58 protein-coding genes and 1 tRNA gene (2 of these 59 only partly in view) are annotated in these 54,795 nt (G+C 64.5%); 34 read left to right on the forward strand and 25 right to left on the reverse strand.

From position 1 onward, the window contains the following. From P8R33_RS01955 to rnhB, 4 genes are all read right to left on the reverse strand, one after another. Positions 1-94: the beginning of a site-specific DNA-methyltransferase gene (locus P8R33_RS01955; RefSeq protein ID WP_278327307.1), read on the reverse strand. 1,076 nt of this gene lie to the left of the window's left edge; 94 of the gene's 1,170 nt are visible here — the first part of the coding sequence; it begins with the start codon at positions 92-94; its stop codon lies beyond the left edge, outside the window. A gap of 214 nt (positions 95-308) precedes the next feature. Continuing rightward, positions 309-848: a DUF421 domain-containing protein gene (locus P8R33_RS01960; protein WP_278327308.1), complete on the reverse strand. Its 540-nt coding sequence runs from the start codon at positions 846-848 to the stop codon at positions 309-311. 44 nt (positions 849-892) lie between these two features. Beyond that, complete coding sequence (locus P8R33_RS01965; protein ID WP_278327309.1) at positions 893-1,825, reverse strand: oxidoreductase; 933 nt, start codon at positions 1,823-1,825, stop codon at positions 893-895. Next, positions 1,822-2,451, reverse strand: coding sequence for a ribonuclease HII (rnhB, locus tag P8R33_RS01970; RefSeq protein WP_278327310.1), 630 nt, complete (start codon positions 2,449-2,451; stop codon positions 1,822-1,824). The genes P8R33_RS01965 and rnhB overlap by 4 nt, the downstream gene beginning before the upstream one ends. Before the next feature lie 19 nt (positions 2,452-2,470). On the opposite strand from rnhB, the gene P8R33_RS01975 reads away from it, so the two are divergent. From P8R33_RS01975 to P8R33_RS02000, 6 genes are all read left to right on the forward strand, one after another. After that, positions 2,471-3,658 (forward strand): PQQ-dependent sugar dehydrogenase, encoded by a 1,188-nt coding sequence (locus P8R33_RS01975; protein ID WP_278327311.1) that lies wholly within the window; start codon positions 2,471-2,473, stop codon positions 3,656-3,658. 79 nt (positions 3,659-3,737) lie between these two features. Then, positions 3,738-4,259 (forward strand): GNAT family N-acetyltransferase, encoded by a 522-nt coding sequence (locus P8R33_RS01980; RefSeq protein WP_278327312.1) that lies wholly within the window; start codon positions 3,738-3,740, stop codon positions 4,257-4,259. Positions 4,260-4,463: 204 nt separating this feature from the next. Next, entirely contained in the window at positions 4,464-5,012 is a 549-nt protein-coding gene (locus P8R33_RS01985) for a DUF1285 domain-containing protein (RefSeq protein ID WP_278327313.1), read from the forward strand. After that, positions 5,009-5,614 carry a CoA pyrophosphatase gene (locus P8R33_RS01990; RefSeq protein ID WP_278327314.1) on the forward strand — a complete coding sequence of 202 codons (606 nt, stop codon included), beginning with the start codon at positions 5,009-5,011 and terminating at the stop codon, positions 5,612-5,614. The genes P8R33_RS01985 and P8R33_RS01990 overlap by 4 nt, the downstream gene beginning before the upstream one ends. Beyond that, on the forward strand, positions 5,607-6,800 hold the full coding sequence (locus tag P8R33_RS01995; protein WP_278327315.1) for a CCA tRNA nucleotidyltransferase: 1,194 nt from the start codon (positions 5,607-5,609) through the stop codon (positions 6,798-6,800). Before P8R33_RS01990 ends, P8R33_RS01995 begins: the two co-directional genes overlap by 8 nt. 201 nt (positions 6,801-7,001) lie before the next feature. Further along, a complete protein-coding gene (locus P8R33_RS02000) occupies positions 7,002-7,538 on the forward strand; it encodes a hypothetical protein (RefSeq protein ID WP_278327316.1) in 537 nt (178 codons plus the stop codon). Between the two features lie 132 nt (positions 7,539-7,670). Here the strand turns inward: P8R33_RS02000 and parC are convergent, their stop codons facing one another. Then, positions 7,671-9,965, reverse strand: coding sequence for a DNA topoisomerase IV subunit A (parC, locus tag P8R33_RS02005; protein ID WP_278327317.1), 2,295 nt, complete (start codon positions 9,963-9,965; stop codon positions 7,671-7,673). Positions 9,966-10,063: 98 nt separating this feature from the next. Between parC and P8R33_RS02010 the strand changes: the two genes are divergently transcribed. The 3 genes from P8R33_RS02010 (at position 10,064) to P8R33_RS02020 (ending at position 13,565) form a co-directional block, all read left to right on the forward strand. Beyond that, on the forward strand, positions 10,064-10,621 hold the full coding sequence (locus P8R33_RS02010; protein WP_278327318.1) for a type 1 glutamine amidotransferase domain-containing protein: 558 nt from the start codon (positions 10,064-10,066) through the stop codon (positions 10,619-10,621). 270 nt (positions 10,622-10,891) lie between these two features. Next, positions 10,892-11,824 carry a DUF4349 domain-containing protein gene (locus P8R33_RS02015; protein WP_278327319.1) on the forward strand — a complete coding sequence of 311 codons (933 nt, stop codon included), beginning with the start codon at positions 10,892-10,894 and terminating at the stop codon, positions 11,822-11,824. Positions 11,825-11,864: 40 nt separating this feature from the next. After that, positions 11,865-13,565: a mechanosensitive ion channel family protein gene (locus P8R33_RS02020; protein ID WP_278327320.1), complete on the forward strand. Its 1,701-nt coding sequence runs from the start codon at positions 11,865-11,867 to the stop codon at positions 13,563-13,565. On the opposite strand, the gene P8R33_RS02025 is transcribed toward P8R33_RS02020, so the two are convergent. The 3 genes from P8R33_RS02025 to P8R33_RS02035 form a co-directional block, all read right to left on the reverse strand. Then, a complete protein-coding gene (locus P8R33_RS02025; RefSeq protein WP_278327321.1) occupies positions 13,562-13,891 on the reverse strand; it encodes a 2Fe-2S iron-sulfur cluster-binding protein in 330 nt (109 codons plus the stop codon). The two genes, P8R33_RS02020 and P8R33_RS02025, sit on opposite strands and share 4 nt — an antisense overlap. Continuing rightward, positions 13,888-14,982 carry a cysteine desulfurase family protein gene (locus tag P8R33_RS02030; protein WP_278327322.1) on the reverse strand — a complete coding sequence of 365 codons (1,095 nt, stop codon included), beginning with the start codon at positions 14,980-14,982 and terminating at the stop codon, positions 13,888-13,890. The genes P8R33_RS02025 and P8R33_RS02030 overlap by 4 nt, the downstream gene beginning before the upstream one ends. A 118-nt stretch (positions 14,983-15,100) precedes the next feature. Further along, entirely contained in the window at positions 15,101-16,123 is a 1,023-nt protein-coding gene (locus tag P8R33_RS02035; RefSeq protein WP_446532489.1) for a cysteine desulfurase family protein, read from the reverse strand. Positions 16,124-16,301: 178 nt separating this feature from the next. On the opposite strand from P8R33_RS02035, the gene P8R33_RS02040 reads away from it, so the two are divergent. Beyond that, a complete protein-coding gene (locus P8R33_RS02040) occupies positions 16,302-16,958 on the forward strand; it encodes an alpha/beta hydrolase (RefSeq protein WP_278327323.1) in 657 nt (218 codons plus the stop codon). A 220-nt stretch (positions 16,959-17,178) separates the two neighbouring features. Continuing rightward, positions 17,179-17,859, forward strand: coding sequence for an energy transducer TonB (locus P8R33_RS02045; protein WP_278327324.1), 681 nt, complete (start codon positions 17,179-17,181; stop codon positions 17,857-17,859). Between the two features lie 6 nt (positions 17,860-17,865). Here P8R33_RS02045 and P8R33_RS02050 read toward each other — a convergent pair whose 3' ends face one another. Further along, positions 17,866-18,075, reverse strand: coding sequence for a hypothetical protein (locus tag P8R33_RS02050; protein WP_278327325.1), 210 nt, complete (start codon positions 18,073-18,075; stop codon positions 17,866-17,868). Between the two features lie 102 nt (positions 18,076-18,177). On the opposite strand from P8R33_RS02050, the gene P8R33_RS02055 reads away from it, so the two are divergent. Continuing rightward, on the forward strand, positions 18,178-18,576 hold the full coding sequence (locus P8R33_RS02055) for a DUF3597 domain-containing protein (protein WP_278327326.1): 399 nt from the start codon (positions 18,178-18,180) through the stop codon (positions 18,574-18,576). A gap of 51 nt (positions 18,577-18,627) precedes the next feature. Further along, positions 18,628-20,478: a DUF885 domain-containing protein gene (locus P8R33_RS02060; RefSeq protein ID WP_278327327.1), complete on the forward strand. Its 1,851-nt coding sequence runs from the start codon at positions 18,628-18,630 to the stop codon at positions 20,476-20,478. 349 nt (positions 20,479-20,827) lie between these two features. Here the strand turns inward: P8R33_RS02060 and P8R33_RS02065 are convergent, their stop codons facing one another. Then, the gene (locus P8R33_RS02065; protein ID WP_278327328.1) at positions 20,828-21,649 is read right to left on the reverse strand and encodes a glutaminyl-peptide cyclotransferase; all 822 of its coding nucleotides are present in this window, start codon (positions 21,647-21,649) and stop codon (positions 20,828-20,830) included. A 177-nt stretch (positions 21,650-21,826) separates the two neighbouring features. Beyond that, entirely contained in the window at positions 21,827-23,416 is a 1,590-nt protein-coding gene (locus tag P8R33_RS02070; RefSeq protein WP_278327329.1) for a phosphoenolpyruvate carboxykinase, read from the reverse strand. A 184-nt stretch (positions 23,417-23,600) separates the two neighbouring features. Here P8R33_RS02070 and P8R33_RS02075 point away from each other — a divergent pair, with 184 nt between their 5' ends. The 7 genes from P8R33_RS02075 to P8R33_RS02105 all read left to right on the forward strand — a co-directional run bounded on the left by P8R33_RS02075 (position 23,601) and on the right by P8R33_RS02105 (position 28,895). Beyond that, positions 23,601-24,356 carry a response regulator transcription factor gene (locus tag P8R33_RS02075; protein ID WP_278327330.1) on the forward strand — a complete coding sequence of 252 codons (756 nt, stop codon included), beginning with the start codon at positions 23,601-23,603 and terminating at the stop codon, positions 24,354-24,356. Then, a complete protein-coding gene (locus P8R33_RS02080; RefSeq protein ID WP_278327331.1) occupies positions 24,349-25,932 on the forward strand; it encodes a sensor histidine kinase in 1,584 nt (527 codons plus the stop codon). The genes P8R33_RS02075 and P8R33_RS02080 overlap by 8 nt, the downstream gene beginning before the upstream one ends. After that, on the forward strand, positions 25,929-26,390 hold the full coding sequence (locus P8R33_RS02085) for an HPr kinase/phosphorylase (RefSeq protein WP_278327332.1): 462 nt from the start codon (positions 25,929-25,931) through the stop codon (positions 26,388-26,390). Before P8R33_RS02080 ends, P8R33_RS02085 begins: the two co-directional genes overlap by 4 nt. Beyond that, the gene (rapZ, locus tag P8R33_RS02090) at positions 26,387-27,289 is read left to right on the forward strand and encodes an RNase adapter RapZ (RefSeq protein ID WP_278327333.1); all 903 of its coding nucleotides are present in this window, start codon (positions 26,387-26,389) and stop codon (positions 27,287-27,289) included. The genes P8R33_RS02085 and rapZ overlap by 4 nt, the downstream gene beginning before the upstream one ends. 72 nt (positions 27,290-27,361) lie before the next feature. Then, entirely contained in the window at positions 27,362-27,790 is a 429-nt protein-coding gene (locus P8R33_RS02095) for a PTS sugar transporter subunit IIA (RefSeq protein WP_278327334.1), read from the forward strand. Then, entirely contained in the window at positions 27,787-28,065 is a 279-nt protein-coding gene (locus P8R33_RS02100; protein WP_278327335.1) for an HPr family phosphocarrier protein, read from the forward strand. The genes P8R33_RS02095 and P8R33_RS02100 overlap by 4 nt, the downstream gene beginning before the upstream one ends. Before the next feature lie 2 nt (positions 28,066-28,067). Continuing rightward, complete coding sequence (locus P8R33_RS02105; RefSeq protein ID WP_278327337.1) at positions 28,068-28,895, forward strand: TrmH family RNA methyltransferase; 828 nt, start codon at positions 28,068-28,070, stop codon at positions 28,893-28,895. 20 nt (positions 28,896-28,915) lie between these two features. On the opposite strand, the gene P8R33_RS02110 is transcribed toward P8R33_RS02105, so the two are convergent. Both P8R33_RS02110 and P8R33_RS02115 read right to left on the reverse strand, forming a co-directional pair. After that, on the reverse strand, positions 28,916-30,331 hold the full coding sequence (locus P8R33_RS02110) for a PAS domain-containing HWE histidine kinase family protein (protein WP_278327338.1): 1,416 nt from the start codon (positions 30,329-30,331) through the stop codon (positions 28,916-28,918). 81 nt (positions 30,332-30,412) lie between these two features. Continuing rightward, entirely contained in the window at positions 30,413-31,864 is a 1,452-nt protein-coding gene (locus P8R33_RS02115) for a DNA recombination protein RmuC (RefSeq protein WP_278327339.1), read from the reverse strand. A gap of 100 nt (positions 31,865-31,964) precedes the next feature. Here P8R33_RS02115 and P8R33_RS02120 point away from each other — a divergent pair, with 100 nt between their 5' ends. After that, a complete protein-coding gene (locus P8R33_RS02120) occupies positions 31,965-32,375 on the forward strand; it encodes a four-helix bundle copper-binding protein (protein WP_278327340.1) in 411 nt (136 codons plus the stop codon). Between the two features lie 20 nt (positions 32,376-32,395). On the opposite strand, the gene P8R33_RS02125 is transcribed toward P8R33_RS02120, so the two are convergent. Further along, positions 32,396-32,962 (reverse strand): peptide deformylase, encoded by a 567-nt coding sequence (locus P8R33_RS02125; RefSeq protein WP_278327341.1) that lies wholly within the window; start codon positions 32,960-32,962, stop codon positions 32,396-32,398. Positions 32,963-33,155: 193 nt separating this feature from the next. Further along, on the reverse strand, positions 33,156-33,749 hold the full coding sequence (gene recR, locus P8R33_RS02130; RefSeq protein ID WP_278327342.1) for a recombination mediator RecR: 594 nt from the start codon (positions 33,747-33,749) through the stop codon (positions 33,156-33,158). A gap of 43 nt (positions 33,750-33,792) precedes the next feature. Between recR and fmt the strand changes: the two genes are divergently transcribed. The 3 genes from fmt to P8R33_RS02145 all read left to right on the forward strand — a co-directional run bounded on the left by fmt (position 33,793) and on the right by P8R33_RS02145 (position 36,751). After that, on the forward strand, positions 33,793-34,701 hold the full coding sequence (gene fmt, locus P8R33_RS02135) for a methionyl-tRNA formyltransferase (RefSeq protein ID WP_278327343.1): 909 nt from the start codon (positions 33,793-33,795) through the stop codon (positions 34,699-34,701). A 106-nt stretch (positions 34,702-34,807) separates the two neighbouring features. Then, on the forward strand, positions 34,808-35,557 hold the full coding sequence (gene truA / locus P8R33_RS02140) for a tRNA pseudouridine(38-40) synthase TruA (RefSeq protein WP_278327344.1): 750 nt from the start codon (positions 34,808-34,810) through the stop codon (positions 35,555-35,557). Between the two features lie 81 nt (positions 35,558-35,638). Further along, a complete protein-coding gene (locus tag P8R33_RS02145) occupies positions 35,639-36,751 on the forward strand; it encodes a zinc-binding dehydrogenase (protein ID WP_278327345.1) in 1,113 nt (370 codons plus the stop codon). Between the two features lie 3 nt (positions 36,752-36,754). Here P8R33_RS02145 and P8R33_RS02150 read toward each other — a convergent pair whose 3' ends face one another. Continuing rightward, entirely contained in the window at positions 36,755-37,732 is a 978-nt protein-coding gene (locus tag P8R33_RS02150) for an asparaginase (protein ID WP_278327346.1), read from the reverse strand. 98 nt (positions 37,733-37,830) lie between these two features. Between P8R33_RS02150 and P8R33_RS02155 the strand changes: the two genes are divergently transcribed. Then, positions 37,831-37,906, forward strand: a tRNA-Val gene (locus tag P8R33_RS02155). Between the two features lie 22 nt (positions 37,907-37,928). On the opposite strand, the gene P8R33_RS02160 is transcribed toward P8R33_RS02155, so the two are convergent. Then, positions 37,929-38,408: a TlpA family protein disulfide reductase gene (locus tag P8R33_RS02160; RefSeq protein ID WP_347569024.1), complete on the reverse strand. Its 480-nt coding sequence runs from the start codon at positions 38,406-38,408 to the stop codon at positions 37,929-37,931. A 94-nt stretch (positions 38,409-38,502) separates the two neighbouring features. On the opposite strand from P8R33_RS02160, the gene argH reads away from it, so the two are divergent. The 4 genes from argH to P8R33_RS02180 all read left to right on the forward strand — a co-directional run bounded on the left by argH (position 38,503) and on the right by P8R33_RS02180 (position 42,222). Further along, positions 38,503-39,879, forward strand: a complete 1,377-nt coding sequence (gene argH / locus P8R33_RS02165) for an argininosuccinate lyase (RefSeq protein ID WP_278327919.1) — start codon at positions 38,503-38,505, stop codon at positions 39,877-39,879. Further along, positions 39,880-40,116 carry a lipoprotein gene (locus tag P8R33_RS02170; protein WP_278327348.1) on the forward strand — a complete coding sequence of 79 codons (237 nt, stop codon included), beginning with the start codon at positions 39,880-39,882 and terminating at the stop codon, positions 40,114-40,116. A 63-nt stretch (positions 40,117-40,179) separates the two neighbouring features. Next, positions 40,180-41,442 (forward strand): diaminopimelate decarboxylase, encoded by a 1,263-nt coding sequence (lysA, locus tag P8R33_RS02175; RefSeq protein WP_278327349.1) that lies wholly within the window; start codon positions 40,180-40,182, stop codon positions 41,440-41,442. A 12-nt stretch (positions 41,443-41,454) separates the two neighbouring features. Beyond that, positions 41,455-42,222, forward strand: coding sequence for a precorrin-2 dehydrogenase/sirohydrochlorin ferrochelatase family protein (locus P8R33_RS02180; RefSeq protein ID WP_278327350.1), 768 nt, complete (start codon positions 41,455-41,457; stop codon positions 42,220-42,222). On the opposite strand, the gene P8R33_RS02185 is transcribed toward P8R33_RS02180, so the two are convergent. The 3 genes from P8R33_RS02185 to P8R33_RS02195 all read right to left on the reverse strand — a co-directional run bounded on the left by P8R33_RS02185 (position 42,219) and on the right by P8R33_RS02195 (position 45,080). Further along, positions 42,219-43,196: a helix-turn-helix domain-containing protein gene (locus tag P8R33_RS02185; protein WP_278327351.1), complete on the reverse strand. Its 978-nt coding sequence runs from the start codon at positions 43,194-43,196 to the stop codon at positions 42,219-42,221. The genes P8R33_RS02180 and P8R33_RS02185 overlap by 4 nt on opposite strands. 62 nt (positions 43,197-43,258) lie before the next feature. Beyond that, on the reverse strand, positions 43,259-43,762 hold the full coding sequence (locus P8R33_RS02190; RefSeq protein ID WP_278327352.1) for a L,D-transpeptidase family protein: 504 nt from the start codon (positions 43,760-43,762) through the stop codon (positions 43,259-43,261). A gap of 28 nt (positions 43,763-43,790) precedes the next feature. After that, entirely contained in the window at positions 43,791-45,080 is a 1,290-nt protein-coding gene (locus P8R33_RS02195; RefSeq protein WP_278327353.1) for an adenylosuccinate synthase, read from the reverse strand. Between the two features lie 125 nt (positions 45,081-45,205). Between P8R33_RS02195 and P8R33_RS02200 the strand changes: the two genes are divergently transcribed. The 3 genes from P8R33_RS02200 to P8R33_RS02210 are packed head-to-tail and all read left to right on the forward strand — an operon-like array spanning position 45,206 to position 47,631. After that, entirely contained in the window at positions 45,206-46,024 is an 819-nt protein-coding gene (locus P8R33_RS02200) for an aldo/keto reductase (protein ID WP_278327354.1), read from the forward strand. A 55-nt stretch (positions 46,025-46,079) separates the two neighbouring features. Continuing rightward, the gene (gene trhO, locus P8R33_RS02205; protein WP_278327355.1) at positions 46,080-47,027 is read left to right on the forward strand and encodes an oxygen-dependent tRNA uridine(34) hydroxylase TrhO; all 948 of its coding nucleotides are present in this window, start codon (positions 46,080-46,082) and stop codon (positions 47,025-47,027) included. Then, positions 47,020-47,631, forward strand: a complete 612-nt coding sequence (locus tag P8R33_RS02210; RefSeq protein ID WP_278327356.1) for a glutathione S-transferase — start codon at positions 47,020-47,022, stop codon at positions 47,629-47,631. Before trhO ends, P8R33_RS02210 begins: the two co-directional genes overlap by 8 nt. Here the strand turns inward: P8R33_RS02210 and P8R33_RS02215 are convergent. From P8R33_RS02215 to P8R33_RS02225, 3 genes are all read right to left on the reverse strand, one after another. Continuing rightward, positions 47,628-48,740, reverse strand: a complete 1,113-nt coding sequence (locus tag P8R33_RS02215) for an ATP phosphoribosyltransferase regulatory subunit (RefSeq protein ID WP_278327357.1) — start codon at positions 48,738-48,740, stop codon at positions 47,628-47,630. The two genes, P8R33_RS02210 and P8R33_RS02215, sit on opposite strands and share 4 nt — an antisense overlap. 105 nt (positions 48,741-48,845) lie before the next feature. Beyond that, complete coding sequence (serA, locus tag P8R33_RS02220; protein WP_278327358.1) at positions 48,846-50,441, reverse strand: phosphoglycerate dehydrogenase; 1,596 nt, start codon at positions 50,439-50,441, stop codon at positions 48,846-48,848. 96 nt (positions 50,442-50,537) lie between these two features. Further along, positions 50,538-51,695, reverse strand: coding sequence for a phosphoserine transaminase (locus tag P8R33_RS02225; RefSeq protein WP_278327359.1), 1,158 nt, complete (start codon positions 51,693-51,695; stop codon positions 50,538-50,540). Positions 51,696-52,118: 423 nt separating this feature from the next. Here P8R33_RS02225 and P8R33_RS02230 point away from each other — a divergent pair, with 423 nt between their 5' ends. Next, a complete protein-coding gene (locus P8R33_RS02230) occupies positions 52,119-53,267 on the forward strand; it encodes a glycosyltransferase family 4 protein (RefSeq protein WP_278327360.1) in 1,149 nt (382 codons plus the stop codon). A 6-nt stretch (positions 53,268-53,273) separates the two neighbouring features. Here the strand turns inward: P8R33_RS02230 and P8R33_RS02235 are convergent, their stop codons facing one another. Beyond that, positions 53,274-53,711, reverse strand: a complete 438-nt coding sequence (locus P8R33_RS02235; protein WP_278327361.1) for a hypothetical protein — start codon at positions 53,709-53,711, stop codon at positions 53,274-53,276. Positions 53,712-53,784: 73 nt separating this feature from the next. Beyond that, positions 53,785-54,546, reverse strand: a complete 762-nt coding sequence (locus tag P8R33_RS02240) for a PadR family transcriptional regulator (RefSeq protein ID WP_278327362.1) — start codon at positions 54,544-54,546, stop codon at positions 53,785-53,787. A gap of 98 nt (positions 54,547-54,644) precedes the next feature. Between P8R33_RS02240 and P8R33_RS02245 the strand changes: the two genes are divergently transcribed. Then, a protein-coding gene (locus P8R33_RS02245) for a replication-associated recombination protein A (RefSeq protein ID WP_278327363.1) crosses the window boundary here: on the forward strand, positions 54,645-54,795 show its start. Its footprint extends 1,169 nt past the window's final position; only the first 151 of its 1,320 coding nucleotides appear in the window; it begins with the start codon at positions 54,645-54,647; its stop codon lies off the right edge, out of view.

Consider the following 54,795-nt stretch of genomic DNA (forward strand, 5'->3'; position numbering starts at 1 on the left):
CCGGCAGCGCACCCGGCCCCGGCTGCGCCAACGGCAGCTGCACGGCCTTCTCCACGCGCCGCGCGCGCGTTTTCGCGATCTCGATGACCCCCATCTGTCTGTCCCCTTGGCGTTAGTTATCCACAGGGTGAGTCCAAACGAGTCCGCAGTCAAGCGCCAAGGATCGCAAGGCGTGGCGTGGTTCGCGTTAGCATGAGCGTGGCATGCGGAACGGAAACGCGTCCCCACAAGATGTTGCGGTGAGCGGCGCCGGCGGACTCCAGATGATGCAGTGTTGCTTTAAGGACTCGGCGAGCAATAGTCTGTCCCTAACGGAGGCGTTCTGGCCTCTCGACATTGTCGAGCGCGCCTGCCTGGGGAAGGTCGATGTCTTGCTTCGGTATGACCGTCATCTGGCCGTTGGTTTCCAGTATCACCCAGTTCGCGTCCGCCTCAGCCAACCCGTGTTCGCGCAGTGCGCTGCAAATCTCTTCCCGTGAAATCCTGGCGCGCCGCATCGTATCCTGGAGGTACTCACCCTTATGGAACAGAAGTGTAGGGGATGCTTTCACCATGCGCGAAATCGCTCCGACGCGAATGACCAGCCATGTCAGGACGAACTGTAATACCATGATCGTGAGGATCGCCGCGGCTGCTCGCACGGCCGGAACGGATTTCAACAGAATGCCGGACGCTGCCAAACTGCCCACCGTGATGTTGATAATCCAGTCGAAATTGTTGAGCTGGGCGGTCGAGCGCTTGCCGAACACGCGGACAAGGATGACGATGAGAAAATAAAACAGGATCGCCGAAAGCACGGTGTCGGCGATTTCGTTCCAGTCTTTGATCCAGTCGGCAGATTCGGTCATCAAACCTTTTTACAAGCGAAAGGCTCTCAGACAAACACCGTCGGTCAGCCCGTGCTCGTTTCACCCCCAGGCTTCAGTCCGGGATCGACGCCAGTCAGCTCGACCGATTTCGCCCAAAGCCGCGCGGCGAGTAGCGGATCGCGTGCCGTCTTGGTGGCATAGGCCTTTCCGGACGTAGCCCCGCTCATTTCGCGCAGGCCCCACGAGCCGAAATAGTCCCCGCCCTCGGCCTCCGGATCGGTCGCGGCCTGCAATGCGGGCACGGCCCCGTTTTCGGCAGTGTTGAGGAAGAAACCAACGGTTGGACCGAAAACCTTACCAAACACGCCGAGGTGGCGGGTGATTTCGGTCTGGGCGACGCCGGGATGGCAGGCGATGGACGTGACGGACGAGTTCGCGGCACGCAATCGGCGATCGAGCTCGAAGGCGAACAGCAGGTTCGCAAGCTTGCTCTGACCATAGAACTTCGTGCGCGAATAGCCTTGCGAGGCATCGAGATTGTCGAAGTCGATCTTGGCCCCCTTGTGCGCAATCGAGGCCTGGCTGACCACGCGCGCGCCGCCATTCTCTGCCAGCTTGTCGAGCAGCAGGCCGGTGAGCGCAAAATGACCCAGGTGGTTGACGGCGAATTGCTCTTCCGTCCCACCGATGGCAAGACCGAGCGGAGGGATCATGATGCCGGCATTGTTGATCAGTAGGTCGATCTTCGGCTCTTTCTTCGCCAGATTGGCCGCCTCGCGGATGGAGGCCATGTTGGCAAGGTCGAGCGGGAGGAAATCGAGATCGGCCTGTTCCGGTCCGCTGGCGATCTCCTTGATAGCGGCGGTCGCCTTGTCGGCATCGCGGCAGGCGAGAATCACGCGGGCACCCTTGCGCGCAAGGCCGCGGGCGATCTCCAGCCCGATGCCCGTATTGGCGCCGGTGACGATGGCGGTCTTGCCGCTCTGGTCGGGTACGTTGGAATAGGCAAAGCTCACGCGAACATCTCCATCTGCGATACCGGCGCGAAGCTACGGCGGTGCAGCGGCGTCGGTCCGTATGTTCGCAATGCTTCGAGATGCTCGGCCGTTCCGTAGCCCATGTTGCGCTCCCACCCGTAATGCGGGTGCGCCGTGGCCGCGTCGCGCATGATCCGGTCACGATGCTCCTTGGCGATGATAGAGGCAGCGGAGATGCAGGCTTCCTTGCCGTCGCCGCCCACGATCGCGCGTACTTGCGGCCAGCGCCACTCCTCGCGGCGGCCATGCGGGGTCATGTTACCGTCGATCAGCACTTTGGCAGGCTCGAGCTGCAGCGCCTCAACGAGCCGCGCGGTCGCCAACGTCATCGCCAGCATCGTGGCCTGGAAGATGTTGAGCCGGTCGATGTCGTCCGGTTCGATCACCGCGACCCCCCAGGCGCAGCGTTTGCGGATGGCCGGCTCCAATTCCGCGCGGCGCTTCGCCGAGAGCTTCTTGGAATCGTCCAGTCCCTGCGGCGGCTCGCAGCACAGCACGCAGGCAGCGGCCACCACCGGCCCGGCGAGCGGACCGCGCCCGGCCTCGTCCACGCCGACGATCAGCGGCACGGCACCAAGTCCGCCTTCGGGTGTTGCACTGAACATAGACACGGGAGCCTTACCTATGACGAAGCAGCCTTCGATCCTTTTCGCCACCCTATCGCCCCTCGCCCTGCTCGCAAGCTGCGGCAACGCCTATTCCACCGATGGGGGCGAGACCGCATCCACACCCTCGCCCACAGTGGACGGTGAATTCGATGGCGACTTCGCGATAACAGCGCACGGCGAATTCGACGAGCCCTGGGCCTCCGCATTCATCCCCGGCACGCCGATGCTGTTCATCACCGAAAAGCCCGGCACTGCGAAGATCTACAACACCGATAACGACCGCGTAATCACCGTGAGCGGTCTGCCGCAGGTCGATTACGGCGGCCAGGGCGGACTTGGCGATGTCGCCTTCCTGCCCTCCGAAAGCGCCAATTCGGTCGGCACGCGGACCATCTATCTCAGTTGGGTGGAGGCCGGCGAAGGCGACACGCGCGGCGCCGTGGTCGGGCGCGGCCAATTGAACTGCGCCAGTGCGACCGCCTGCTCGGTCAGCAATCTCAATGTCATCTGGCGTCAAACGCCGAAGGTAACAGGCCGTGGCCATTATTCGCACCGCATCGTCTTCAGCCCGGACGAGCAGTACATGTTCGTCTCCAGCGGCGAACGCCAGAAGCAGGACCCTGCGCAGAATACCGAAAACACGCTGGGCACCATCGTCCGCCTCAATCTCGACGGCAGCGCGGCGGCGGGCAATCCCTTCGCCGACCGGGGCAGCCCGACCGACCAGATCTGGACCTATGGCAATCGCAATATCCTGAGCATGGATTTCGACGATGCGGGTCGGTTGTGGGAGATCGAGCATGGTCCCGCCGGTGGCGACGAACTCAACCTCGTCCAGCGCGGGGCGAATTACGGTTGGCCGGTGCGTTCGAACGGCGACAATTACGATGGCTCGAACATCCCTGACCACACGGCGGACGACGGTTTCACCAAGCCGGTCATCAGCTGGTCGCCCGTGATCGCGCCAGGGAACATGGTGTTCTACGATGGCGACCTGTTCGAAGGCATGGACGGCGATCTGATCGTGGCCGGGCTGAAGACGCAGGCGCTGATCCGGATCGCTTTCGACGGGGAGACCGCGCGCGAAGTCGCTCGTTACGACATGGGCAATCGCATCCGCCAGGTCGTTTACGGCCCCGATGGCGCATTGTGGGTGCTGGAGGATGGCGAAGGCGGCCGCTTGCTGGAGCTACGCCCGTCCTGATGGTCAGCGGCCTGACTTCTGGGGTCCTAAGCCAAACTTGATCGACTTGGCAGCGAGGCGTGCTTAAGCGCCCCGGTCCATGGCGACACTGGTTCCCCTCTCCGCGATCGACTCGGCACTGGTCGAAGACCTGCTCGACGCCGCATTCGGCGAGGGCCGCCACGCGCGCACGGCCTACCGCATCCGCGAAGGTGTCGAATGGCTGGACGGACTGAGCTTCGCCGCGCTGGACGACGACGACTATCTCGCCGGCACGATCCAGCTGTGGCCGGTGGCGCTGACGGACCCGCAGGGCCGCCCGCATCCGATGATTATGGTGGGGCCCGTCGCGGTCATGCCCGGGCGGCAAGGCGAAGGCTTCGGCAAGGCCTTGATGGCCGCGAGCCTCGGGGCGATCGACGCGGGCTTCGACGACGGCGCAGCTCCGCTGCCGCAGGTGATGATCGGCGATCCCGACTATTACGATCGCTGGGGGTTCGTGGCGGACCACACCGGCGGCTGGCACTGTCCCGGCCCGTTCGAGAAGCACCGCTTGCTGGCGCGGACGGGCAATCCGGCGATCCTCCCGCCGGAGGGGATGCTCGGGCCTTGGGATGGGTAGTTTCTAATGGGTGCGCTATCGACATCCGACGATAGCTTGCGGCTGTGCCATCCCGCTCCCCCACCCGGCCACCCATAAAATACCGTGCCGTGGGTGGCCGGGTGGGGGAGCGGGATGGCACAGCAAGGTCAGGACGGATGTCCTGACCGCACGCAACCAAAACCTCCATTGAGTCCCGCCCCGCCTTCTGCCACCACACTTCCAATGCCCTACACCCCGCCCCCCGAACTCGCCGGAATGTCGCTCGCCGAAATCGCGCAGGCGGTGGCCGATCGCAAGCTGCCGCCGGTCGAACAATGGTCGCCCGACAATGTCGACGATAGCCACATGCGCATTGCGGCGGACGGGACCTGGTATCACGATGGCTCGCCGATCCGGCGGCCCGGCATGGTCCGCGCCTTTTCCGGCCTGCTGAACCGCGAGGGCGACGGCAGCTACTGGCTGGTCGTGCCCTACCAGAAGCTGTCGATCGAGGTGGAGGATGCTTGCTTCATCGCCACCGATGTCTCGCGCAAGGATGGCGACCTCGTCTTCCGCACCAATACCGACGATGTCGTAGTTGCCGGTACCGACAACCCGATCCGCGCGGCGGGCGATCCGGAGAAGCCCGCGCTCTACGTCCACGTCCGGCGCGGCTGCGAGGCGCGGCTCAACCGCTCGACCTATGAGCAGCTGGCTCAGATCGCGCTCGACGAAGGTGGCGACTTCACCGTGACGAGCGGAAGCGAAACCTTCTCTCTCCTGCCTGAATGAGCGCCATCTTCGATCGTCTGGTGCAGCTGTTCGAGCAGGGGCACGCGCAGGATGTCGGCCCGCTGATATCGGATGCGCGCTTCGCCGATCTGGATCGCACTGCCGATGCCGCCGTGCTGATTGCCGTAACCGAGCGCGAGAATCCCACCGTCCTGCTGACCCAGCGCCCACGCACCATGCGCGACCACCCCGGCCAGGTGGCCTTCCCCGGCGGCAAGCTGGACGAGGGCGAGGACGCGGTCGAAGCCGCCTTGCGCGAGGCGTGGGAGGAACTGGCCATCCCGCGCGAGCATGTCCGGCTGATCGGCACGACCGATCGCTACCAGACCGGCACCGGCTTCGACATCACGCCCGTGCTGGCGGTGGTGCCGCACGACTTGCCCATCCGCCCCGACCCGCGCGAGGTCGAAAGCTGGTTCGAATGCCCGCTCGACAAGCTGATGGATGCATCGCAATGGGACCGCAACGAAGTGTTCTGGAAAGGCGCGATGCGCGAATATCTCGAGATGGATCACGAGGGCTATCGCATCTGGGGCGTGACCGCGGCGATCTGCTGGAACCTGTCGCGACGCATCGCGTGGCTGGATCGCAGCCATGGCTGACCGCCTGCCCGATGCCGATTGGACGAAGCGTGAGGACCTCGGCCAGTTGGTCGAGGCGCTGGGTGCCACCAGCATGCGCTGGGTCGGCGGCTGCGTGCGCGATACCATGCTCGGCATCGCGCCGCACGATATCGACTGCGCTACGACCCATCGACCCGGCACGGTAATCGACAAATGCCGCGCGGCGGGCATCCGCACCGTCCCGACCGGCATCGACCATGGCACGATCACCGCGATCCTCGATGGCGGACCGGTCGAGGTGACCACTTTGCGCCGCGACGTATCCACCGATGGCCGCCGCGCGACCGTGGCCTTCGCCGACGACTGGCGCGAAGACGCCGCACGGCGCGATTTCACCATCAATGCGCTCTACGCCCATCCCGAGACGCTGGAGCTGGACGATTATTTCGGCGGCCTTGCCGATCTTTCGGCGCGGCGCGTGCGCTTCATCGGCGATGCGCGTGAACGGATCCGCGAGGACCATTTGCGGATCCTGCGCTATTTCCGTTTCCAGGCACGCTTCGGCGATGCGCTGGACGACGAAGCTATCGCCGCCTGCGAGGAACTGGCGGCAACGCTCAAGGGCTTAAGCCGCGAGCGGGTGGCAATGGAACTGCTCGCCATCCTCTCGCTCCCCCATCCGGTCGCAACGGTGCAGCTGATGGAGAAGCTGGGCGTGCTCGGCGTCGTGTTGCCGGAAGCGCACCGCAACGAGATCGTCTGTCTGATTGCGCTCGTCGCGAGCGAGGCCGCGCATGGCCACGCGCCCGAGGGCATCAGAAGGCTTGCAGCATTGATCCCGCCGATCCCGACCATAGCGGAGGCGGTCGCGGCGCGGCTCCGGCTGTCGAAAGCCCAGCGCGTCCGGCTGGTCTGTGCAGCCGAACGCAAACCCGCCGATGTCGATGCGCCGAGGGTACTGGCCTATCGCGAAGGCACCGACTGCGCGATCGATCGCCTGCTCCTGTCCGGAGCAAGTACCGAGACGTTGGCGGGCTGGGAGATACCCGAACTACCGCTGAAGGGTGGCGAAATCGTCGCACGAGGTGTCGGCGCCGGCCCGGAAGTCGCTCGCATCCTGAGAGCCGTGGAAACCCGCTGGATCGGCGAGGAATTTCCCGATCGCGACCGCGTGGAAGAGCTGCTTTCCGAAGAACTGGTACGGCGCGAAAAGCCTTCAGCCTAGCTTAAGCTGCACTGCACCATAAAGACCCTGCATTTGCCACTTTTGGCCGAATGTGCCATGAGGCAACCGCGTCCCACTGGGGCTCGGCGGGTTGTGCAACTGCGAAAGGTTGCTCGCCCTTTTCCATTTTAGGCGGCTTCGATGCGCGTTGGCGCGTGGCGGAACCGTATGTTTCGAAAACCAAGTCTTGGAGTTGATTATATGAAATTCGCGAAGCTGGCCGTTGCCGCCGTCGCTCTTGCCGCCACCCCTGCCCTCGCCAACGAGCAGGTCGTCGCCGGTGCCACCGTTTACGGCCCGCAGGGCGGCGAAGTCGGCACCATCGTGGCTGTCGAAAACGGCCAGGCCGTGCTCGACACCGGCAAGCACAAGGTTCCGCTCGCCGTGAACATGTATGGCGAAGGCGAAACCGGCCCGACGATCACTGTCACCAAGGTACAGATCAACGACATGGTCGACGCGCAGCTCGCCGAAGCCGCTGCCAAGCGCGATGCCGCGCTGACGGTCGGCGCCGAAGCCATGGCTGCGGATCACGCGCCGCTGGGCACAGTCGTCGAAGTCGATGGCGACAATGTCGTGATCGCTCGCGGCGGTGACGAAGCCAACAAGGTCACGCTGCTGCGCTCGCACTTCGATGCGACCGACCACGGCCTGATGGCCCGCCTGACGAACGCGCAGATCGATGCCGCCATGTCGCAGGCCGCTGCACCCGCGGAGGGCGACACCGCTGGCGAATAACGCCGAATACCGACCCTTTCGGGATCGAAAATTAAAACCGGAAGCGCGGGAGGGCGCTTCCGGTTTTTGTTTATGTAGCGCGCGGAAAGCGCATCTGCGCTTCCTTGGGCGGCAGGCGCACTTAAAGAAACTCTAGAAACGATTATCCCGCGGGAAACCCTGCGGCGGCAGCCGGCCCGCACCGCCGCGCGCGACTTTCCATTGCCACATCTCGGTTTCGGTGCGGGTGCGGTCGCCCTTGCCGCCCATCGTCCAGCTGAGGCCGTCCTCCAGCTTGAAGGTCGTGGCATCGGACAACCCGCCATCGCGGTAGTTCTGCAGTTTGACGCCTTGCCCCTTCGCGAGATCGGGCAGTTCCTCGAGGTTGAATACGACGAGCTTCCGATTGTCGCCGACCACCGCGACATGATCGTGTCCTTTGAGGATCGGCCGCGCGACGGCGAGCTTCGCATCGCCCTTCAGATTGACGACCTGCCGCCCTTTTCGCGTTTCGGCGAGGATGTCGTCGGTGGTGGCGGCGAAGCCCTTGCCCGTGGTCGCCGCTAGCAGCAGGCGCTGTCCCGGTCGGTGGACGATCACCGACACGATCTGCGCCGCGGCATCGATGTCGAGCGTGTTGCGCACCGGCTCGCCGAACCCGCGTGCGCCGGGCAGCTTGTCTGCGCCGAGCGTGAGGAAGCGCCCGTCGTCGCCCGCCAGCAGCAGCTTGTCGGTCGTCTGCGCGTGCAGCACGAAGGCGGGCCCGTCGCCTTCCTTGAACTTGAAGTCCTGCTCCAGATCGACATGGCCCTTGGCGGCGCGGATCCAGCCCTTCTGCGAGAGGATCACCGTCAGTGGCTCCTTCTCGATCATCGCATCCATGCTGAACTCGACCGCGGGCGCGGCTTCGGCAATGGTCGTGCGGCGACGGCCGAGATCGGTATCCTCCGCATATTCCTTGCGCAGTGCATTGAGGTCGCGCTTCAGCCGTGTGCGCTGGCGGGCGGGCGAGCCGAGCAGCTTTTCGAGTTCCTCCTGCTCTTTCAGCAGATCGTCGCGCTCTTCGCGAAGCTGCATCTCTTCCAGCTTGCGTAAACTCCGCAGGCGCATGTTGAGGATCGCTTCGGCCTGCCGGTCGGTGAGCTTGAACTCCTCCATCATCACGGCCTTTGGCTCATCCTCGGTGCGGATGATCTCGATCACGCGGTCGAGGTTGAGGAAGGCGATGATATAGCCTTCGACCAGCTCCAGCCGCCGGGCGATCTGGTCGAGCCTATGCTGGCTGCGGCGTTGGAGGATGTCGATCTGGCTGGCGATCCAGTTGTCCAGCAGCTCTTTCAGCCCCATCACCATCGGCGTGCGTGTGCGATCGAGCACGTTGAGGTTGAGGCCGAAGCGCGTTTCCAGATCGGTCAGCTTGTATAGGCTTTCCTTGAGCAGTTCCGGATCGACATTGCGGCTGCGCGGTACGAGCACGAGCCGGATGTTCTCATCGCTCTCGTCGCGCACGTCTTCCAGGATCGGCAGCTTCTTGTCGGCGATCAGCTGGGCGATCTGCTCGATCAGCTTGCCCTTCTGCACCTGGTAGGGGATCTCGCTGACGACCAGCTGCCATTGCCCGCCGCCGAGCCGCTCGATACCCGCATCCCGGTCCTCCGCCTTGTCCGCCTCGGCTGCGTGGAAGCGGCCGCGCACGCGGAAAGACCCGCGCCCGGTCTCGTAGGCATGGCTGATCGTGTCGGCACTTTCCGGCACCACGCCACCGGTGGCGAAGTCCGGGCCCTTGAACAGCTCCATCAGTCGCGCATGCTCGACATGTGGATTGTCGATCACTTCCAGCGTTGCATCGACGATCTCGGCGACATTGTGGCTGGGGATATTCGTCGCCATGCCGACTGCAATCCCGCTGGCGCCATTGGCGAGCAGGTTGGGGAAGAGGCCCGGCATGATCTCCGGCTCTTCTTCCTCGTTATTGTAGGTCGGGATGAAATCGACTGTGCCCGCGTCGAGGCCTTCCATCAGGCGCATGGCCGTCCTGGTAAGGCGGGCTTCGGTGTAGCGGTAGGCCGCGGCATTATCGCCGTCGATATTGCCGAAGTTCCCCTGCCCCTCGACCAACGGATAGCGCAGGGCAAAATCCTGCGCGAGGCGGACCATGGCTTCATAGGCCGCGGTATCGCCATGCGGATGGTATTTGCCGATAACTTCGCCGACCACGCGGGCCGACTTCTTGAACCCGCTGGCGGGGTCTAGCTTCAGCTGGCGCATCGTCCAGAGCAGGCGGCGGTGAACCGGCTTCAACCCGTCACGCAGGTCGGGCAGCGAACGCGCAGTGATCGTGCTCAGCGCGTAGACGAGATAGCGCTCGGACAGCGCGGAATCGAAGGGTGCATCGACGATGGCATCGAAGGGATCGGCGCCGGAATCGTCCAGTTCGGAAGTGGCCATAACACCCGCCCTACCAGAGCCACGCTTCGCCTGTCAGCACGGAACGGTGCGTCATCCCCACACGTTGGCATGGCATACACATATTACGGAGATAACTTATGACAAAACGCATCATGATCCTCGCCACCGACGGTTTCGAACAGTCCGAACTGATGAAGCCGAAGGCCAACCTCGAAGACGCCGGTTTCGAGACCACTGTCGTGAGTCTCGAAAAGGGCGAGATCAAGGGCTGGGACCAGAAAGACTGGGGCAAAAGCGTCAGCGTAGACAAGACGGTCGATGAAGTGTCCGACTGTTCTAGCTATGACGCCCTTCTCCTGCCGGGCGGCCAAATTAATCCGGACATCCTCCGCATGAACGAGCGCGCCGTCACGATCGTCCGCGAGTTCAACGTGGCGGGCAAGCCGATTGCCGCGATCTGCCACGCACCGTGGTTGCTTGCGGAAGCGGATATCGTGAAGGGCAAGACTGTCACGTCGTGGCCCTCGATCCGCACCGACCTGAAGAATGCGGGCGCAAATGTGGTCGACCAGGAAGCAGCCATCGATGGCAATCTGATTACCAGCCGTAATCCGGACGACATTCCGGCATTCAGCAAGGCCCTCATCGAAATGCTCGGCGCAAGCGCCGAAAAGCGCGAGATGGAAACCGCCTAACTCCACTCTAAATTAAAACGAGCTTGGAAGCCCTGCCGCAGCGATGCGGCGGGGCTTTCGTTTTTCCAACCAACTGCGCTTGCCACGCGTTCGATATGTTGTCCCATTACCTCTGTGTTTAGATTGTGTTCAGATAATGGCATAAATAAGGCGGTCTGGGCGGACGGAGTGAAGAGCGAAATGCAAAGGAAACTATTTACCGCAATTTCGGCTGTCGCGTTACTGACGGCTTGTGGCGAAAACTCGGACCAACAAGCCGTCACTGAACGGGTGACTACAGTCGATGTCGAAGCTGCTGCCGAGGCTCCACAGGCCGATTTCGGCTTCATGGAACCGATGCCGCAGAATGCGCCGCCGCCGACTGCCGCACCCCCGCCTCCTCCCCCGCCCGCCATGGACCGCGCTGGCCCGCCCGAGCCGGGCGAGTCCATCGGCAATGCCGGCGGCACCATTGCCGTCGGCATGCCGCAGGTCGCCTACACCTTTGCCTACGGCTTTCGCGTTCCGGCCGATACGATCCGCCCGCTGCAGGAACGCCACGCCGATATGTGCGAGGCCAAGGGGCCGCAGACCTGTCGCATCGTCTCGATGAACCAGGGCGAGCAGGAAGGCGACTATGCCTATGGCAGTCTGACCATCGCCGTGCGCAGCAGCGAAGCGCGCACCTTCGGCAAAGCGCTGACGGCCGCGACCGGCCGGATGGAAGGCGAGCTGGTGTCCTCTTCCATAGAGGGCGAGGATCTGTCCAAATCGATCGTCGATACCGAAGCGCGGCTGCAAGCCCGCACGGTCCTGCGCGATCGTCTGATGGACGTGCTGCGCAACCGCCGCGGGACTGTCTCCGAGCTGGTCGCTGCAGAACGCGGCGTGGCGCAGGTCAACGAAGAGATCGACCAGGCGCGCAGTTGGCTCACGGAAATGCGCGCCCGCGTCGCTTTCAGCACGATAACGGTCGAGTATCAGGCCGGCGCCCCGGTCGAAGGCGGCTTTGCCGAACCGATCCGAAGCGCATGGGGCTCGCTGGCATCTTTGCTCGGCAATATGATCGCCGTCTTGATGATCCTGCTGACAGTCGTGCTGCCGCTGGGCCTGCTCGTCTGGCTGGCCGTCCGCCTATGGAAGCGCACCGGCCTGTCGACCGGCATCGGTGACGATGGCTGGCGGCCCGCGCGCGATGGCGAACCCCAGCCGGCGAGCGACTGAGGGCCCGGACCCATGGCCCCGCTCGTGCATTGAGCGGGGCATGGGGAACAGAATTCTGCAACAAATCGCGCTGCTTATCGCAGCCCTTTCCGCTGCCATCGCCGGACCTGCGCTGGCCCAGTCCGGGCGCCAGGTGGCGCAGGATTCCTCGCCCTATGTCTACGAAGTCGAAACGCTGCAGAACGGCGGCGGGGCAGCGAGCCCGTTAGAACTCGATACGCCCATGGGCCTCATGGAAAGCTTCATGGCCGCCGGCGAGCGCGGGGAATGGGAGCGGGCTTCGGCTGCGCTCGACCTCGCCAATGTCGATCGGTCGGCGAATGCGGATTCGCCGCAGGATCTTTCGGCTAAGCTCTACGACCTGCTTCACCGGACGGTCGCGATCGACTGGGCCTCGCTCCCCGACCGCCCCGATGCCGTCGACACGACCACGACGAGCAAGGATCCGATGGCCGGCGCGCCGCGCCGCTCGATCGTGATCGGCTACCTGGAAGTCGAAAACCGGACCGTCCCGATCAGGATCGCGCGCGTGCAGGCGCCCGGAAGCGAGCCCCTGTGGGTGTTCAGCCGCCAGAGCGTCGCCAATGTGCCGCAGCTTTATTCCATCTACGGACCGAGCAAGTTCGAGGAGGCTCTGCCCGCGCCGCTGCGCAAGCAGGCCTTCTGGACGCTCGCTTGGTGGGAAGTGATCGCCCTGCCGCTGATCCTGCTGGTCGCTGCCTTTGCCGCCGCCCTTACCTATTTCGCGATCAATCGCTGGCGGCACCGGCTGGACGAGGACACCAAGCTCTACGGCATCCTCCAGGCGGTGCACCTGCCGGCGACCCTGCTCGCATTTGCCGGCACTTTCGCGCTTGTCCGGACCACGTTCTTCCGCCTCTCCGGGCCGGTAAAGGATTTGCTCGATCCGCTGCAGCTGGTGCTCATCCTCGCGGCGATCATCGGGATTGCGCTCTCGGTCATCGACTATCTGTTCGACTTCGCCACCTCGCGCCGGACGGACAAGCTCGAAGCGGCGGAAAACAATGCGGATCGCAACTTCTATACGAAGATGAGCGCGATCAGGCGGATCGTCACCGCCTTGCTGCTGCTGGCCGGGATCGGCTTCCTGCTGGTGGCCAGCAATATCTCGAACACGCTCGGCTTCTCGATCATCGCCTCGGCAGGCGTGATCGGTCTTGTGCTGGTATTCGCCGCCCGCAAGGTGCTGGGCGACATCATGTCCAGCGTGCAGATCGCTTTCGCTCAGACCGCACGGATCGGCGATGCGATCTATTATTGCGGGCAATGGTGCTATGTCGAGAAGATCGGCTTCACCCATTTGCGCCTGCGGACCTGGGACGAGCGGCGGGTGATCGCGCCGCTCGGCGATTTCACAAGCGACAGTTTCGAGAACTGGACCAAGCAGGACCCGAGCCTGATGATGCATGTCGAGCTGGAACTGGACAATCGCGCCGATGTCGACGCGCTGCGCGAACCGTTCCGCGAGTTCGTGCAGAGGGACGATGATGTGATCCATCCAGACGAAGCGGTTTGCGAAGTGATCTCGCAGAATGCGCGGGCTATGACAGTGCGCTTCATGGTGAGGGCCGAGGATCCGAAGACAGGCTGGAGCATGCATTGCCGCCTGCGCGAACACATGCTCGCCGCCGCCTCCCGCCTCGATGCTGCCGCCGATCACGAACCCGCTCCCGCCTTCCTCCCGCGCGAACGCGAAGTGCGGATGGACGCGGAAGGCTAGAACCGCCGCATATCGTGGCTTTCGGCGGGGATCGACACCGCCAGCCCGTCGAGCGCTTCGGTCAGGTCGATCTGGCAGGAGAGCCGGCTGGTCCGCGCGACGCCTGCTGCAAGGTCGAGCATGTCCTCTTCCTCCTCGCTGGCTTCGTCGAGCCGGTCGAACCATTCGGGTGCGACGATGACGTGGCAGGTGGAGCAGGCCATCTGACCCTCGCACGTTCCTTCCAGCGGAAGGCCGGCGGCCTGGGCAACGCGCAACAGGTTGTCGCCCGGCTCGCACTCGGCGATGACGATCTCGCCCTTTGATTTCGTGAATTCGACCTTCACAGCGCGCCCTGCGCTTTTGCCGCGGTGTTGATCTTCTCCGCCGCCTGCTCGATCTCGTCCATCGTGGTGTAGCGCCCGAAGCCGAGCCGGATGGAGGCCTTGGCAAGCTTCTTCGGCAGGCCGATCGCTTCGAGCACATGGCTTGTCCGGCCTGATCCGCTGGCGCAGGCGGAGCCGGCGGAGAACATCACGTCGCGCACGTCGCTCATCAGCCGGTTCACGTCGAGCCCGCCGCCGTTCGGCCCGCGCGGGCGAATGTTGAGATTGCCGTGCCAGCGCGCCTCCGCGCTGCCGTTCAGCTCCCAGTTCTCGAACAGCTCGCTGGCGCGCTTCCAGAGCTTCTGCACGTGTTCGGCGTCCTGCTCCATCCGCTCCTGCGCTTCCTGCGCAGCGGCACCCATGCCGGCGATAAGCGCAGGCGAGAGCGTGCCCGAGCGTATGCCGAATTCCTGGCCGCCGCCGGTCTGCACCTGGTCCAGCGACAGCCCTTCGCGCACCCACAATGCGCCGATGCCTTTCGGCCCGTGAAACTTGTGGGCTGAAATGGCGATCATGTCCGCACCGGTCAGTTCGATCCGGCCATAGGCCTGCACCGCGTCGCAGAAATAGAGCGCATTGTTCTCCTTCGCCTTGCGATGCCATTCGATGGTCGGCTGGATCGTCCCGATCTCGTTGTTGACCTGCATCAGGCAGACCAGCCGCGTGTCGCTCGGCAAATCTTGTTTCGTATTGCACTGCCCGTTCTTGGCGACGTTGAGCACATGACACTTGCCTGCATCCTGCGCGGTATCGAGCACGGCGGCATGTTCGATGGCAGAAACGGACACGGCCCCGCCATTGCCGCTTCCGCGGATGGCGAGATTGATAGCCTCGGTCGCGCCGCCGGTGAAGATCACCTTGCCTCCCGCCGGGAACAGCGCCGCGACCTGCTCGCGCGCCAGTTCGATGGCAGCCTTGGCCTGTCGCCCCATGCGGTGCGGGCTGTGCGGATTGCCGAAGCCGGTGCCGCCCGGCCCGTCCAGCCAGCGCAGCATCGCATCGCGCGCCTCGGGCGCGAGCGGGGTGGTGGCCTGGTAGTCGAGATAGATCATCGGTGCGCAAACGCCCCTATCCGTTCGCCCTGAGCTTGTCGAAGGGCCGTACTTACTTCGGGTGCCGCGCTAGTCAAAAAGAAGGACCGTGCTTCGACAGGCTCCGCACGAACGGACACTACTGTTTCGACATCTCAAGCCACGCCTCGCAGAAGCGTTCCACTTCGACGCGGGTGGTGTTCCAGCCGAGCGAGACGCGGATCGTGTTCGCGGCAACCTCCGGTTCGACCTGCATCGCCTCCAGCACACGGCTCGTCTTCATCGTGCCGCTGGAGCAGGCGCTGCCTTGCGAGACCGCAATGCCCGCCATGTCGAACCGCATGACCTGCGCGGTGGCGCTCATGTTCGGCATGGCAATGGCGCGGATGTAGGGCGTGGGGTCGGAGAGACGATCGGAAAGCCATATGCCGCCGAGTTTTCGACATTCTTCGGCCAAGTGATCGAGCGGCTCGAGCACTTCGGGCGCGACATAGGGATCGGTGCAAGCTTCCAGCGCTGCCGCCTTGCCGAGGACTCCAGGCAAATTCTCGGTCCCGCGCCTATAACCGCGCTCCTGGCCGCCAGAGGGCGCTAACATGGAGTAGTCCTTCACCAATAGTGCTCCGAGCCCGATTGGCCCGCCGAATTTATGGGCGGAAATGATGACCATGTCCGCAATTTGCGGAATGGCCAGTTTTCCAGCCGATTGTGCACAATCGACAAGCAGAAGCCCGCCTTTGTCGTGAACCGCCTCAGCAGCCATGCCGATATTCTGCCGATTGCCGGTTTCCGAATTGAGGTGCTGGATGGCGACCAGCGACCTGTTTTCCAGCCCCTCCACCAATGGTGAGGGATCAATTGCATTTGCAGTCTGCGGCAACAAAACACGGCCATCAGGTTCTACGGGGATTCGATAGTCCCGTAAGTCGTCCACACCGAGAATTGCATCGTGCTCGACGGCGCTAGCTACCTCATGGACGACGGAGGCTCGATCAAACGCCAGCGCCGCCGCCTCGCTGGCCCCGCTGGTGAAGATCACCTCGCCGTCCCATCCGAGCGCCGCCTTGATCCGCTCCCGCGCGTCCTCCAGCAGGCTGCGCGCCTTGCGCCCTTCGGCATGCGGCGAGCTGGGATTGGCCCATAACCGGAAGCCCTCTTCCATCGCCGCTTGCGCTTCGGGGCGCAGCGGCGTGGTGGCGGCGTGATCGAGGTAGATGCGTTCGGGAATGATACGGGCTCGAAATTATTGCGAAATCGCGGGGAAACCCTATATAGCCCGCGACCTCGCATGCGCCACCCATGGCCAGCGTGACCCATCAGATTCGACAGGTACTCCATCCATGCCGACCGTCATCTTCCCCGGCCCCGAAGGCCGTCTCGAAGGCCGTTTCTCTCCCGCCCCGCGCCCGCGTGCGCCGGTGGCGATGATCCTGCACCCGCACCCGCAGGGCGGCGGCACGATGAACGAGCAGATGACGCAGCGGCTCTACAAGACCTTCGTCAACCGCGGCTTCGCCACGCTGCGCTTCAATTTCCGCGGCGTCGGCCGTAGCCAGGGCAGCTTCGACAATGGCGTCGGCGAATTGTCCGATGCCGCCAGCGCGCTCGACTGGGTGCAGCAGGTCCATCCCGAAGCGCAGGTGACCTGGGTCGCCGGCGTCAGCTTCGGCGCGCTGATCGGCATGCAGCTGCTGATGCGCCGCCCGGAAATCCGCGGCTGGATCAGCATCGGCGCTCCGGCGAGCATGTACGACTTCTCCTTCCTCGCCCCCTGCCCCGCCAGCGGCATCTTCATCCACGGCGCGCAGGACACGGTGGTGCAGCCCAATTCGGTCACCAAGCTGGTCGAGAAACTGCGCACGCAGAAGCACATCACCGTGCATCACGAGGAAATCCCGCGCGCCAACCACTTCTTCGAGAACGAACAGGCGGAGCTGATGAAGTCGGTCGACAATTATCTCGACTTCCGCCTCGATCCGGCCTGCCCGATTAAATGATGTAGTGATTTGGCCAGCGAGAGCGGGCCTCGAAATCCGGCATTCGCGCAGGCGGAGAACCCGCTTAAGTGCGCCACGGATCGAACTCTGCCGTTCGGTCGTCGATCCCACACGCGTGTTATAAAGTCTCATCAAACTTGACGTCTGTCGGTAATGTTGTAACATTGCTAATACGAGGAGTCGCAGACTAAGTCTCCCGCATTGGAAGAGGAGCACATCCATGTCCTACATCACCCAATCGAACCGCGCCTCGGTCGGCAGTATTGCTGCCGTGGTGGCTATCCACGCCGGGGTCGGCGCGCTGCTGGTTTTCGGACTGACGGTCAGTGGCGCGATGCCGGATATCATTACCCGGCTCCCCGCGAAGGATATCCGTGACGTCCCCCCGCCGCCTCCACCTCCTCCGCCGCCAGAGAATACGGCGGACCCGAAGGAAAGCACCGTACCGCCGGTCTTCACCCCGGTGCCCAAACTCGATCTCAAGCCGACGCCGCCGATTATCGACACGACGAACTTAATCCCGCCGCCCATCCCCAGCCCGCAACCGGGACGCGGCGAGATCGTGCTGCCGAAACCCGCACCGCCCGCTCCCACGCCCAGCTTCGAGCCGGTTCCCGCCCGCCCAAAGAACGATCCCGGGCGCTGGCTGTCGAACAACGACTATCGCTCGAGCTGGGCGCGTCGCGAATTGACGGGAGTTGCCAGATTCCGCCTCGAGATCGCCGCCAACGGCCGCGTGTCGAACTGCACCGTCACCGGTTCGACCGGGCATAGCGAGCTGGATGCGGCGACCTGCAGCCTGGTCAGCAAGCGCGCTCGCTTCGAACCCGCGCGTGGGGGCAATGGCGAGCCGGTTGCCGGCAGCTATACCGGTTCGGTCCTCTGGCAGCTGCCCGAATAAGGCTCCCTAGCGAGCGCCCTGCTCGAGCTTTTCGAGCGGGGCCTCACCCCCGGCATCGGGCAGCGTCCAGATCGCCACGTTCATCAGCGCCACGAAAGCCAGCAGCACCATCAGCAGCGCGTTCTTCGCATTGCCAGTCCGCCGCCACAGGAAAAAGGCGCCGATCAACAGCAGGATCGCGGCAAAAACGGTGAGCGAGAGGACAGCATCGAGCATCGCTTTTCCATAGCGCCACGCGCGCGCCTCGCAAGCTTAGGTAGAGCTTCCACGGCGGAACGGGGTCGCACCCCGCCCGTTGCCAGGGGAAAGGAGACGACCATGAGCATTTTCGGCAAGATCAAGGACGCGATTTTCGGCAAGGATGCGAAGGCGCAGGAAGCGCCGAAAACTGCCCCCTCCGGCGCGCCGAAGGCCAATCCCGGCAATGCCTGGGCCAATGCACCGGTCGTCGAGAAGAAAGCCACCCCGGTTGTCGATGTCGAGAACCATCTCGATTCCATGCCCGGCGCAGACCGGCTGAACTGGCGCACCTCCATCGTCGACCTGATGAAGCTGCTGAACATCGACTCCGATTACGAGAGCCGCAAGGCGCTGGCGCAGGAACTGGGCCGCGAGGATTATTCGGGGAGCGCCGAAGACAATATGTGGCTGCACAAGCGCGTGATGAACGAGCTTGCGGCCAATGGCGGCAAGGTCCCGGCAAATCTGCGCGACTGATTTCGCTGCAGTCCATTTGACAGGCCCTGACCGGCGGCGCACACCGCCGGCATGACTTCACACAGCTACGACATCACCCGCCGCCAGGCCCTCGCCGGGCTAGCCGCGACAACTGCACTCACCTTATCGGGTTGCGCGACCTACGCCGCCGACGGGACCTCTGCCCCCGTAAGCCTGACGCCCGATGAATGGCTCGACCAGGTCGGCTACAACCTCCTCGCCCATGAACCCGAGCGAGCGACCTCGCTCGGCGTCGATACCGGCAGCCATGCCGCACTGCGCAGCCGGCTGGAAGACCAGTCGCCCGAGGGGCAAGCCGCCTATGCCGCCACGCTGCGGCGCGATTTGGAAATGACCCGCGCCTATCCGCGCGAGCTCCTCGATGCAGATCAGCTGACCAGTTTCGAAGTGGTCGAAAGCGCCTATGCCCTGGCCCTCGATGGCTTCGAGCTGCCCTATGGCGATACGCCCGTGGGCAACTGGCGCACCGCGCCCTATGTCGTCATCCAGAACGTCGGCGAATATCTTGCCCTGCCGCGCTTCATGCAGTCGTCGCATAATGTCGCGAATGCCGATGATGCCGACGCATATATCAAGCGGATGGAGCAGATGCCGTCGGTTTTCGACGGAGAGTTGGAGCGTATTCGTGCTGCCCGCGGCATGGGCGTGGTGCCGCCGGGCTTCCTTCTCGACAAGGCGATCCGCCAGATGGAGCAGACCATCGCCAGCGCCGGAAAAGGCGAGCTGTTTGCCGACGATCTGCGGGCCAAGCTCAACACCAGCGACCTCCCTGAAGCCCGTGCCGATCGGGCAATGGCGCTCGAGAGCGGCCCGATTGCCGAGGCGCTTTCCCGCCAGCTGGCCGAACTGAAGGCCGAGCGAGCCGTGGCCAGCGATGCCCCCGGCATCTCCGCCCGTCCGCAGGGCGAGGAATTCTACGCCTGGGCTCTCCGCTCCAGCACCACCACCACCCTCTCCGCCGACGACATCCACCGCCAAGGCCTCGAAGAGCTGGAAGCGCTGCATGCCCGCATGGACCCGATCCTGCGCGACATCGGCTATACCAGCGGATCGGTCGGCGAGCGCATGCAGGCGCTGGGTGCAGACCCGCGCTACAAGTTCGCGGAGGGCGATCCCGGCCGCGAAGAGATCATGGAATTCATCTGGGACCGGGTGAACTGGATCAAGGCGCAGATGCCGCGCGCCTTCAACACGCTGGTCGAACCCAATCTGGAGGTGAAGCGCATCCCGCCTGCCGAGGAAGTCGGCGCGCCGGGCGCCTATGGCGGGGCGGGCAGCAAGGACGGCACCATACCGGGTCGCTTCTGGATCAATCTGCGGACCACCGACCTGCACCGCAAATACGACCTGGCGGACCTCACCTATCACGAGACCATTCCCGGCCACGTGTGGGAAGGCGAATATTCCAACCGCCTGCCGCTCATCCGCTCGATCCTGGCATTCAACCCGTTCAGCGAGGGCTGGGCGCTCTATGGCGAGCAACTGGCAGACGAGCTCGGCGCCTATGACGATTTCGCGGTCGGCCGCCTCGGCTATCTCCAGAGCCTCGCCTTCCGTGCCTGCCGGATGGTCGTAGACACCGGCCTCCATGCCAAGGGCTGGAGCCGCGAGCAGGCCGTGCGCTTCTTCGTCGAGGAGAACGGCAGCAAGCCGGAAGAAGTGGGTAGCGAGGTCGATCGCTACTGCAGCTGGCCCGGGCAGGCGACCGGCTACAAGCTCGGCCACAGCCGCATCGTCGATCAGCGCGCCCGCGCGGAAACCGCCTTGGGCCCGGCCTACGACTTCAAGGCGTTCAACGATGCAGTGGTGCTTGGCGGCAATGTTCCGATGGACGTGCTGGAGAAAAACGTCGCGCGGTATATTTCGAAATATCAGGTATAGTGCTAGCCCGTATATAGACCAATCGTACTAGCCCGCCTTAGCTACGCCGCTGTAAAAGTGGCCGTGTCCTGATTATAATTATCCATGAGGCTGAACTTGCAATGTCGAAAATTCTATCCCAGAAAAATCTGCATATTACTTGGAGCGTTCTCCAAGGGATGGCAGCGGGTAGCCTGATTTATCTAGGCTTTAAGCTGGTGTTGCAGGCTTGACCTCTCAACTTGAGAGTCAGCGGGCTCCCTCCCGGATAGCTTGCTGACTCTTCTTCTCATCGGTGATTGCTCACGCGGAAGCCGTATTTGGGATTATCCCGACAAACGGGCTGCGCCTGCCAGCGATCTGAGCTCTGCTAGCGCACCTGTGCGTCGGTTTCGACCAGCGCGATCTCGAATAGCTTCGGCCAAAGCTTTCCGGTAACGAACAGGCGCCGCTTTTCCGCGTCCCACGCTATTCCGTTGAGCACGGCATCCCGTCCGGTGACTGGCACAGACGCAACGAGATCAGTCAGGTCGATCAGCCGTTCGACCCTGCCGTCTGCCGGATCGATTGCGACGATATAGGCCGTCTCCCATATGTTGGCGAAGACGAGTCCATCGATCATCTCAAGCTCGTTGAGGCGGCGCAGCGGGCGGTCGTTCATGGTGACCTCGATGCTGCGAAGGACGTCGTAGCTCTCCGGATCGAGCACCCGCAGGGTCGCGCTGCCATCGGAGTGGATGAGCCCTTCCCTGGACGTCGTCAGGCCCCAGCCGTCGAGCGGATAGCCGTCACGCGTCGCCAATGGCTCGAGAGTGTCCGCATCCCAGCGATGGATCGCACCGTCGCGCCATGTCAGGCTGATGAGTTCACCGTTCCATTCGGCCAAGCCTTCGCCGAACTGGCTTGGCGGGATGGCCATTTCACGGACCGCCTCGCCGGTTTCGAGATCGAGCTGTCGGATGACCGACTGCCCGACGCGCCCGGTGCTCTCGAACAGCGCGCCCTCGTGCCACAGCAGCCCTTGCGTGAACGCGGCGGCGTCATGCGGATATTCGGCGACGACCTCGGCGCGGTAGACCACTGGGCCCGAATAGGCCTGCTCCGCCACGACCGGCGCCGTTTCCTGCGCGATTGCTCCCTGTATCGGTGCGAGCACGACGGCAGCGGCGGCAAGTCGGAGGACTAAGTTCATCCTCAATCCTTTGGTCTGACCATGCTGAGCGCAAGATTAAGGGGCAGGCAGAGGGGTCGAGCCTTATCTCCCGCCAGGTCGAGAAAAAGCCCCGGTCCGGTTTCCCGGCCGGGGCTCTCTTCTGAGGTCCCCGTCGACACTAGGCTCGCAGGGCTCTCCTCTCCAACCGATAAATCGTCAGGCGGCTGCGGGGGCCGCGTCGCGCACGCCCTGGTCGACATGGGCTGCGAAGGGTTCGAAATTGTCCACGAACAGCTGCACCAGCTTGTGCGCGGTGCGGTCGTATTCGTCCTTGTCGTCCCAGGTGGAACGCGGGTCGAGGATCTGGCTGTCGACGCCGGGCACACTCACCGGGACTTCGAAACCGAAGTTCGGGTCCTTGCGGAACTCCGCATCGTTGAGCGACCCGTCGAGCGCGGCATTGAGCAGCGCGCGAGTGGCCTTGATCGGCATGCGATGGCCGACGCCGTATTTGCCGCCGGTCCAGCCGGTGTTGACCAGCCAGCAGTGCACTTCGCCCTCGGCGATGCGCTTCTTCAGGAGGTTGCCGTAAACGCTCGGGTGGCGCGGCATGAAGGGCGCGCCGAAGCACGTGCTGAAGGTCGCGGTCGGCTCGGTCACGCCGATTTCCGTTCCGGCGACCTTGGCCGTGTAGCCCGACAGGAAGTGATACATCGCCTGGTCGGGCGTGAGCCGCGCGATAGGAGGCAGCACGCCGAAGGCATCGGCGGTGAGCATGATGACGTTCGACGGCGGCGGACCGAGATTGTCGGCGCTGGTGTTGGGAATGGACGACAGCGGATAGGCGCCGCGGGTGTTCTCCGCGAGGCTGTTGTCGTCGAGGTCGATTTCGCCCGCATCGTTCATCACGACGTTCTCGAGGACCGTGCCCTCCATCTTGGTCGTGGCGTAGATTTCCGGCTCGCTATCGGGATCGAGGCGGATCATCTTGGCATAGCAGCCGCCTTCGAAATTGAAGACCGCCGTATCCGACCAGCCATGCTCGTCGTCACCGATCAGTGTGCGGCTGGCGTCGGCCGACAGCGTGGTCTTGCCGGTGCCCGAAAGGCCGAAGAACACCGCGCTCTTGCCGTCCGGGCCGATATTGGCCGAGCAGTGCATCGGCATCACGCCTTGGGCAGGCAGCAGGTAATTGAGAATGCCGAACACGCTCTTCTTCATTTCGCCGGCATATTTCGTGCCGCCGATAAGGATCAGCTTTTCCGACAGATTGACGGCGATCACCGTCTCGCTGCGCGTGCCGTGGCGTGCCGGATCGGCCTGGAACGTCGGCAGGTCGATGATGGTATATTCCGGCTCGAACCCGTCGAGCTCGGCGGCGGTCGGGCGCACCAGCAGCGTGCGGATGAACTGGTTGTGCCACGCCAGCTCGTTGATAACGCGTACCTTTACGCGATATTCAGGCTGCGATCCGCCGAACAGGTCCGCCACATAGAGATCGCTCTTTTCGCCCAGCGCGGCCAAGAAATCCTCTTTCAGCGCAGCGAAATGCTCCGGCTTCATCGAGGCGTTATTGTCCCACCACACGGTGTCTTCGGTTTCGCTGTCGCGGACGATGAACTTGTCATTCGCGCTGCGGCCGGTGTGCTTGCCGGTTTCGACCACCAGCGGCCCATCCTTCGCCTTGCGGCCTTCGCCATTCTCCAGCGCGGCGGCGGTCAGCTCTTCCGCGGTCAGGTTCGGGTGGATCGTGGCACCGGTGGCGATGCCCTGGTCGGAAAGAGAAGTCGAAAGCGGGGTGGTCACCGAAAAATCTCCAGCGCGCGAGTGCGTTACTGTGATGGAATCATCCACGCATACGAATGCGCGGTGCTCGCGCCAGCCTCTAATACCCCACCGCCCATGCGTCAAACCGGACGGCGGTAAATTCTGGCTTAGGTGGGCACAGCCTGCGTTGTTTTGCACGGATAATCGGATTAGGCACCAAGGCATGAACAGCGATGCGATCCAGGGTGCGAACCCGCAGGACCCCGACCAGCGCGTGATCGCGCTCGTCGACGACGACCGTAACATCCTCACCACGGTGTCGATCGCGCTGCAGGCGGAAGGGTTCGCCACGCGGCTCTACTCCGATGGCGAGGCGGCGCTGGGCGCGCTGCTCAACAATCCGCCCGACCTTGCCATCTTCGACATCAAGATGCCCAAGATGGACGGCATGGAATTGCTGCGCCGCCTGCGCGAGGAATCGGCGCTGCCGGTGATTTTCCTGACCAGCAAGGATGACGAGGCGGACGAAGCCGCCGGGCTGCAAATGGGCGCAGACGATTATATCGCCAAGCCCTTCAGCCTGCGCCTGCTGCTCGCGCGCATCCACGCGATCCTGCGCCGCAGCGATGCCCGCCGACCACTGGTGATGAGCGACGCGGTCCCTGCAGACACATCCGAGAAAATCGATCGCGGGCGCTTGCATATGGACCCGGCGCGCCATCACGTTACGTGGGAGGACAAGCCGGTCTCGCTCACCGTCACCGAGTTCCTGCTGCTCGAGGCACTCGCCGTGCGGCCGGGGGTCATCAAGAGCCGCAACCAGCTGATGGACGCGGCCTATCCCGACGATGTCTTCGTCGACGACCGCACGGTAGACAGCCATATCAAGCGCATGCGGCGCAAGTTCCGCCGGGTCGATCCCGAATTCTCGGCCATCGAAACGCTCTACGGCGCCGGCTACAGCTTCAGCGATGGCTGACCAGCGACCCGGAGAATCCGACAGAGCCAGCGCCCTGCGCAGCGACCGGTTCGGCCAGTTGCGCTGGTCGCACCGTCTGTCGCTCACCAGCCGCATCCTGTTCGTCAACGTATTGCCGCTGGTCCTGCTGGGCGGCGGGGTCCTTTATCTCGATGCTTACCGCAAGCAGCTACTCGACGAGCGGTTCAAGCTCGCTCTGGTCGAGGCGCAGATTACCGCGGAAGCGCTCGCCGGTGCTACGGTCCAGCGACAGGAAGCGCTGCTGATCCAGATCGGCAAGGAGCAGCGCCTGCGCCTCAGGGTCTACGGCCCCGATGGCAATCTGGAATCGGACAGCTTCGCCCTCGCCCCGCCGAGTTTCGACCTGCCCGAGCCGTCCGAGGTCGATCAGACCGACCTCGCCCTGCGCCTCGACCGCGGGTTCGATCGGATCGTAGGTGCGCCTGCTCTCCCGGACTATGTCGAGCCTGCCACCGACGATGCGTCAGGCTGGCCGGAACTGGTCCGGGCCCGTGAGGAAAGCCTGACACAGATCGTGCTGCGCGATGCCCCGGACGGCACGCATGTCATCAATGCTGCCGCACCGGTCGGACTGGATGGCGATACGCTGCTGCTGACTCGCAACCCGGTCGACATTACCGAAAGCGTGCGCGCGGCGCGATCGACCGTGCTCGCCGTCGTGCTGCTGGCGCTGCTCGTCTCCACGCTGCTGTCGCTGTTCCTCGCCCGTACCATCGTGCGCCCCTTGCGCGAACTGGTGCAGGCCGCCGTCCGCGTCAGGCAAGGCCGCGACCGGCAGGTCGAGGTGCCACGCCTGCCCGATCGCCGCGACGAGATCGGTATGCTCGCCCGCGCTTTCTCGGACATGACCGGAGCGCTCCGCCAGCGCATCGACGCGGTCGAAAGCTTCGCCGCCGACGTCGCGCACGAGATCAAGAACCCGCTCGCTTCACTGCGCAGCGCGACCGAGTCGCTGGCCAAGGTCGAAGATCCGCAACTGCGCGCACAGTTGCTCGACATCGCGACGCACGACGTGCAGCGGATCGACCGGCTGGTCACGGAAATCTCCGACGCCAGCCGGATCGACGCAGAAATGTCGCGCGCCGAATTCGAGACGGTCGACCTCAAGCAGCTCCTGTCGAACATCGTCGCCAGCCGCGAGGAGCGCGAGGAGAACGAGGGTCGCACGATTGCGCTGGCAATGCCTGAGGAGCCGCTGGTGGTCGCAGGCGTTCCGGTGCGGCTGGAGCGCGTGATCGACAATTTGCTCGACAATGCGGTATCGTTCTCCCCGCCGAGGGGCCGGATCGATGCAGTGCTGGAGCGGCACGATGGCTGGATCACCCTCACTATCTGCGACGAGGGCCCCGGGATCCCCGAGGAAAAGCGCGAGAAAGTGTTCCAGCGGTTCCATTCCGACCGGCCGGAGGGCGAGGACTTCGGCAAGCATTCCGGGCTTGGCCTCGCTATCGCGCGAACCATAGCCGAGGCGCATGACGGCACGCTGGTCGCGACCTCGCGGCAGGATGGTGAGCCGGGCGCCTGCCTGGTGTTCGGTCTGCCCGCGCGCCGATGAGTACACAGGTCCTCGCCAACGTCACCGGCGTTGCCATCGGCGGGCGAGCGCTGCTGATCGAGGGTGCACCGGGCCTCGGCAAGTCCTCGCTTGCCCTTGCACTCATCGACCGTGGCGCGGTGCTGATCGGCGACGACGCGATCGAACTCGTTGTGCAGGACGGCGCGCTGATTGCCGCGCCCCCACCCAATACCGCCGGGCTGATCGAGGTCCGCAACATCGGGTTGGTAGAGTTGCCGACGATGCGAGCTCAAGTGGCCCTCGTCCTCCAGCTCGATCCCGACGCCCCGCGCTTCCCGATGGACGTTCCGGCGCGGGACTTGGCCGGTATGTCCGTGCCGGTCCTGCCCTTTGCCCCGGGTGATGCAACGCAGGCCCTGCGTGCCGAATATGCGCTGGCAAAGCACGGCCTGCCCTTTCCAAGCGAAGCGCAAGCAGCAACAAGGCTCGCGCAATGACCGCCGATTCCTCCGCTTTAGCGCGCCAGCGCGTCCTGCTCGTCACCGGCCTCTCCGGCGCAGGCAAGTCGACGGCGCTGCAGGTGCTGGAGGACATCGGCTGGGAAGCGATCGACAACTTCCCCGTGCGCCTGCTCGGCGGGCTGCTTGGAAATGAGGACGAGGGCAGCCAGCTCGCCATCGGCTTCGATTCGCGCACCCGCGGTTTCGTCCCCACCGAGATCATCGCAATGTGCAAGCAGCTCGCGGCTCGCGGCGATGTCGAGGTGACGACGCTGTTCATCGACTGCGCCGGCGGCGAGCTGGAGCGGCGCTACAACGAGACCCGCCGCCCGCATCCCATGGCCCGCGGCCGCCCCGTGCTCGACGGGATCAAGGCCGAACGCGAGCTGCTGGAGCCGCTGCGCCGCTGGGCCGACATCGTCATCGACACCAGCGACTTCTCCACCAACCAGCTGCAGCAGGAAGTGCGCGAGCAATTCGCCAGCAGTGCCGAGCGGGAGATGACCGTCACCATTTCCAGCTTCGGCTTCGCCCGCGGCACTCCACCACTCGCGGACTTGCTGTTCGACATGCGCTTCGTCGACAACCCGCACTGGGTCGAGGGCCTGCGCGAGAAGACCGGACTTGAAGCCGAGGTAGCCGCGCATATCGAGGCCGATCCCGCTTTCGAACCCGCCTTCGCCCGCATCGCCGACTTGCTGCGCGAGTTGCTGCCCCGCTATGCCGCGCAAGGCCGCAGCTATCTCAACATCGCCTTCGGCTGTACCGGAGGGAGACACCGCTCCGTCTACAGCGCCGAGCGGGCGGCGGAGGTCTTGCGCGCCGAGGGGTTTTCGCCCACCGTCATCCATCGCAATCTGGGGAGCCGGCCCGCCGATCCGCTCGAACGGCGTTGATTCCCACGGCCATTGATGGTTCAGGACCCGGCACGTAACCTTCCAAGGGTAATTATTCGGATACGCCCACGCATGATTGGCATGATTCTCGTCACCCACGGCAATTTGGCCGAGCACTTCATCGACGCGATGGAGCATGTGGTGGGCAAGCAGGAGGGCGTCGCGACCATCTGCATCGGTCCCAACGACGACATGGAGCGTCGCCGCCAGGACATCGCCGATGCCATCGCCAAGGTGGACACGGGCGACGGGGCGATCATCCTGACCGACCTGTTCGGCGGCACGCCCTCCAACCTCGCGATCTCGCTGCTCGACACAGGGCGGATCGAGGTGATCGCGGGCATCAACCTGCCGATGCTCATCCGTCTTGCCGGCGCGCGCAAGAGCATGGGCGTGGTCGATGCGGTCCACGCAGCGCAGACCGCAGGCCGCAACTACATCACGGTGGCCAGCGAGTTCCTCGGCCAGGATCTCGACAGCGCGAAGGCTGCCACCTCTTGAGCGAGCTGCGCCGCACCCTCACGGTGGTCAACCAGCGCGGCCTGCACGCGCGCGCCAGCGCCAAGTTCGTCGGCGCAGTCGCCGAATTGCCGGAAGGCTGCCAGGTGCGCGTCGCCAAGGGCGAGAACGAGGCGGCCGGCGGCTCCATCCTCGGCCTGATGATGCTGGGCGCGGCCAAGGGCGACACGATCGAGCTGATCGTGGTCGGCGACGGCAGCGAAGAGGCGATGGGCACCCTCGCCGCGATGATCGAGGACGGTTTCGGGGAGCCGTGACCATGGCTCCCAGCGACACCCACCCGCGCCGCCTCATCACCGGCTTTTCCAACCCCACCGTCAAGGCGCTGCGCGCCCTGCGCGAGAAGAAGCATCGCAAGGCCGCCGGCAAGTTCCTCGCCGAGGGCCTGCGCCTGCTGACCGATGCGCGCGAATGCGGGCATTTGCCCGAAGTGCTGGTGCTCGCCACGGGTCGCGATCCCCATCCGCTGCTGGCCGAGCTCGAAGCGGCGGTCGCGGCGGCGGGCGGTGAGGTGATCGAGACCTCGCCCGACATCCTCTCCAAGATCACCGGCAAGGACAATCCGCAAGCGGTTGCGGGCGTGTTCGCCGAATTCGACACGACGCTGGCGAGCCTTAACCGCAGCCGCGCCGACATCTGGCTGGTCGCCCAGGCGCTGCGCGATCCGGGCAATCTCGGCACCATGCTGCGGACCGGCGATGCGATCGGCGCGGGCGGACTGATCCTGATCGACGATTGCGCCGATCCGTTCAGCGTCGAGGCCGTGCGCGCCAGCATGGGTGCGGTGTTCACCCAGGCCATCGCACGCGCAGAATGGAGCGAGTTCGAAAGCTGGCTTCGCGACGGCACAGGCCAGCTCGTCGCCGCCAGCCTGCGCGAGGCCCAGCCCTATCGCGGCGCGCCCTATGCCGCACCCTGCTTCGTCATGGTCGGCAACGAGAGCCGCGGCTTGCCGGAGGAATACGAGATGGCCTGCGACCTGCGCGTAACCATGCCGATGAAAGGCCGCGCCGACAGCCTCAACGCGGCGGTCGCGGCGGCTGTGCTGGGGTACGAGGTACTCGCGGGACTGAAACAGCGGGACTGATCCGGACCAACCCCCCAGGGTTAAATGGCCAAATAGTCTTGCGCCGCGATCCGTTCGATCCGGTCGACGGTTAGTTTTCCGGCGGGTGCTTCCACCCGCCAGTTCAGGCCATCGGCTGCGAAGTTCAGCGCAACTTTCGCAGCAAGGACTTGTTCGACATTCCGCATGATCAAGAGCGAGCCGAAGCCCGTGCGTGAAGGCTCGGTTACCAGAGGGCCACCGGCCTCGTTCCAGCTCATGCGAAAGACTGGCTCTTCCGCAGGTTCGCTGGCAACCTCCCATTCGATATCGATCCTCCCGCGATCATTGCTGAGTGCGCCGTATTTTTCGGCATTCGTCGCGAGTTCATGGATTGCCAGTCCTATTGCTTCGGCAACATCGGTTCTGACGATTACGGGACTGGGCTTTGTAATATGTATCCGTTGCCGCATATCCTCGCCGATATGGCGAAGTTGCGCCTCTACGATATCGGCCACGCGTGCTCCCGACCAATCGCCGCCGTCGAGGATTTCTTGATTGGACGCCAGCGCATTGATCCGGCGATCAAGAGACTGGATGAGTTCGTCTTTCGGCAAGCCGAAGGAACGCCGCAAGATCGCCCTGATCGTGGCGAGCATATTGCGAGAGCGGTGGTTCACCTCGCGCATCAGCAGCTTGATGTGGTTCTGCGCTTCGAGCTGGTCGGTAATGTCGGTGTTCGTGCCGCACCAGAGAACGACGTTCCCCTCGTCATCCCTTAACGGGTTTGCACGACTGAGGAACCATCGGAACTCTCCGTCAGCCCTCCGCAACGGGAAAGTGTCGTCCCATGGCTCTCCGCTATCCCATGCCTCCTGAATGCGGGTGGTGACACGCTCGACATGATCCGGGTGATGAACTTTCTGCCACCCCCAACCCTGCATTTCCTCCAGATCGGTGCCGGTGAAATCGTACCACTGCTGGTTGAACCAGTAGATCCAGCCATCCTTGTCGGCGAGCCACGCCAGTTGCGGAATGTTGTTGGCGAGCGCGGTGAACTGGTCGGTCTTCTGGCGAAGACCGGACTGCAACTCGATCTGCTCGCGCAAGTCGTTCGCGATCTTCGACGCGCCGACGATCCTGCCGGACGCATCGCGCACCGGCGAGACTGTCACCGCGATAGGCACGGTTTCGCCGCTCTTCGTGAGACGTTCGGTAGAAAACTTTGGAACGGTCTGCCCAGCACGAATTCGTGCGAGGATACGATCCTCTTCCTCAGCGCGATCTTCGGGCACAATCCGGCGGATAGACTGCCCGACCATTTCTGCGGCGGACCAGCCGAAAAGCGCTTCTGCCGCCGGGTTCCAAGTCTCTATGATGCCTTCAAGCGACTTCGAGATTATCGCGTCCGAAGAGCTTGCGATAATGGCAGCAAATCGGGCTGCGTCTATGTTGGGATCCGGTTTGTTTTCGGCCATACGATGCGTTTGCTTACACCAAATTCGTTCAGCGAACCCGCAGTCATCTAACCGCTTCGCGGGGCTGCCACAACTACCGCTTTACTCCGCGGCCTCGCGCCCTTCGCCGGTGCCGTCTTCGATCTGCGCCGCGTCTTCCGCATTGTAGCGCGGGGTCGCCTCCACCTTCGGTACTTCCTCGATCTCGCGCTTGCCGATTTCGATGCCGCGTTCTGCGAGGCGCCTGCCCGACGTCAGCACGTTGCGTTCGAAGCTGCCGACGAACTTGTTGTAATTGTTGACCGCCGTTTCCAGCCCGCCGCCGACGCGCTTCATGTGTTCGGCGGCCACGGCCAAGCGATCGTAAAGCTCCGCCCCGGCCTTGCCGATCTCCACCGCTTCCTGCGCGATCGTGTCCTGCCGCCAGACCTGCGCCACGGTGCGCGCGATGGCGACGAGGTTGGTGGGCGTCGCGAGCAGCACCTTGTTGCGGAAGGCGAAGTCCCACAGCTCCGGATCGTGCTCCAGCGCAGCGGCGACGAAGTGCTCGCCCGGCACGAACATCACCACATAGTCGGGCGTGTCGTCGAACTGGCTCTGGTAGCTCTTGCTGCCGAGCGTCTGGACGTGGTTGCGCATGGATTTCGCATGCAGGTCGAGATGGCGGCGGCGCTCGTCGTCGTCGTCCGCCTCGAACGCGGCCTGGTAGGCATTGAGCGAGACCTTGGCGTCGATAACCAGCTTCTTCTGCCCCGGTACATGCACCACCGCGTCGGGACGGAGCCGGCCGTCCTCGGTCTCGATCGAATGTTCGAGATTGAAGTCGGTATGCTCCGACAGTCCGCATTGCTCGAGCACGTTCTGCAACGCCCGCTCGCCCCAGCGGCCGCGGGCCTTGGGCGCATTGGTCAGGCTGTTGCCGAGCCGCTGCGCCTCGCGCCGGACCTCTTCCTGCCCGCGCTGCATCTCGGTGATCTGCTGGTAGAGCCGCCCGAAGGCATCGGTGCGCTTTTCCTCCAGCGCGGCGACCTGCTTCTCGTACGCCTCCAGCCGCTTGCCCACCGGATCGAGCAGAGCGCGCAGCTTTTCCTCGCTGGTCTTTTCGGAGTGGCCGAAACGCTCGTTCGCGCGCTTCAGGAAATCCTCCTGCGCCTTCGACAGCACGGCGGTGCCGGTGTTCTGGAATTCCTTGAGCAGTTCCTCGCGCGCCTCGACCAGCAGGCGTTTCTGCTCGTCGAAATTGGCGGTCTTTTCCTTGAGCGTCGCAAGTTCGGACCCGAGCGCGGCATTGTCCCGCCGCAGGGCGTCGAGTGCCGTTTCGTGCGCCGTGCGGGTTTCGCGCAGCTCGCCGTCGAGCGCATCGGCGCGGGTCGCGCGCACGGTCGCATTCTCAAGCTCCACGATGGCGCGGCGGAACTTCTCGTCCAGCTCCCGCGCCTCGGCATCGCGCTCCCCATGGCGCGCTTTCCAGTCGGCTGCCGGTCGCGATCCGGCGAACCAGCCGAGCGCGACCCCGATCAGGAGCGCGGCGACGGCGACGATGAGAACGGTCATATCCATGTGTCGGAACATAGCTGGAACGGGCGGCGCGGGGAAGGCCCGCCCGGAACTATCCCCACAGCCACGCGCTCCTCATGCAAAGAGGAGATATTCTATGTCGATCAAGGAAATGATCCAGGACCACCCCGCGGTGGGGGCCGACTATACCGAAGAACTGGGCGAAGCGGTCAAGCACGCGATGTATTGCGCGGCGATCTGCAATTCCTGCGCCGATGCTTGCAGCGCGGAGGACATGGACATGCGGCGATGCATAAGGCTTTGCCTGGATTGTTCAGACGTATGCGAGGCGACCTATCGCCTTGCCAGCCGCCGTACCGACGAGAATCGCCAGCTAATCCGCACAATGCTCGCGACCTGCATCAATGCTTGCGAGATCTGCGAAGCGGAATGCGCCAAGCACGACAACCCGCATTGCCGCCGCTGCGCGCAAATGTGCCGGGAATGCGCAGAAGATTGCCGCAAGGCGCTCGACAAGCTCAACGAGGAAGTACACGCCGACGCGTGAACCCCGCGCGCTGAGGGGTATCAGGCCGCCTCGCGCAGCTTCTTCAGCTTCTTGAGCGCCATGTTGCGCTTGAGGCGGCTGAGGTGGTCGATGAACAGTATCCCCTCGAGGTGATCCATCTCGTGCTGGATGCAAGTCGCCATCAGCCCGTCGAGGTCTTCCTCGTGGGTCTCGCCTTTGAGGTCCTGATACCGCACGCGGCAGGTGGACGGGCGATCGACATCGGCGAAGATATCTGGGACCGAGAGGCAGCCTTCCTGATAGGTCGCCAGCTCGTCTGCCGGATCGAGGATTTCCGGGTTGATGAAGACGCGCGGTTCCTTCTTCACCGGATAGTGCACGTGTTCGTGCCCGCCATGATTGCAGACCTCGCCCTCGGCCTCGGTGTCTTCGGGCTGCAGGTCGATCACCAGCACGCGCTTGGGCACGCCGACCTGGATCGCCGCGAGCCCGATGCCGGGCGCATCGTACATGGTTTCGAACATGTCGGAGACGAGCGTCTTCAACTCGTCGTCGAACTCGGTGACGGGTTCGGACACGACCTTGAGCCGGGGGTCCGGCACTTCGAGAATTTCACGGATAGCCATGTGGGGTGAGATAGTCTGGCGGAGGGAAATGTTCAACGAGTCTTCGTTGGGTGCGGTCGGGACATTCGTCCCGACCTTGCTGTTCCGTCCCGCTCCCCCACCCGGCCACCCATAGAATACCGTGCCGTGGGTGGCCGGGTGAGGGAGCGGGACGGAACAGCCAAGGAAAGCGCGGATGCGCTTTCCGCACGCATCAAACAGGCCGCCGCGCTCTGAGCGCCTGCGCCAAGGTGCCCTCATCGAGGTAATCGAGCTCCCCTCCGACGGGCAGGCCGTGCGCCAGCTGCGTAATGCGTACCGGATAGGCCTCCAGCCGCTCGGCGAGATAGTGCGCCGTCGTCTGCCCCTCCAGCGTGGCGTTCATGGCGAGGACGATTTCATCCACCCCGCCTTCCCCTACCCGCGCCATCAGGCTGGCGATGTTGAGGTCCTCGGGCCGCACACCGTCCAGCGCCGACAATTTGCCGCCGAGCACATGGTAGCGCCCGGTAAACAGTTTCGCGCGGTCGAGCGCCCACAGGTCGGACACGTCCTCTACCACGCACAGGCTCTTGCCGTCGCGGCGCGGGTCGGCGCAGATGGCGCAGGGGTTGCGCGTGTCCACATTGCCGCAGGTTTCGCATTCGACCAGCGCCTCGCCCACCGTGGCCAACGCTTCGAGCAGCGCGGGCAGCGCCGTCTCGCGCCGCTTGACCAGCCAGAGCACCGCCCGCCGCGCGCTGCGCGGGCCGAGGCCGGGCAGGCGGGCCAGCGCCGAGGCTAGGGTTTCGATCTCTTGCGATGCCATCGCGCCACAGATAGGGGCGCGGGCGAGACAGAGAAAGGCCGCAATGCGCATTATCTTCATGGGTAGCCCGGATTTCGCCGTGCCGACGCTGCAGGCGCTGGTCGATGCGGCGCATGAGGTGGTGTGTGTCTACACCCAGCCGCCACGGCCGGGCGGGCGGCGCGGCAAGGAGCTGACGCGCACTCCGGTGCACCAGCGGGCCGACGATCTCGGGATCGAAGTACGGCATCCCAAGTCGCTCAAATCTGCCGAAGAGAAGGAGGCGTTTGCTGCGCTGGAGGCCGATGTCGCGGTGGTCGCCGCCTACGGACTGATCCTGCCGCAACCGATCCTAGATGCGCCGAAGCACGGTTGCCTCAACGTCCATGCCTCGATCCTGCCGCGCTGGCGTGGAGCGGCCCCGATCCACCGCGCGATGATGGCGGGCGATCCGGTCACCGGCGTCACGATCATGCAGATGGAAGCGGGCCTCGACACCGGCCCCATGCTCACGATGGCGCGCACGCCGATCGAGGACAAGACGACCGGCGAACTGACCGAGGAACTGGCCGAGATCGGCGCGCAGCTGATGGTCGGCACGCTGATCGATATCGATATGCTGCATCCGCTGGAGCAGGACGACACGCAAGCGACCTATGCCGCCAAGATCGACAAGGCCGAGGCGCGGATCGACTGGGCTCGGCCTGCCGAGGATGTGGTCCGGCAGGTGCATGGTCTCTCGCCCTTCCCCGGTGCGTGGTTCAAGCTCGATGGCCAGCGGGTCAAGCTGCTGCGAGCGGAGATTGCCGAAGGCAGCGGCGCTCCCGGCGAAGTGATCGACGACCGGCTCGCGATTGCCTGCGGCGAAGGCGCGATCCGCCCAATCGAATTGCAGCGCGAGGGCAAGCCGAAGATGGACCTCGACGCTTTCCTGCGCGGCAATGCGGTGCCCCAAGGCAGCGTGCTGGGCTGATGTCGGCGCATGGCCTTCGACAGGCTCAGCAAGAGCGGGCTTTGTCCCCAATCCCACATCCGCTCAGCCTGAGCCTGTCGAAGGCCATGCGCCTACCGATGCGCCGATGACCCGCTTCGCCCTCACCCTCGAATTCGACGGCACGCCGTTCTTCGGCCTCCAGCGCCAGAAAGACGGGCCGAGCGTGCAGCAGTCGGTGGAAGAAGCCGCTTTCCGGATTCTGGGAGAGGACGTGCGCCTCCACAGCGCGGGCCGCACCGATACCGGCGTCCACGCGCTCGCCATGCGCAGCCATATGGACATCGCCAAGGAGATTGCGCCCTTCCGCCTGATGGAGGCGCTGAACGCGCATCTGCGGCCCGATCCGATCGCCGTGACCCATTGCGAGATCGTACCCGACGACTGGCACGCGCGTTTCTCCTGCACGGGCCGCAGCTATGTCTATCGCATCGCCAATCGCCGTGCGCCGCTGACGCTGGAGAAGGACCGACTGTGGCAAGTCGGCACGCCGCTCGACCACCAGGCCATGCACCGCGCAGCGCAAGCGCTGGTGGGCCTGCACGATTTCACCACCTTCCGCTCGGTTCATTGCCAGGCGGACAGCCCGGTCAAGACGCTCGACCGGCTGGATGTCGAGCGAGATGGCGAGGAAGTCCGCATCCACGCCGCCGCGCGCAGCTTCCTCCACCACCAGGTGCGCAGCATGGTCGGCTGCCTCGCGCTGGTCGGCATGGGTCGGTGGCGCGAGGAACAGGTGGCAGAGGCTCTGGAAGCGAAGGATCGGCAGGCGCTCGGCCTCAACGCACCGCCGCACGGGCTCTACTTCGTCGAGGCGACCTATCCCGGCGACGCTTGACGTTGCGGCACCCTAGCCAAGCCGGATCGGTAAGCGTAGCGGGTCAGAGATACGTTTCACGATGCAACGAAAGGGACAAGGATGGCCTACACTGGCAAGCAGCTTTTCACCACGCTGACGAGCGACGGCACGCTCACTCTCGAGCTGGAGGACACAACCTTCCCCGATCCGACGGGCAACCAGGTCCTCGTCAAGATGGAGGCTGCGCCGATCAACCCGTCGGATCTCGCGATCCTGACCGGGGCGGCCGATTTCGAGAATGCCGACTATTCGCCGGGCAAGGTCGTCGCCAAGATGCCGGAGCCGTTCAACAGCGGCCAGAAGGCGCGCCACGGCCAGCGACTGCCGGCTGGCAATGAGGGCGCGGGCACGGTCGTCGCCACGGGCGATAGCGACATGGCCAAGGCGCTGATGGGCCAGCGCGTCGCCTGCGTTCCGGGTAGCGCCTATTCCGAATACGCCATCGCCGATGCCTCCATGTGCCTGCCGCTGGGTGATCACAGCGCAGAGGACGGCGCATCGAGCTTCGTCAACCCGATGACTGCGCTTGGCTTCGCCGAGAATGCGAAGATGGACGGCGCGAAATCGATCCTCCACACGGTCGGCGCCTCGAACCTGGGCCAGATGCTGGTAAAGATCTGCCAGGAAGACGGCCTCGGCCTCGTCAACATCGTGCGCAAACCCGATCAAATCGAGCTGCTGAGGGGCCTCGGCGCAAGCCATGTGGTCAATTCGTCGGACGACGATTTCATGGATCAGCTCAAATCCGCGATCGACGAGACCGACGCCTTCTACGGCTTCGATCCGATTGGCGGCGGCAAGATGGTCGATCACTGCTTCAAGGCGATGGAGCAGGTCGCGGTCGGCAAGATGACCGAATATTCGCGCTATGGTTCCAACCAGCAGAAGCGCATGTTCATCTATGGCCGCCTCGACTTCGGGCCGACCACGCTGACGCCGAGCTATGGCTTCGGCTGGACGCTGTCGGGCTGGCTGCTGACGCCGTTCCTGCAGCAGGCGGGTATGGAAACCGTCGGGCGCATGCGCAAGCGCGTGCTCGACAACCTCACGACCACCTTCGCCAGCAGCTACAAGACCAAGGTCGACCTCGAGGGCATGCTGACCAAGGACGCGATACTCGACTATCGCCAGATGAAGACCGGCGAGAAGTATCTGGTGACGCCGAATGGGTAACGCTTAACGCCCGTCGAAGGCGCGCTGGAGGGCGGCGGGATTGGTCTCGCCGCTCGCCAGCAGCAATTGCAGGAGGATCCGCGCCTTTTGCGGGTTGAGCGCGCGGGCTGCGACGAAGCCGTTGGCATCGTCTTCCGGCTCGCGATCGACCAGTCCTTCGTCGGCACGGCTAGCGCGAACCACGGCGACGCCTGACGCTGCGGCGTCTACCAACGCCTGACGCACGGGTTCTGGCATATTGCCCTCGCCTACACCCGAAACGACAACGCCGCGTGTATTCTCGCCCAGCTGGCACTTCACTGCGCTGGCATCCTGCCCGGCGTAGACATAGACGACTGCCACCTTGGGCAAATCGTCGCACCACGCGAAGCGCGCATCCTCGCGGTCACCCCACGGCGCACCGAACCATTCGAGCGTGCCGGGTGTGACCAGCGCAATCGATTCGCGCGGGAAACCGCGAAACGCTTCCGAACCGCGCGTGCGGACCTTGCGCACATCGCGCGCGGCGAACACACGGTCCCCCATCACGACCAGCGCCCCGCGACCTGCTGCATTCGCGTCACAGGCCACGCGGACGGCGTTGGCGAAATTCCGCAGCCCGTCATAGCCGACCGCATCCGCCGGTCGCATCGCGCCCACCACCACCACCGGCTTGGTAGAGGGCAGCGTCAAATCGAGCAGGAAGGCCGTTTCCTCCAGGGTATCGGTGCCATGGGTCACGATCACGCCCGCGCATTCCGGATCGTCGAGCGCTTCCATTGTCGCGCGATGAAGCGGGTTCCATACCTGCGGGCCGATATCCGCCGAATCGATGTTGGCGATCTGATGGCCCGAAAGCTCCGCCTCCAGCCCCAGTCCGCCCACGCGTTCTAGATAGTCCTCGATCCCGATCTCGCCCGCGCGGTAATCCTGCGCGATCGCATTGCCCGCGATCCCGGCGATGGTGCCGCCGGTGGCGAGAACGGTGAGCCTGGTCGTCATGCGCGCCGCCTAGCTGCCGATTGGCGATCTCGGCAATTGATTTTAAGATTTGCGGCGCTATGTGCAGCGGACCGCCGCACCGGCGGTACCCGTGGTTGGGGCGATTAGCTCAGTTGGTAGAGCATCTCGTTTACACCGAGAGGGTCGGCAGTTCGAGCCTGTCATCGCCCACCACCACTCCTGATGAAGCCTGACTCTATCCGCCAATCGCCTCGTCGATTGCGGCCCGGGCGTCCTCGCTCGACCAATCGTAATCGCCCGATACGCGCCAGAGCTCCTGCCCCATCGCATCGTAGAGCACGGTCGTCGGCATGACCCCGCCGCCGATGGCGAAGCCCAGCTCGCCCTCGGGGTCCATCCAAGACCCGAGCATTGCGAAGTCGCGCTCGGCGAAGAACGGGCCGACCTTTTCCGCGCCCTGCATATCCTGGCTGACGGTCAGCACGCGAAGCTCGCTATCGTAATCGACTGCCAGCTCGTCGAGCAGCGGCATTTCCTTCACGCAAGGCGCGCACCAGGTGGCCCAGAGGTTCACCAGCACCGGCGTGCCCTGCAACGCGCCCATATTAAGCATATCCCCCTGCAGGTCGCGCACATTGCTCGCCGGCATCAGGGTGCCGGCTTGCGAACGGTCGATCTCGCCGGTTGGCGCGGGCGTAGCGGTGCTTTCTTGCACGGTGTCCGGCGTCCCCCTATCGCAAGCGGCGACAAGCAGACCCAGGGTGAATGCAGCAGTGAGCGACAAGCGGGACAATTCGGGCTCCAATGCCATGTGGGGCGGCAGGTTCGCACAGGGGCCTAGCGCGATCATGCGTGAAATCAACGCCTCGATCCCGTTCGACAAGGCACTGTGGCGACATGATATCGAAGCGAGCAAGGCGCATGTCGCCATGCTCGGCGCGCAGGGCATCGTCACGGCCAAGGACATGGCGATCATCACCGAGGGCCTCGACAAGGTCGCCGCCGAATATGCGCGCGAGGGTGTGCCGGAGGACTGGGACCTCGAAGACATCCACATGACCACCGAGAGCCGCCTCGCCGAGCTAATCGGTCCGGCAGCAGGACGTCTCCACACCGCGCGCAGCCGCAACGACCAGGTGGCGACCGATTTTCGCCTCTGGGTGCGCGACGCGCTCGACCAGATCGATGCGGGATTGCTGGCACTGCAACAGGCGCTGGTGACGCGCGCCGGAGAGCATGCGGCCAGCATCATGCCCGGTTTCACCCATTTGCAGACCGCGCAGCCGGTGACGCTCGGGCATCACCTCATGGCCTATTACGAGATGATCGCGCGCGATCGCAGCCGGTTTGCGGACGCGCGGGCGCGGATGAACGAAAGCCCGCTCGGCAGTGCAGCACTGGCCGGGACCGGCTTCCCGATCGACCGCGAAGCGACCGCGCAGGCGCTCGGCTTCGAGCGGCCGACGCGTAACAGCCTCGATGCCGTGTCCGACCGCGACTTCGCGCTCGATTACCTGATGGCGGCAAGCCAGTGCGCGCTGCACCTGAGCCGCCTCGCCGAAGAGTTCATCATCTGGGCCAGCCAGCCCTTCGGCTTCGTGCGCATGCCCGATACGCTTTCCACCGGCAGCTCGATCATGCCGCAGAAGAAGAACCCCGACGCCGCCGAGCTGGTGCGCGGACATGCGGGCCGTGTGATCGGCTGCGCTACCGCGCTGATGGTGACGATGAAGGGCCTCCCTCTGGCCTATTCCAAGGACATGCAGGACGACAAACCGCCCGTCTTCGAAGCGCACGGCCTGATGGCACTGAGCATCGCCGCGATGACCGGCATGGTGGCGGACAGCGACTTCAGGACCGGGCGCATGCGCGAAGCGGCCGAACTCGGCTATGCCACCGCCACCGACCTTGCCGACTGGCTGGTGCGCGAGGCGGACATTCCTTTCCGCGAGGCGCACCACATTACCGGCGCTGCCGTGAAGCGGGCCGAGACCGACCGCGTGACGCTCGACCAGCTGCCGCTGGACGTGCTCAAGGCAATCGACGGGCGGATCGACGAGCGCGTTTACAAGGCGTTGTCGGTCGATGCCTCGGTCGCCTCGCGCAGTTCCTATGGCGGAACCGCGCCCGAACAGGTAAAGGCGCAGGTTCACGCCGCGCGCAAGGCGCTGGGAATGGATGCCTAGATGAACAGATTGCCGATCTTAGTGTGCGCGCTCGCGCTCGCCGCCTGCGGTCAGAAGGCCGACCTCGCGCCGGTCGAGGGCGCGGCGCTGCCGCCGGCCCCCTATGGCGCGGAAGTCCAGCCGAGCGCGGACGAACTGCTCGTGCTCGACCCGCAGGCGGCGCCCGATCGCTCGGTCGAACTGCGCACCCGCTCCGAAGAACGCGAGGACGATCCCTTCGACCTGCCGCCCGAGTAGGTTCTCAGCCGAAAAGCACAGCTTGCTCGACTCGCCTTCCCGAATTCGGCAGAGGCGCTGGCCATGGACCATTTCCAGCTTCGTGACGGCGTGCTCCATGCCGAAGACGTGCCCCTGCCGCGCATTGCCGAAGAGGTCGGCACGCCGGTCTATGTCTATTCGCGCGCCACACTGACCCGCCATGCCCGCGTGTTCCGCGATGCGCTGGGAGAGCTCGACAATCCGCACATCGCCTTCGCGGTAAAATCCAATCCCAACCTCGCCGTACTGAAAGTTCTGGCGAACGAAGGCTATGGCGCGGATGTCGTCTCCGGCGGCGAACTGACGCGTGCGCTGAAGGCGGGGATGAAGCCCGAAGACATCGTGTTTTCGGGTGTCGGCAAGACTCATGCCGAGCTGCTCCAGGGCCTCGAAGCGGGCATCGGCCAGTTCAATATCGAGAGCGAAGAAGAGGGCTACGAACTCGCCGCCATCGCCGAACGGCACGGCAAGCGAGCGGCCTGCGCCCTGCGGGTGAACCCCGATGTCGATGCGCGCACGCATGAGAAGATCTCCACCGGCAAGCGCGAGAACAAGTTCGGCGTGCCGCTCGATCGGGCAGCGGAGATATATGCGCGTCTGGCCGAGGAAGACGGCCTCGATATGCGCGGCGTCGCGGTGCACATCGGCAGCCAGCTCGGCGATCTGGAACCGCTGGAAACCGCTTTCGGGAAACTCGGCGCGTTGATTGCGGAGCTGCGCGCGCAGGGGTGCACGGTTACCCATGCCGATCTCGGCGGGGGGCTGGGCGTGCCGTACAAGGCGGGCGAAACGCTGCCCGCACCGGCGGAATACGGCGCGATGGTCGCGCGGGTGACGAAGGACTGGGACGTGCGCCTGATATTCGAACCGGGTCGCGTGATCGCAGGTAATGCCGGCGTGCTGCTGACCCGTGTCATCCGCTCCAAACGCAGCGGCAACGGCCCGCCCTTCGTAGTGGTCGATGCGGCGATGAACGATCTCGCCCGGCCTGCCATGTACGGTGCCTGGCACGATTTCGATGCAGTCGCGCCCACCGGAGACGGGATGACCGCGCATATCGTCGGCCCCATTTGCGAGACCGGCGACACGTTCGCCATGGACCGCGAGTGCGATGCGCTGGTCGCGGGCGATCTCGCGGTGTTCCGCACGGCGGGCGCCTATGGTGCGACCATGGCAAGCAGCTACAATTCCCGCGGCTTCGTGGCCGAAGTGCTGGTCGACGGGGACAGATACGCGGTAGTCGCGGACCGGATCGCGGCAAGTGCGATCATGGACGCGGAACGCGTGCCGGAGTGGCTCGGCTGATGCAGGCGCGCCGTGCATAGCCTGCCGCTCTTCCACCGCATGGCAGGCACGCGCGTGGTGGTCGTCGGCACCGGGGACATGGCCGAGGCCAAGGCGCGGCTGGTGATGCGGGCGGGCGGCATTCCCTGCGCCGAGACCGAAGCGCATCATGCGAAGATCGGCTTCGTCGCGCTGGAGGACGAGCGCGCTGCCGAGGCGGCGGCCTTGCGACTGAAGCGCGCGGGCCTGCTGGTCAACGTCGCCGACCGGCCCGATCTGTGCGACTTCACCCTGCCCAGCGTGCTCGACCGCGATCCCGTATTGGTGGCAGTGAGCACTGGCGGAGCCTCGGCGGGGCTGGCCAAGCATTTGCGGCTGCGACTGGAAGCGCTGCTGCCGCAATCGCTCGGCGCACTGGCGAAAGCGCTCGAAGGCGCTCGCGATGCGATCCGCCGGCGCTATCCCGAAGCCGACACCCGCCGCCGGGCACTGGACACCGCTCTAGGCGAAGGGGGCGCGCTCGATCCGTTCGAGACGAGCGATCCTGCGGCGGTACATGCATGGCTGAAGGATGTAGCGCATGAAGCCGACGGCGAGATCTTCGACTTCAGCCTCACGAGCGACGATCCCGACGACCTTACGTTGCGCCAGGCACGTGCCTTAGGCCGCGCCGACACGGTTCTGCACGATCCCCTCCTGCCCGAAGCAATCCTCGTACGCGCCCGCGCCGATGCGGTGCGCATCACCCTGCCGGCAGACCCGCCCGCAGAAGGACTAACCGTAATCCTGCGCCGCGCCTAGGCGGCTACCAGCTCCGGCGACACGGCAGCTATGTCCGAAAAATAGCGCGCCATGGCATCGGCGGTATCTTCGGACAGCGCGATATGCGCGCGCCGCCGGTCCTCAGGATCGGCCACGCGCACAAGCAAGCCGGTCTCGACCATCTGGCCGATCCAGCGCAGCGCCGTCGTCGCCGGGACGCCCGAGGCGATGCAGAGCGAGGTCACACAAACCTTGGTGCCTTCCGCCCGCGCCGCCGCAAGGTCGAGCAGCATGTCCCAGGCCGGGTCCGCGAACAGGTCGCCATCGAAATAGCGCGCACGCGCCTGGCGGTGCTTGATGATCTGCCGGATATGGCCGGCATCGGGCAGGCGCGGGCGATTGCCCGCCGGACGCTGCCGCACATAGGCATCGTCGTCGCTGCGCCAGCCGGGCTGCGGCGCTTCCAGCCGGAACGCTCCGCCGCTCACTCGCTGGCCGGGAGCAGTCTTCTCCAGCCGCTCTGCCATGCGCCCCACCTGCTCGGTCAGGCGGAGCAGCATCATCCGGTCTTCCTCGCCCAGCTCGCGCAGGCGCAGGTTCGGAACATGCGCCAGCACGCGCCCGATCGCGATCACCCGCTCCGACCGGCAGGGGTCGACGAGGATTTGCGGCGCGGAGGAAGAGAAACACCCGAAAATCGCATCGAGCGCGCCCATGGTGGTCGAGACGACCATCTGCGTACCCGCCTTGCCCGCCCGCATGTCGAGCCGCGATAGCAAGGCCAGAGCCTCCGCCGTATCCTCGGCGCAATCGACCAGCAGCACATCGCCCAACGCAGTAATCGCGCCGTTCGCATACTCGGCGAGCGACATGGAATGCAGCACACAGAACCCCGCGGCCTCGGCATCGTCGCGCAACTCGCCGCGGATATGCGCGCGGTCTGCCAGCACGGTCACGCCGATCTGGCACCCGGCCGAATTGCACACCGGCTCGTAACTGAAATCCGCCTGCATCGAATCGCGCTCCTGCTGTTTCTTGCGAACAGGATGAGAACAAATACGGATCAGGTCAAGACTCAGGCACGGATTTCGATCGGGGTCCCATCGGGCACCAGGCTCCACAACTCGGCGATTTCCGCATTGGTCAGGGCGATGCAGCCGTCGGTCCAGTCGCCCGGCACCCGCTGGTTGTTCGGCAGGCCGTTGGGCTGGCCGTGGATGAAGATCAGCCCGCCCGGCGAGCGGCCGCGCGCTCGTGCATAGGCCCGGTCGGCGGCGTTGGGATAATCGATGTAGAGCGACAGGAAGTAGCTCGACTGCCGGTTGCCGTAGGCGATCGTATAGCGGCCCTCGGGCGTACGCTCGTCGCCTTCGAATTGCTTGTGGCCGATGGGCCGGTCGCCGAACTGCAGGCCGCGATAGGTGCGGATGACCTCCGCACCCTGATAGACCCACAGCGTCCGCTCCGACTTGTCGATCAGGATGAAGTCGGCGACCTCGCCCTCGCGCGCCTGTTGGGTCGACCCAGGCGACGCGCCGAGCAGCGATAGCGAGAGCAACAGGATAGCGAGCCAGCGCATGGCGCGCATCCTGCCACCGCTGCGGCAATCAGTCCATGAACGGATCGCGCATCAGGATCGTGTCGTCGCGCTCCGGGCTGGTCGAAACCAGCGCGACGGGCGTTTCGATCAGCTCCTGCACGCGCTGGATGTATTTCACCGCATTGGCCGGCAAATCGGCGAAGCTGCGCGCGCCGGCGGTGCTTTCCTTCCAGCCGTCCATGCTCTCGTAGATCGGTTCGACCGCGGCCTGGTCGGCGGCGTGGCTGGGGAAGTAGTCGAACACCTGCCCGCGCAGGCGATAGCCGGTGCAGATCTTCACCTCGTCCAGCCCGTCGAGCACGTCGATCTTGGTCAGCGCAATGCCCGTCACGCCACTGATTGCGCAGCTTTGCCGCACGATGACCGCATCGAACCAGCCGACACGGCGCTGGCGGCCGGTGACAGTGCCGAATTCGTGGCCCCGCTCGCCCAGCCCCTGGCCGATCTCGTCCTCCAGCTCGGTCGGAAACGGGCCGCTGCCGACGCGGGTGGTGTAGGCCTTGACGATGCCGAGCACATAGCCGGTCGCATTGGGCCCCAGCCCGCTGCCCGCCGCAGCCGTCCCGCTGACGGTGTTGGAGCTGGTGACGAAGGGATAAGTGCCGTGATCGATATCGAGCAGCACGCCCTGCGCGCCCTCGAACAGGATCTTCGCGCCCGCCTTGCGGACCTTCTTGAGGCGCTTCCACACCGGCTGCGCATATTGCAGCACGAAATCGGCTATTTCGCGCAGCTCCTGCAACAGCGCCTCGCGATCTACCGGCGGCTGGTCGAACCCGGCGCGCAGTGCGTCGTGATGGGCGCACAGGCGGTCGAGCTGCGGTTCCAGATCGTCCAGATGCGCCAAATCGCACACGCGGATCGCGCGGCGGCCGACCTTGTCCTCGTACGCCGGTCCGATGCCGCGCCCTGTGGTGCCGATCTTGCCAGTGCCCGCTGCCGCTTCGCGCAGGCCGTCGAGGTCGCGGTGGATCGGCAGGATAAGCGGGCAATTGTCCGCCACGGCGAGATTGTCGGCAGTGACCTTCACGCCCTGCCCCTCGATCTTCTCGATCTCGGACTTGAGCGCCCAAGGGTCGAGCACCACGCCATTGCCGATGACGCTCAGCGTGCCGGACACGATGCCGCTGGGCAGCAGCGACAGCTTATATGTGGTACCGTCGATGACCAGCGTGTGGCCGGCATTGTGCCCGCCTTGGAAACGAACGACGGCATCGGCGCGGCTGGCCAGCCAGTCGACGATCTTGCCCTTGCCTTCATCGCCCCACTGGGCGCCGATCACGGTGACGTTGGCCATGTTGGATAAGCTTCCCTGCAATACTGCACAAACGCCGCGGGCGTTAGGCGCATGCGAAAGGTGGAGCAAGGCATTTGCCCGGAAACTTGCCGCCAGTTCTCCATTGTAAAGGCAAAGGAGACAGCATGACCGATTATCCCACTCTCACCCTTAACGACGACCGCCAGATTCCGCAGCTCGGCTTCGGCACATGGCAGATCGAGGAGGACGACGCTCCGCAAGCCGTGAAGACCGCGCTCGAGACCGGCTACTGGCTGGTCGACACCGCAGCGATCTACCAGAACGAGCGCGGCGTCGGCAAAGGCATCGGTGACTGGGCCGACATCTTTTTGCAGACCAAGATCTGGAACGAGAGCCAGGGGTACGACCGGACGCTGAAGGCGGCGGACAAGTGCCTTGAGCGGCTGGACCGCGACCACGTGGACATGCTGTTGATCCACTGGCCCTGCCCCGACAAGGGCCTGTTCGTCGACACCTGGAAAGCGCTGATCGAACTGCGCGACCAGGGCAAAGCGAAGAGCATCGGGGTCTCGAACTTCCGCGAGGAGGATTTGAAGCGGATCGTCGACGAGTCCGGCGTGGTCCCCGCGCTCAACCAGATCGAACTGCACCCCGGCTTTCAGCAGCGCGAAATGCGCAAGGTGCATGACGAGATGGGCATCGTAACCCAGAGCTGGTCTCCGCTCGGACAGGGCGGCGGCATGGATAGCGATGCGGTGAAATCGGTGGCCGAGGAGAGCGGCCAGGACCCGAGCGCCGTGGTCCTGCGCTGGCATATCCAGCATGGTCTGTGCCCGATCCCACGCTCGACCAACCCCGATCACATCCGCGCCAACTTCACCGCGCTCGATTTCGAACTGTCGGACGATCAGATGGCGAAACTCGACGCGCTGGACGACAGCGAAGGCAGGCTTGGGCCGGAACCGGGCAAGTTCAACGACTGAGGCGCAAACGGAGGGGATGCGAAGAACGTCCGCGCCTGCTATCAGCGCTGCCGCCATGTCGCATCCTGTCCGCATAGCCGCGCTCTACCACTTCACGCGCTTCGACGATCCTGTCGTGATCCGGCCGGAACTGCTTACTCTGTGCGAAGCGCAGGGGGTGCGCGGCACGCTGCTGCTCGCGCGCGAGGGCATCAACGGGACGATCGCCGGGAGCGCGGACGGCATCGACACTGTGCTCGACCACATCCGGCAACTGCCCGGTTGCACGGATCTGGAGGTCAAGTTCTCGCAGGCCGACGCAATGCCCTTCAATCGGATGAAAGTGCGGCTGAAACAGGAGATCGTCACGATGGGCCAGCCCGATCTCGACCCGGTGCAGGGCGTCGGCACCTATGTCGACCCGCAAGACTGGAATGCTCTTATTGCCGATCCCGACACAATCGTGATCGACACGCGCAACGATTATGAAGTGCAGATCGGCACCTTCGCAGGCGCGGTCGATCCGCAGACCACCAGCTTCCGCGAATTTCCCCAGTGGTTCCGCGCCAAGCGCGCCGAACTGGAGGCAGCAGGCCGCACGCCGAAAATCGCGATGTTCTGCACCGGCGGCATCCGCTGCGAGAAGTCGACGGCCTTCGCCAGGGCCGAGGGCGTGGAAGAGGTGTTCCACCTCAAGGGCGGCATCCTCAAATATCTCGAAACCGTCCCGGCGGAGCAAAGCCTGTGGCAGGGCGAATGCTTCGTATTCGACGAACGCGTCAGCGTCGGCCACGGCCTCGCGCCGGGTGATCACACACTGTGCCGCGCCTGCCGCCGGCCGGTGAGCGAAGCCGATCGCGCCGACGATCGCTTCGAGGAAGGCGTCAGTTGCCCGCGCTGTTTCTCCGAGCGCAGCGACGAGCAGCGCGCCCGCTATGCCGAGCGCCAGCGCCAGGAACGCCTCGCTGCCGAGCGTGGCGAAGAACACGTCGGGCGGCGCGAAATTGCGAGCGACGATGGCTGAGGCGATCCTCTACAGCTTCCGCCGCTGTCCTTATGCGATGCGCGCCCGCATGGCGTTGCATGTCAGCGGCCTCGCCTACGAACACCGCGAGGTCGTGCTGCGCGACAAGCCCGCGGCCATGCTGGAGGTATCGCCCAAGGGAACGGTGCCCGTTTTCGTGACCGCGGAGGGCGAGGTGCTGGAAGAGAGCCTCGACATCATGCGCCATGGTTTGGCGCAGAACGATCCCGAGGACTGGCTGGGCCGCGACGATCAGGCGCTGGTCGCTACGAACGACGGCCCGTTCAAGCACCACCTCGACCGATACAAATATGCCAGCCGCTACGAGGCCGTCGACCCTGAGCAGCACCGCGCCGCAGCGGTCGACATCCTTGCCGAGATCGACCGTCGCCTCGCTGCGTCACCCTATTTGTGCGACGACAAACCCGGCTTCGCCGACATCGCGATATTTCCCTTCGTGCGGCAGTTCGCCAATCACGATCGCGAACGGTTTGACGCCGATCTAATGCCGCACCTACAGGCGTGGCTGCAGGCACTCGTGTCCTCCGAGCTATTCGCTGCAATCATGACGAAGTATCCGAAATGGGAGCCGGTCGAAACTTAGAGAGAAACGGCTTCGGCTCCGTCCAGGCGATGTGTGCATCCTAGCTCCGCCGCATTTTCCTCGCTCGTGATTGCCGCCACAGTGCGCCAGCCAATTGCGCGCAGGCGGGCGGCAATATTGCGGTCGTGGCCGATGGGAAGGTACAGGGTCTTGCGGGTGTCGGGCGTTCGATCACCGAGCGCATCGAGCAGAGGGTCGATATAGAGTGAGAAGCCCGTTGCCTCCTCATCGCTGCCCTTGATCACATAGGTTCCGCCCCGCCCCAGCGCGCCCCGCGCGCCTTCGCCGTAGAGGGTGAAGCCGAACCAGCTCTGGTATTCGAAGCCGTGGCGTTCGGTCGGATCGAGCGTCAGGCGGGCGCGGTCGCCGACCGAGGCGGCGATTTCTCGCAGGCCCGCGATCCGGCTGGCGAGCGCACCGCCAGCATCGATCGCGGCCAACTTTTCGATGGCGTCGGGCAAGGGGCCGGTTGCGTAAAGGAGCGGCAGGTAAGCTTCGCCGCCGACTGCCGACAGCCCGCCCGCATCCTTGGTGTCGAGTTCGCGGCGGACCGCCTCGCGCTGCCCGGGATCGAGCGGAAGCGCCTTCTCGGCCAGGGTGTCGACCAGATCGGGCAGTGTGAAGTCGAGCGAAATATTCGCGACTCCTGCCGCTTCGAGTGCATCGATGGCGACATTTACGATCTCGCTTGCCGCGGCCACGCTGTCGCTACCGACGAGTTCCGCACCCATCTGTAAGCGCTGGCGGGCTGGGTCGAGCTGGTCCGCCTTCAGCAGGGCGACGTCGCCCGCGTAGCACAGGCGCAGAGGCCGCGGCGCTTCGGCGAGGCTGGTCGCCGCGATGCGTCCGACCTGCACCGTCATGTCGCTACGCAGCGCGAGCGTGCGCAAGCTGTCGGGGTCGGTGAAGCGCACCATGCGCCGAGTAGCGACGCCTTCCATGCGTCCGGCGAGCGATTTCTCGAACTCCACCAGCGGTGGCCGCACGCGGTCGTAGCCATGCGAGTCCATGCTATCGAGCACGGCACGCATGGCCTGGACTATGGCCCGCGATCGCGCCGGCAGCGCGTCTTCGAGCCCGACGGGCAGGAGGTCGTCTTGATTTGTCATTGAACCTCATTCGTCATCCCGGCCCCCGAGCCGGGATCGCTATCGACCAAGCGCCTAGCCGAGACCGATCCCGGGTCAAGCCCGGGATGACGATCTGGGGGATCGTCAGAACGCCAGAGGCATTACGGTCTTCACGCCTTCCAGCGCGCAGGCCTGTTTCACCACCTCGTCCGGAATCGGCTGGTCGACGCTCAGCAGCAGGGTGGCTTCCCCGCCCGCCGCGCGGCGGCCGAGGTTGAAGGTACCGATGTTGATGCCGTTTTCGCCCAGCAGCGAGCCAATGCGGCCGATGAAGCCAGGCGCGTCCTCGTTGACGATGTAGAGCATGTACCCCTTCAGCTCAGCCTCGATCCGCACGCCGAACATTTCGGTCAGGCGCGGTGCGTCGGCGCCGAACAGCGTCCCGGCCACCGAGCGATCGCCCTGCTCCGTCCCCACGGTCACGCGGATAAGCGTATTGTAAGCCCCTTCTTTTTCGTGACGGATGGAGCGGATGTCGAGGCCCCGCTCCTTGGCGAGATAGGGCGCGTTGACCATGTTCACCGTGTCGGAATATTGCCGCATCAGCCCCGCAAGGACCGCGCCCTCGATGGGCTTGCCGGACAGCTGCGCCGCCGCGCCTTCGCGCTCGATGCTGATCTTGGTCAGATTGCCGTGCGCCAGCTGCCCGACGAGGCTGCCGAGGTTTTCGGCCAAACCCATATAAGGCTTGAGCTTCGGGGCTTCCTCGGCGCTTAGGCTCGGCATGTTGAGCGCATTGGTGACGCCGCCGTTGACGAGGTAGTCGGCCATCTGCTCGGCGACCTGCAGGGCCACGTTGACCTGCGCTTCGGTGGTCGACGCACCAAGATGCGGCGTGCAGATGAAATTGGACTTGCCGAACAGCGGCGATTCCTTCGCCGGTTCGGTCTGGAACACGTCCAGCGCCGCGCCTGCGACCTGGCCGCTATCTAGCGCCTCGGCCAGGGCCGCCTCGTCGATCAGCCCGCCGCGCGCGCAGTTGACGATGCGGACGCCCTGTTTGGTCTTGGCAAGGTTTTCCTTCGACAGGATATTGCGCGTTTCGTCGGTCAGCGGGGTGTGCAGTGTGATGAATTCGGCGCGCCCCAGCAGCGTATCAAGATCGACCTTCTCGACTCCGATTTCCACCGCCCGTTCCTCCGTCAGGAAGGGGTCGAATGCGACTACCTTCATGCGCAGGCCCTGCGCGCGGGCGGCGACGATCGATCCGATGTTGCCCGCGCCGATCAGGCCGAGCGTCTTGCCGGTCAGCTCCACGCCCATGAAGTCGTTCTTGGGCCACTCACCGGCTTGCGTACGTGCATTGGCCTGCGGGATTTGCCGGGCGAGCGCGAACATCATCGCGACGGCGTGTTCGGCGGTGGTGATGGAATTGCCGAAGGGCGTGTTCATCACCACCACGCCCTTAGAACTGGCGTAGGGAATGTCGACGTTGTCGACCCCGATTCCAGCCCGCCCGATGACCTTGAGGTTGGTCGCTGCGTCGAGGATTTCGGGAGTGACCTTGGTCGAGGAGCGAATGGCGAGGCCATCATACTCGCCGATGCGGGCTTTCAGTTCTTCGGGCGCCTCGCCGGTGATGACGTCGACGTCGCAGCCGCGCTCTTCGAAGATACGCGCGGCGTTCGGGTCCATCTTGTCGCTGATGAGCACTCGGGGCCTCTTTGGGGGCTTGGTCATTTTGCTAACCTCGTCATCCCAGCGAACGCTGGGATCGTTATCGGAAATGTCGGAGCGTGCGGGAAGCGGTCCCAGCTTTCGCTGGGACGACGCCTGTCAGCCCGCTTTCACGGTCTCATAGGCCCATTCGATCCATGGAAGGAGACGCTTAAGGTCCTCCTGCTCGACCGTGCCGCCGCACCAGATGCGCAGGGACGGCGGGGCGTCGCGATAGCCGTTGAAGTCGTAGCCGACGTCGCGCTCTTCGAGCAGCTTGACGATCTTCTTGGGAACGCCCGCCTTGTCCTTGTCGGACAGGCTGTCGTACCACTCGCCCTGGAAGACGAAGCACACGCCGGTGTTGGTGCGCTTGGCAGGGTCAGAGACCATGTTGCGCAGCCACGGGGTCGCCTCGATCCAGTCGAGCACGATCTTCGCATTGGCATCGGCGCGTTCGAACATCGCCTTGCGGCCGCCCATCGCCTGCGCCCATTCGAGCGCATCGATATAGTCTTCGGTCGCCAGCATTGAGGGCGTGTTGATGGTCGCGCCTTCGAAGATGCCGGTGTTGATCTTGCCGCCCTTCTTGAGGCGGAAGAGCTTGGGCAGCGGCCATTCGGGATCGTAGCTTTCGATCCGTTCGACCGCTTTGGGGCTGAGGATCAGCATACCGTGTTGGGCTTCGCTTCCCATCACCTTCTGCCAGCTGTAGGTCGTGGCATCGAGCTTGGCCCAGTCCATCTCCATCGCGAAAACGGCGCTGGTGGCGTCATTGATCGCCACACCCTCGCGGCCCGGCGCGAGCCAGTCGGTGTTCGGAATTTTCGCCCCCGAAGTCGTGCCGTTCCAGGTGAAGACCACGTCGTTCTCCTGCGGGATCGACGCAAGATCGGGGATCTCGCCGTAGTCGGCATCCAGCGTGGTCAGCTTGGGCAGCTTGAGCTGCTTGACCGCATCCTGGATCCAGACGTTGCCGAAGCTTTCCCACGCCGCAACGGTTGCCGGGCGATCGGGGCGCAGCATCGTCCACATCGCGCATTCGAGCGCGCCGGTATCCGATGCGGGCATGATGCCGACGAGGTAATCCTCGGGCACGCCGAGCATCTCCTTCGACAGGTCGATGGCATATTTCAGCCGCGACTTGCCGAGGGCGCTGCGATGCGAGCGGCCGAGCGATTCGGTTTTGAGATTGGATGCGGACCAGCCCTTGTGCTTGGCAGTCGGTCCGGACGAAAAGAAGGGGCGCTCAGGCTTGAGCGTCGGTTCGGCAGTCATGTATTCTCTCCTTGCAGAGAGCACGCGCGGCGTTGGGACCGCGTGGCCCGTCGACGGCAATAATCTTGCGGGCAGCGTAGTCAATGCGAAATAGGAATGCATCGACAGGCTGGGGGTTCGCTGGGTCAACGCAGGCTGGCAGGAATGGGTCCGTTTTTGTTTAATGCGGGCCAGACATCCGTCCGGCCCTCGCTGTTCCATCCCGCGGGCCCTCCCGGCGCTTTTGTTGCGTACGGAAAGCACATCCGTGCTTTCCTTGGCTGTTCCGTCCCACTCTCCCACCCGGCCACCCAAACAGTATAGTGCCGTGGGTGGCCGGGTGGGGGAGTGGGACGGAACAGCCGCAAGCCTTCGACGGATGTCGAAGGCGCAACCAACCAGGACTCTCGCCAAACGCTCTCCTGCACCCTATGGCCCGCGACGATGAACGCTTCCGACCTTCGCATCGCCATGTTCAGCGGCAACTACAACATGACCGTGGACGGCGCGAACAAGGCATTGAACAGGCTGGCCGAGTTCCTGCTTCGCCAAGGTGTTACCTTGCGCGTGTATTCACCGACCATCGACACACCCGCGTTCGAACCGCAAGGCGATCTGGTCAGCCTGCCCTCCGTGCCCATCCCCGGCCGCTCGGAATATCGCGTCCCTTATGGATTGAATGACGAGGTGCGCCGCGATCTGGAAGACTTCCGGCCCAACATGATGCACATCTCGTCGCCGGATTTCAGTGCGAGAGCGGCTGTGGAATGGGCGCGCAAACGCGATATTCCCGTGCTCGGTTCGGTGCACACACGCTTCGAAACCTATCCGCGCTACTATAAGCTCGGCTTCCTCGAACCGCTGGTCGAAACGTACCTCCGCAGTCTTTATCGCAAGTGCGACGCGTTGGTGACGCCCTCGCAAAGCATGGTCGATACTTTGCACGAACAGCGCATGCATCGCGATATCTCGATCTGGTCGCGCGGGGTCGACCGGACCATTTTCCACCCCTCCAAGCGCGATATGGAGTGGCGCCGCGCCCAGGGGCTGGCGGACGACGACGTGGCCATCGTCTTCCTCGGCCGGCTGGTCATGGAGAAGGGCCTCGACATCTTCGCCGACACGATCGTCGAACTTCGCAAGGAGCAGGTGCCGCACAAGGTGCTGGTCATCGGCGACGGCCCGGCGCGCGGATGGTTCGAAAAGACCCTGCCCGGCGGGACCTTCGTGGGTTTCCAGGGCGGCGCGGACCTGGGCCGGGCGCTGGCGAGCGGCGACATCTTCTTGAACCCGTCGGTCACGGAAACCTTCGGCAATGTCACCCTGGAGGCGATGGCCTGCGGGCTGCCGGTCGTGGCTGCCGGAGCGACAGGGAGCGCCAGCCTGGTCGAAGACTGGGAGACCGGCCGTCTGGTCGAGGCAGGCAAGCCGCGCGAATTCGCCGAGGCGCTCGCCCCTTACTGCATGAACCCGGAGCTGCGCGCGCGCCACGGCGAGGCCGGCGCACGCGCAGCTAGCGAGTATTCTTGGGACGCGATCAATCAGGTGGTAGTCGATACCTACCTGCGCCTGCTCGAGCAGCGCAGAGCTTAGCTCCGGTCAGCGCAGCACGCCCTTGCGCCGCATGCTGATTGCATAAACCAGCAGGAACACCGCGATGCTCCACAGCAGGATCGGGAACCAGCCCGGCTGTATTTCAGCCAGTTCGGGCGGCATGTCGGCCCCCGCCTCGTAGAGCGTCGTCAGCGCGATGCCGACGATCGACAGCGCAAACGACCACACCGCAAACCGGCTGCGCATCAGCAATAGCACCGATCCGATTACTGCGCCCCAGACACCCAGCGCCCAGCCGCTATGCGCCCAGATCGGAAATGCATCGAGATAGGCGATGCCTTCCGCCGGATAGCCCATGGATTCGAGATAGGCCTGGTTCCTCAGGTTGGTCATGGTGTAATCATACGCGCCGAAGGCGTTCCACAGCAGCGAAACCACGCCGACCAGCCACAAGTGCCACGGTGTCCTGACAGTTTCCGTCATACTTCACTCTCCCCTCTGCCGACCCTCGTCACGCAGCGTAGCGAGGATCGGCAGAGAGGCAAGCAAGACAGGGTCATAGCCGCTCGATCTTCTTCGCCAGATCGTCCACCAGATCGACGATTTCGCGCATGGTCTTCTCGTCGAGCTGGCCGCTCTTGGCGCGGTTCTTCAGCACTGTGGCGAGATTACCGACGGCACGGAACATCTCGGGTGTGGCGAAAGCCTTGCCGGATTTCGCGCGGCGCTGACGCTGGCCTTCGATCCGCTCGACCAGGCTTTCGATCTCGTCCTTGCGATCGACCAACTCGCCACGCCCTTTTTCCGTAGCACGATAGGCCTTGCGCGGCTCGTCGCCATCGACTTCGCGGATCAGCCCCTCGTCCTCGAGCAACGAAAGCGTCGGATAGACCGTGCCCGGGCTCGGCGAATAATTGCCGCCAGTCATGTCCTCCACCGCCTTGATGAGCTCGTAGCCGTGGCGCGGTTCCTCCGCGATCAGGTGCAGCAGCAACAGGCGCAATTCGCCCGGAGCGAACATGCGGCGGCGGCGCGCGCGGTGCTTCCCGCCGGATCTGCGGGAGCCGTTGCCGAAGGGTCCGTTCGGGCCGAAGGGTCCGCCGGGTCCGAAAGGTCCGTCCGGGCCGAAGGGGCCCTTGGGTCCGAATACGCCCTCGGGTCCAAAAAAGCCCGACGCGCTATAAGTGCGGCTGTAAGAACCGTCGCGGTCGGGATCAACATCGTCCTCGATGTCCACATCGACGTCGAAGTCCTCACCTTCGGGATGATCGGGGATGTTGCCTTCCAGCGGCTCGTCGCGTTCGTCTTTGCCAGTCATATCGTAACTCCTTTTAGATATGACTAAGATATATCTTCCATTGCCTCCCGCAAGAGCCCCCTGCAAAAGCTCGACGAAACCCCTATGTCAGCCGACCAATGGCCGACCTCTTCCCCGACAGCCTCCCGGCGACTGCCGAGACCGAACCGCCGCGCGAAGATGCGCCGCTGGCTGATCGGTTGCGCCCGCAGGTGCTCGACGAGGTGGTCGGGCAAGATCATCTGACCGGTCCCGAAGGCGCAATCGGGC

Source organism: Qipengyuania flavescens, assembly GCF_029688735.1.
Classification (GTDB): Bacteria; Pseudomonadota; Alphaproteobacteria; order Sphingomonadales; family Sphingomonadaceae; genus Qipengyuania.

Coding starts and splice junctions, on each gene's coding strand:
- P8R33_RS01960 (WP_278327308.1), bottom strand. CDS start 848: ATGACCGAATCTGCCGACTGGATCAAAGACTGGAACGAAATCGCCGAC.
- rnhB (WP_278327310.1), bottom strand. CDS start 2,451: ATGTTCAGTGCAACACCCGAAGGCGGACTTGGTGCCGTGCCGCTGATC.
- P8R33_RS01975 (WP_278327311.1), top strand. CDS start 2,471: ATGACGAAGCAGCCTTCGATCCTTTTCGCCACCCTATCGCCCCTCGCC.
- P8R33_RS01980 (WP_278327312.1), top strand. CDS start 3,738: ATGGCGACACTGGTTCCCCTCTCCGCGATCGACTCGGCACTGGTCGAA.
- P8R33_RS01985 (WP_278327313.1), top strand. CDS start 4,464: ATGCCCTACACCCCGCCCCCCGAACTCGCCGGAATGTCGCTCGCCGAA.
- P8R33_RS01990 (WP_278327314.1), top strand. CDS start 5,009: ATGAGCGCCATCTTCGATCGTCTGGTGCAGCTGTTCGAGCAGGGGCAC.
- P8R33_RS01995 (WP_278327315.1), top strand. CDS start 5,607: ATGGCTGACCGCCTGCCCGATGCCGATTGGACGAAGCGTGAGGACCTC.
- P8R33_RS02000 (WP_278327316.1), top strand. CDS start 7,002: ATGAAATTCGCGAAGCTGGCCGTTGCCGCCGTCGCTCTTGCCGCCACC.
- parC (WP_278327317.1), bottom strand. CDS start 9,965: ATGGCCACTTCCGAACTGGACGATTCCGGCGCCGATCCCTTCGATGCC.
- P8R33_RS02010 (WP_278327318.1), top strand. CDS start 10,064: ATGACAAAACGCATCATGATCCTCGCCACCGACGGTTTCGAACAGTCC.
- P8R33_RS02020 (WP_278327320.1), top strand. CDS start 11,865: ATGGGGAACAGAATTCTGCAACAAATCGCGCTGCTTATCGCAGCCCTT.
- P8R33_RS02030 (WP_278327322.1), bottom strand. CDS start 14,982: ATGATCTATCTCGACTACCAGGCCACCACCCCGCTCGCGCCCGAGGCG.
- P8R33_RS02035 (WP_446532489.1), bottom strand. CDS start 16,123: ATGGAAGAGGGCTTCCGGTTATGGGCCAATCCCAGCTCGCCGCATGCC.
- P8R33_RS02040 (WP_278327323.1), top strand. CDS start 16,302: ATGCCGACCGTCATCTTCCCCGGCCCCGAAGGCCGTCTCGAAGGCCGT.
- P8R33_RS02045 (WP_278327324.1), top strand. CDS start 17,179: ATGTCCTACATCACCCAATCGAACCGCGCCTCGGTCGGCAGTATTGCT.
- P8R33_RS02050 (WP_278327325.1), bottom strand. CDS start 18,075: ATGCTCGATGCTGTCCTCTCGCTCACCGTTTTTGCCGCGATCCTGCTG.
- P8R33_RS02055 (WP_278327326.1), top strand. CDS start 18,178: ATGAGCATTTTCGGCAAGATCAAGGACGCGATTTTCGGCAAGGATGCG.
- P8R33_RS02060 (WP_278327327.1), top strand. CDS start 18,628: ATGACTTCACACAGCTACGACATCACCCGCCGCCAGGCCCTCGCCGGG.
- P8R33_RS02065 (WP_278327328.1), bottom strand. CDS start 21,649: ATGAACTTAGTCCTCCGACTTGCCGCCGCTGCCGTCGTGCTCGCACCG.
- P8R33_RS02075 (WP_278327330.1), top strand. CDS start 23,601: ATGAACAGCGATGCGATCCAGGGTGCGAACCCGCAGGACCCCGACCAG.
- P8R33_RS02080 (WP_278327331.1), top strand. CDS start 24,349: ATGGCTGACCAGCGACCCGGAGAATCCGACAGAGCCAGCGCCCTGCGC.
- P8R33_RS02085 (WP_278327332.1), top strand. CDS start 25,929: ATGAGTACACAGGTCCTCGCCAACGTCACCGGCGTTGCCATCGGCGGG.
- rapZ (WP_278327333.1), top strand. CDS start 26,387: ATGACCGCCGATTCCTCCGCTTTAGCGCGCCAGCGCGTCCTGCTCGTC.
- P8R33_RS02095 (WP_278327334.1), top strand. CDS start 27,362: ATGATTGGCATGATTCTCGTCACCCACGGCAATTTGGCCGAGCACTTC.
- P8R33_RS02105 (WP_278327337.1), top strand. CDS start 28,068: ATGGCTCCCAGCGACACCCACCCGCGCCGCCTCATCACCGGCTTTTCC.
- P8R33_RS02110 (WP_278327338.1), bottom strand. CDS start 30,331: ATGGCCGAAAACAAACCGGATCCCAACATAGACGCAGCCCGATTTGCT.
- P8R33_RS02115 (WP_278327339.1), bottom strand. CDS start 31,864: ATGACCGTTCTCATCGTCGCCGTCGCCGCGCTCCTGATCGGGGTCGCG.
- P8R33_RS02120 (WP_278327340.1), top strand. CDS start 31,965: ATGTCGATCAAGGAAATGATCCAGGACCACCCCGCGGTGGGGGCCGAC.
- P8R33_RS02125 (WP_278327341.1), bottom strand. CDS start 32,962: ATGGCTATCCGTGAAATTCTCGAAGTGCCGGACCCCCGGCTCAAGGTC.
- recR (WP_278327342.1), bottom strand. CDS start 33,749: ATGGCATCGCAAGAGATCGAAACCCTAGCCTCGGCGCTGGCCCGCCTG.
- fmt (WP_278327343.1), top strand. CDS start 33,793: ATGCGCATTATCTTCATGGGTAGCCCGGATTTCGCCGTGCCGACGCTG.
- truA (WP_278327344.1), top strand. CDS start 34,808: ATGACCCGCTTCGCCCTCACCCTCGAATTCGACGGCACGCCGTTCTTC.
- P8R33_RS02145 (WP_278327345.1), top strand. CDS start 35,639: ATGGCCTACACTGGCAAGCAGCTTTTCACCACGCTGACGAGCGACGGC.
- P8R33_RS02150 (WP_278327346.1), bottom strand. CDS start 37,732: ATGACGACCAGGCTCACCGTTCTCGCCACCGGCGGCACCATCGCCGGG.
- argH (WP_278327919.1), top strand. CDS start 38,503: ATGTGGGGCGGCAGGTTCGCACAGGGGCCTAGCGCGATCATGCGTGAA.
- P8R33_RS02170 (WP_278327348.1), top strand. CDS start 39,880: ATGAACAGATTGCCGATCTTAGTGTGCGCGCTCGCGCTCGCCGCCTGC.
- lysA (WP_278327349.1), top strand. CDS start 40,180: ATGGACCATTTCCAGCTTCGTGACGGCGTGCTCCATGCCGAAGACGTG.
- P8R33_RS02185 (WP_278327351.1), bottom strand. CDS start 43,196: ATGCAGGCGGATTTCAGTTACGAGCCGGTGTGCAATTCGGCCGGGTGC.
- P8R33_RS02190 (WP_278327352.1), bottom strand. CDS start 43,762: ATGCGCTGGCTCGCTATCCTGTTGCTCTCGCTATCGCTGCTCGGCGCG.
- P8R33_RS02195 (WP_278327353.1), bottom strand. CDS start 45,080: ATGGCCAACGTCACCGTGATCGGCGCCCAGTGGGGCGATGAAGGCAAG.
- P8R33_RS02200 (WP_278327354.1), top strand. CDS start 45,206: ATGACCGATTATCCCACTCTCACCCTTAACGACGACCGCCAGATTCCG.
- trhO (WP_278327355.1), top strand. CDS start 46,080: ATGTCGCATCCTGTCCGCATAGCCGCGCTCTACCACTTCACGCGCTTC.
- P8R33_RS02210 (WP_278327356.1), top strand. CDS start 47,020: ATGGCTGAGGCGATCCTCTACAGCTTCCGCCGCTGTCCTTATGCGATG.
- P8R33_RS02215 (WP_278327357.1), bottom strand. CDS start 48,740: ATGACAAATCAAGACGACCTCCTGCCCGTCGGGCTCGAAGACGCGCTG.
- serA (WP_278327358.1), bottom strand. CDS start 50,441: ATGACCAAGCCCCCAAAGAGGCCCCGAGTGCTCATCAGCGACAAGATG.
- P8R33_RS02225 (WP_278327359.1), bottom strand. CDS start 51,695: ATGACTGCCGAACCGACGCTCAAGCCTGAGCGCCCCTTCTTTTCGTCC.
- P8R33_RS02230 (WP_278327360.1), top strand. CDS start 52,119: ATGAACGCTTCCGACCTTCGCATCGCCATGTTCAGCGGCAACTACAAC.
- P8R33_RS02235 (WP_278327361.1), bottom strand. CDS start 53,711: ATGACGGAAACTGTCAGGACACCGTGGCACTTGTGGCTGGTCGGCGTG.
- P8R33_RS02240 (WP_278327362.1), bottom strand. CDS start 54,546: ATGACTGGCAAAGACGAACGCGACGAGCCGCTGGAAGGCAACATCCCC.